At 64.6% G+C, this 54,106-nt stretch carries 58 protein-coding genes and 1 riboswitch (1 of these 59 cut by a window edge); of the genes, 27 read left to right on the top strand and 31 right to left on the bottom strand.

Features of this window, described 5'->3' with window-relative positions; all coding sequences use genetic code 11:
* The 3 genes in view from NTD82_RS00685 to NTD82_RS00675 are tightly spaced (at most 47 nt apart) and all read right to left on the bottom strand, a layout consistent with a single transcriptional unit that may run on beyond the window.
* Positions 1-1,051 carry the 5' portion of an ABC transporter permease gene (locus tag NTD82_RS00685; RefSeq protein WP_262127423.1) on the bottom strand. It extends 215 nt beyond the left edge of the window, so 1,051 of the gene's 1,266 nt are visible here — the first part of the coding sequence; the start codon lies at positions 1,049-1,051; its stop codon lies beyond the left edge, outside the window.
* Complete coding sequence (locus NTD82_RS00680; RefSeq protein ID WP_262127422.1) at positions 1,051-1,770, bottom strand: ABC transporter ATP-binding protein; 720 nt, start codon at positions 1,768-1,770, stop codon at positions 1,051-1,053. The genes NTD82_RS00685 and NTD82_RS00680 overlap by 1 nt, the downstream gene beginning before the upstream one ends.
* A 47-nt stretch (positions 1,771-1,817) precedes the next feature.
* Complete coding sequence (locus NTD82_RS00675; protein WP_262127421.1) at positions 1,818-2,390, bottom strand: DUF2796 domain-containing protein; 573 nt, start codon at positions 2,388-2,390, stop codon at positions 1,818-1,820.
* Between the two features lie 130 nt (positions 2,391-2,520).
* Here NTD82_RS00675 and NTD82_RS00670 point away from each other — a divergent pair, with 130 nt between their 5' ends.
* Positions 2,521-2,865 (top strand): hypothetical protein, encoded by a 345-nt coding sequence (locus NTD82_RS00670; protein ID WP_262127420.1) that lies wholly within the window; start codon positions 2,521-2,523, stop codon positions 2,863-2,865.
* A 51-nt stretch (positions 2,866-2,916) separates the two neighbouring features.
* On the opposite strand, the gene trxA is transcribed toward NTD82_RS00670, so the two are convergent.
* Genes trxA through NTD82_RS00655 form a run of 3 tightly spaced genes read right to left on the bottom strand, consistent with a single transcriptional unit; the run spans position 2,917 to position 4,932 of the window.
* Positions 2,917-3,789 carry a thioredoxin gene (gene trxA / locus NTD82_RS00665; protein ID WP_262127419.1) on the bottom strand — a complete coding sequence of 291 codons (873 nt, stop codon included), beginning with the start codon at positions 3,787-3,789 and terminating at the stop codon, positions 2,917-2,919.
* 42 nt (positions 3,790-3,831) lie between these two features.
* Positions 3,832-4,482: a class I SAM-dependent methyltransferase gene (locus NTD82_RS00660; RefSeq protein ID WP_262127418.1), complete on the bottom strand. Its 651-nt coding sequence runs from the start codon at positions 4,480-4,482 to the stop codon at positions 3,832-3,834.
* Entirely contained in the window at positions 4,483-4,932 is a 450-nt protein-coding gene (locus NTD82_RS00655) for a YbaY family lipoprotein (RefSeq protein WP_262127417.1), read from the bottom strand.
* A 109-nt stretch (positions 4,933-5,041) separates the two neighbouring features.
* Here NTD82_RS00655 and nrdR point away from each other — a divergent pair, with 109 nt between their 5' ends.
* The 12 genes from nrdR (at position 5,042) to NTD82_RS00595 (ending at position 13,744) form a co-directional block, all read left to right on the top strand.
* The gene (gene nrdR / locus NTD82_RS00650; protein WP_110969093.1) at positions 5,042-5,506 is read left to right on the top strand and encodes a transcriptional regulator NrdR; all 465 of its coding nucleotides are present in this window, start codon (positions 5,042-5,044) and stop codon (positions 5,504-5,506) included.
* Positions 5,507-5,508: 2 nt separating this feature from the next.
* Positions 5,509-6,639 (top strand): bifunctional diaminohydroxyphosphoribosylaminopyrimidine deaminase/5-amino-6-(5-phosphoribosylamino)uracil reductase RibD, encoded by a 1,131-nt coding sequence (ribD, locus tag NTD82_RS00645; RefSeq protein ID WP_262127415.1) that lies wholly within the window; start codon positions 5,509-5,511, stop codon positions 6,637-6,639.
* Positions 6,640-6,685: 46 nt separating this feature from the next.
* Entirely contained in the window at positions 6,686-7,351 is a 666-nt protein-coding gene (locus NTD82_RS00640) for a riboflavin synthase (RefSeq protein ID WP_095159374.1), read from the top strand.
* A 17-nt stretch (positions 7,352-7,368) separates the two neighbouring features.
* Positions 7,369-8,460, top strand: a complete 1,092-nt coding sequence (ribBA, locus tag NTD82_RS00635; protein ID WP_095159373.1) for a bifunctional 3,4-dihydroxy-2-butanone-4-phosphate synthase/GTP cyclohydrolase II — start codon at positions 7,369-7,371, stop codon at positions 8,458-8,460.
* Positions 8,461-8,550: 90 nt separating this feature from the next.
* Positions 8,551-9,027 (top strand): 6,7-dimethyl-8-ribityllumazine synthase, encoded by a 477-nt coding sequence (ribE, locus tag NTD82_RS00630; RefSeq protein ID WP_095159372.1) that lies wholly within the window; start codon positions 8,551-8,553, stop codon positions 9,025-9,027.
* Complete coding sequence (nusB, locus tag NTD82_RS00625) at positions 9,024-9,524, top strand: transcription antitermination factor NusB (protein WP_095159371.1); 501 nt, start codon at positions 9,024-9,026, stop codon at positions 9,522-9,524. The genes ribE and nusB overlap by 4 nt, the downstream gene beginning before the upstream one ends.
* 18 nt (positions 9,525-9,542) lie before the next feature.
* Complete coding sequence (gene thiL, locus NTD82_RS00620; protein WP_262127413.1) at positions 9,543-10,508, top strand: thiamine-phosphate kinase; 966 nt, start codon at positions 9,543-9,545, stop codon at positions 10,506-10,508.
* Complete coding sequence (locus NTD82_RS00615) at positions 10,505-11,008, top strand: phosphatidylglycerophosphatase A (protein WP_262127412.1); 504 nt, start codon at positions 10,505-10,507, stop codon at positions 11,006-11,008. The genes thiL and NTD82_RS00615 overlap by 4 nt, the downstream gene beginning before the upstream one ends.
* 12 nt (positions 11,009-11,020) lie before the next feature.
* Positions 11,021-11,767, top strand: coding sequence for a substrate-binding periplasmic protein (locus NTD82_RS00610; RefSeq protein ID WP_095159368.1), 747 nt, complete (start codon positions 11,021-11,023; stop codon positions 11,765-11,767).
* Between the two features lie 137 nt (positions 11,768-11,904).
* Entirely contained in the window at positions 11,905-12,522 is a 618-nt protein-coding gene (gene ribA / locus NTD82_RS00605) for a GTP cyclohydrolase II (protein WP_175653510.1), read from the top strand.
* Positions 12,519-12,938 carry an MFS transporter gene (locus NTD82_RS00600; protein ID WP_175653511.1) on the top strand — a complete coding sequence of 140 codons (420 nt, stop codon included), beginning with the start codon at positions 12,519-12,521 and terminating at the stop codon, positions 12,936-12,938. The genes ribA and NTD82_RS00600 overlap by 4 nt, the downstream gene beginning before the upstream one ends.
* On the top strand, positions 12,938-13,744 hold the full coding sequence (locus NTD82_RS00595; RefSeq protein WP_262127411.1) for a cobalamin-binding protein: 807 nt from the start codon (positions 12,938-12,940) through the stop codon (positions 13,742-13,744). The genes NTD82_RS00600 and NTD82_RS00595 overlap by 1 nt, the downstream gene beginning before the upstream one ends.
* On the opposite strand, the gene NTD82_RS00590 is transcribed toward NTD82_RS00595, so the two are convergent.
* The 4 genes from NTD82_RS00590 to NTD82_RS00575 form a co-directional block, all read right to left on the bottom strand.
* Complete coding sequence (locus tag NTD82_RS00590) at positions 13,722-15,596, bottom strand: TonB-dependent receptor domain-containing protein (RefSeq protein ID WP_262127410.1); 1,875 nt, start codon at positions 15,594-15,596, stop codon at positions 13,722-13,724. The two genes, NTD82_RS00595 and NTD82_RS00590, sit on opposite strands and share 23 nt — an antisense overlap.
* 104 nt (positions 15,597-15,700) lie before the next feature.
* Positions 15,701-17,596, bottom strand: coding sequence for a 1-deoxy-D-xylulose-5-phosphate synthase (gene dxs / locus NTD82_RS00585; RefSeq protein ID WP_262127409.1), 1,896 nt, complete (start codon positions 17,594-17,596; stop codon positions 15,701-15,703).
* Positions 17,597-17,687: 91 nt separating this feature from the next.
* A complete protein-coding gene (gene ispA / locus NTD82_RS00580; protein ID WP_095159362.1) occupies positions 17,688-18,575 on the bottom strand; it encodes a (2E,6E)-farnesyl diphosphate synthase in 888 nt (295 codons plus the stop codon).
* Positions 18,572-18,814 (bottom strand): exodeoxyribonuclease VII small subunit, encoded by a 243-nt coding sequence (locus NTD82_RS00575; protein ID WP_095159361.1) that lies wholly within the window; start codon positions 18,812-18,814, stop codon positions 18,572-18,574. Before NTD82_RS00575 ends, ispA begins: the two co-directional genes overlap by 4 nt.
* A gap of 208 nt (positions 18,815-19,022) precedes the next feature.
* Between NTD82_RS00575 and NTD82_RS00570 the strand changes: the two genes are divergently transcribed.
* Genes NTD82_RS00570 through NTD82_RS00560 form a run of 3 tightly spaced genes read left to right on the top strand, consistent with a single transcriptional unit; the run spans position 19,023 to position 22,774 of the window.
* Positions 19,023-20,426, top strand: coding sequence for an MBOAT family O-acyltransferase (locus NTD82_RS00570; RefSeq protein ID WP_262127408.1), 1,404 nt, complete (start codon positions 19,023-19,025; stop codon positions 20,424-20,426).
* Positions 20,413-21,588: a DUF459 domain-containing protein gene (locus tag NTD82_RS00565; protein WP_262127407.1), complete on the top strand. Its 1,176-nt coding sequence runs from the start codon at positions 20,413-20,415 to the stop codon at positions 21,586-21,588. Before NTD82_RS00570 ends, NTD82_RS00565 begins: the two co-directional genes overlap by 14 nt.
* 1 nt (position 21,589) lies before the next feature.
* Positions 21,590-22,774: an SGNH/GDSL hydrolase family protein gene (locus NTD82_RS00560; protein ID WP_262127406.1), complete on the top strand. Its 1,185-nt coding sequence runs from the start codon at positions 21,590-21,592 to the stop codon at positions 22,772-22,774.
* Positions 22,775-23,008: 234 nt separating this feature from the next.
* Here NTD82_RS00560 and NTD82_RS00555 read toward each other — a convergent pair whose 3' ends face one another.
* Genes NTD82_RS00555 through NTD82_RS00530 form a run of 6 tightly spaced genes read right to left on the bottom strand, consistent with a single transcriptional unit; the run spans position 23,009 to position 29,236 of the window.
* Entirely contained in the window at positions 23,009-24,550 is a 1,542-nt protein-coding gene (locus tag NTD82_RS00555) for an ABC transporter substrate-binding protein (RefSeq protein ID WP_095159357.1), read from the bottom strand.
* Positions 24,551-24,583: 33 nt separating this feature from the next.
* Positions 24,584-25,558, bottom strand: coding sequence for an ABC transporter ATP-binding protein (locus tag NTD82_RS00550; RefSeq protein WP_262127404.1), 975 nt, complete (start codon positions 25,556-25,558; stop codon positions 24,584-24,586).
* Positions 25,555-26,541 (bottom strand): ABC transporter ATP-binding protein, encoded by a 987-nt coding sequence (locus NTD82_RS00545; RefSeq protein WP_262127403.1) that lies wholly within the window; start codon positions 26,539-26,541, stop codon positions 25,555-25,557. The genes NTD82_RS00550 and NTD82_RS00545 overlap by 4 nt, the downstream gene beginning before the upstream one ends.
* Positions 26,538-27,398: an ABC transporter permease gene (locus tag NTD82_RS00540; RefSeq protein WP_095159354.1), complete on the bottom strand. Its 861-nt coding sequence runs from the start codon at positions 27,396-27,398 to the stop codon at positions 26,538-26,540. The genes NTD82_RS00545 and NTD82_RS00540 overlap by 4 nt, the downstream gene beginning before the upstream one ends.
* Entirely contained in the window at positions 27,395-28,342 is a 948-nt protein-coding gene (locus NTD82_RS00535; RefSeq protein WP_262127401.1) for an ABC transporter permease, read from the bottom strand. Before NTD82_RS00535 ends, NTD82_RS00540 begins: the two co-directional genes overlap by 4 nt.
* 3 nt (positions 28,343-28,345) lie before the next feature.
* On the bottom strand, positions 28,346-29,236 hold the full coding sequence (locus tag NTD82_RS00530) for a proline iminopeptidase-family hydrolase (protein ID WP_262127400.1): 891 nt from the start codon (positions 29,234-29,236) through the stop codon (positions 28,346-28,348).
* Between the two features lie 177 nt (positions 29,237-29,413).
* On the opposite strand from NTD82_RS00530, the gene NTD82_RS00525 reads away from it, so the two are divergent.
* The 3 genes from NTD82_RS00525 (at position 29,414) to mntP (ending at position 32,025) form a co-directional block, all read left to right on the top strand.
* Positions 29,414-30,172, top strand: coding sequence for a LuxR family transcriptional regulator (locus NTD82_RS00525; RefSeq protein ID WP_262127399.1), 759 nt, complete (start codon positions 29,414-29,416; stop codon positions 30,170-30,172).
* A 98-nt stretch (positions 30,173-30,270) separates the two neighbouring features.
* On the top strand, positions 30,271-31,170 hold the full coding sequence (locus NTD82_RS00520; RefSeq protein ID WP_095159350.1) for a proline iminopeptidase-family hydrolase: 900 nt from the start codon (positions 30,271-30,273) through the stop codon (positions 31,168-31,170).
* A 115-nt stretch (positions 31,171-31,285) separates the two neighbouring features.
* A riboswitch (yybP-ykoY riboswitch) is annotated at positions 31,286-31,454 on the top strand.
* 4 nt (positions 31,455-31,458) lie between these two features.
* A complete protein-coding gene (mntP, locus tag NTD82_RS00515) occupies positions 31,459-32,025 on the top strand; it encodes a manganese efflux pump MntP (RefSeq protein ID WP_262127398.1) in 567 nt (188 codons plus the stop codon).
* 21 nt (positions 32,026-32,046) lie between these two features.
* Here mntP and NTD82_RS00510 read toward each other — a convergent pair whose 3' ends face one another.
* A complete protein-coding gene (locus NTD82_RS00510; RefSeq protein WP_262127397.1) occupies positions 32,047-32,724 on the bottom strand; it encodes a TetR family transcriptional regulator C-terminal domain-containing protein in 678 nt (225 codons plus the stop codon).
* 178 nt (positions 32,725-32,902) lie between these two features.
* On the opposite strand from NTD82_RS00510, the gene NTD82_RS00505 reads away from it, so the two are divergent.
* Entirely contained in the window at positions 32,903-33,178 is a 276-nt protein-coding gene (locus NTD82_RS00505) for a hypothetical protein (protein WP_262127396.1), read from the top strand.
* Between the two features lie 218 nt (positions 33,179-33,396).
* Here NTD82_RS00505 and NTD82_RS00500 read toward each other — a convergent pair whose 3' ends face one another.
* The 9 genes from NTD82_RS00500 to NTD82_RS00460 all read right to left on the bottom strand — a co-directional run bounded on the left by NTD82_RS00500 (position 33,397) and on the right by NTD82_RS00460 (position 42,575).
* Positions 33,397-34,107 carry a helix-turn-helix transcriptional regulator gene (locus NTD82_RS00500; RefSeq protein ID WP_095159348.1) on the bottom strand — a complete coding sequence of 237 codons (711 nt, stop codon included), beginning with the start codon at positions 34,105-34,107 and terminating at the stop codon, positions 33,397-33,399.
* A gap of 194 nt (positions 34,108-34,301) precedes the next feature.
* On the bottom strand, positions 34,302-34,829 hold the full coding sequence (gene ppa / locus NTD82_RS00495) for an inorganic diphosphatase (protein WP_095159347.1): 528 nt from the start codon (positions 34,827-34,829) through the stop codon (positions 34,302-34,304).
* Between the two features lie 91 nt (positions 34,830-34,920).
* Positions 34,921-35,736: a zinc-dependent peptidase gene (locus NTD82_RS00490; RefSeq protein ID WP_262127395.1), complete on the bottom strand. Its 816-nt coding sequence runs from the start codon at positions 35,734-35,736 to the stop codon at positions 34,921-34,923.
* A gap of 9 nt (positions 35,737-35,745) precedes the next feature.
* The gene (locus NTD82_RS00485) at positions 35,746-36,396 is read right to left on the bottom strand and encodes a DedA family protein (RefSeq protein ID WP_095159345.1); all 651 of its coding nucleotides are present in this window, start codon (positions 36,394-36,396) and stop codon (positions 35,746-35,748) included.
* A 207-nt stretch (positions 36,397-36,603) separates the two neighbouring features.
* A complete protein-coding gene (locus NTD82_RS00480) occupies positions 36,604-37,056 on the bottom strand; it encodes a GNAT family N-acetyltransferase (RefSeq protein WP_095159344.1) in 453 nt (150 codons plus the stop codon).
* A gap of 109 nt (positions 37,057-37,165) precedes the next feature.
* Positions 37,166-37,984: an ethanolamine ammonia-lyase subunit EutC gene (gene eutC, locus NTD82_RS00475; RefSeq protein ID WP_262127394.1), complete on the bottom strand. Its 819-nt coding sequence runs from the start codon at positions 37,982-37,984 to the stop codon at positions 37,166-37,168.
* Between the two features lie 12 nt (positions 37,985-37,996).
* A complete protein-coding gene (locus tag NTD82_RS00470) occupies positions 37,997-39,391 on the bottom strand; it encodes an ethanolamine ammonia-lyase subunit EutB (protein ID WP_262127393.1) in 1,395 nt (464 codons plus the stop codon).
* Positions 39,392-39,440: 49 nt separating this feature from the next.
* Positions 39,441-40,889 (bottom strand): ethanolamine permease, encoded by a 1,449-nt coding sequence (gene eat / locus NTD82_RS00465; protein WP_262127392.1) that lies wholly within the window; start codon positions 40,887-40,889, stop codon positions 39,441-39,443.
* A gap of 165 nt (positions 40,890-41,054) precedes the next feature.
* Positions 41,055-42,575, bottom strand: coding sequence for an aldehyde dehydrogenase family protein (locus NTD82_RS00460; RefSeq protein ID WP_095159340.1), 1,521 nt, complete (start codon positions 42,573-42,575; stop codon positions 41,055-41,057).
* Between the two features lie 266 nt (positions 42,576-42,841).
* Here NTD82_RS00460 and NTD82_RS00455 point away from each other — a divergent pair, with 266 nt between their 5' ends.
* From NTD82_RS00455 to NTD82_RS00440, 4 genes are all read left to right on the top strand, one after another.
* Complete coding sequence (locus NTD82_RS00455) at positions 42,842-44,764, top strand: sigma-54-dependent Fis family transcriptional regulator (protein WP_262127391.1); 1,923 nt, start codon at positions 42,842-42,844, stop codon at positions 44,762-44,764.
* Positions 44,765-44,830: 66 nt separating this feature from the next.
* Positions 44,831-46,180, top strand: a complete 1,350-nt coding sequence (mpl, locus tag NTD82_RS00450; protein WP_262127390.1) for a UDP-N-acetylmuramate:L-alanyl-gamma-D-glutamyl-meso-diaminopimelate ligase — start codon at positions 44,831-44,833, stop codon at positions 46,178-46,180.
* Positions 46,177-46,806, top strand: coding sequence for a flavin prenyltransferase UbiX (gene ubiX / locus NTD82_RS00445; protein ID WP_095159337.1), 630 nt, complete (start codon positions 46,177-46,179; stop codon positions 46,804-46,806). The genes mpl and ubiX overlap by 4 nt, the downstream gene beginning before the upstream one ends.
* 23 nt (positions 46,807-46,829) lie before the next feature.
* A complete protein-coding gene (locus tag NTD82_RS00440) occupies positions 46,830-47,090 on the top strand; it encodes a YceK/YidQ family lipoprotein (protein ID WP_095159396.1) in 261 nt (86 codons plus the stop codon).
* Positions 47,091-47,221: 131 nt separating this feature from the next.
* On the opposite strand, the gene NTD82_RS00435 is transcribed toward NTD82_RS00440, so the two are convergent.
* From NTD82_RS00435 to NTD82_RS00425, 3 genes are all read right to left on the bottom strand, one after another.
* Entirely contained in the window at positions 47,222-47,863 is a 642-nt protein-coding gene (locus NTD82_RS00435; protein WP_262127389.1) for an oxidoreductase, read from the bottom strand.
* 26 nt (positions 47,864-47,889) lie between these two features.
* The gene (locus NTD82_RS00430; protein WP_262127388.1) at positions 47,890-49,611 is read right to left on the bottom strand and encodes a C13 family peptidase; all 1,722 of its coding nucleotides are present in this window, start codon (positions 49,609-49,611) and stop codon (positions 47,890-47,892) included.
* A gap of 87 nt (positions 49,612-49,698) precedes the next feature.
* Complete coding sequence (locus tag NTD82_RS00425) at positions 49,699-50,154, bottom strand: MaoC family dehydratase (RefSeq protein WP_262127386.1); 456 nt, start codon at positions 50,152-50,154, stop codon at positions 49,699-49,701.
* Between the two features lie 170 nt (positions 50,155-50,324).
* Between NTD82_RS00425 and NTD82_RS00420 the strand changes: the two genes are divergently transcribed.
* The 3 genes from NTD82_RS00420 to NTD82_RS00410 are packed head-to-tail and all read left to right on the top strand — an operon-like array spanning position 50,325 to position 52,000.
* On the top strand, positions 50,325-50,687 hold the full coding sequence (locus NTD82_RS00420) for a CidA/LrgA family protein (RefSeq protein WP_095159333.1): 363 nt from the start codon (positions 50,325-50,327) through the stop codon (positions 50,685-50,687).
* A complete protein-coding gene (locus NTD82_RS00415) occupies positions 50,684-51,400 on the top strand; it encodes an LrgB family protein (protein ID WP_095159332.1) in 717 nt (238 codons plus the stop codon). The genes NTD82_RS00420 and NTD82_RS00415 overlap by 4 nt, the downstream gene beginning before the upstream one ends.
* Positions 51,401-51,409: 9 nt before the next feature.
* Positions 51,410-52,000: an LON peptidase substrate-binding domain-containing protein gene (locus NTD82_RS00410; protein ID WP_095159331.1), complete on the top strand. Its 591-nt coding sequence runs from the start codon at positions 51,410-51,412 to the stop codon at positions 51,998-52,000.
* A gap of 3 nt (positions 52,001-52,003) precedes the next feature.
* Here the strand turns inward: NTD82_RS00410 and NTD82_RS00405 are convergent, their stop codons facing one another.
* Together NTD82_RS00405 and NTD82_RS00400 are read right to left on the bottom strand one after the other, a co-directional pair.
* Positions 52,004-53,320 (bottom strand): bifunctional DedA family/phosphatase PAP2 family protein, encoded by a 1,317-nt coding sequence (locus NTD82_RS00405; RefSeq protein ID WP_262127385.1) that lies wholly within the window; start codon positions 53,318-53,320, stop codon positions 52,004-52,006.
* A 4-nt stretch (positions 53,321-53,324) separates the two neighbouring features.
* Positions 53,325-54,017, bottom strand: a complete 693-nt coding sequence (locus NTD82_RS00400; protein ID WP_095159329.1) for a DNA-3-methyladenine glycosylase — start codon at positions 54,015-54,017, stop codon at positions 53,325-53,327.
* Positions 54,018-54,106: the final 89 nt, after the last annotated feature.

Raw genomic sequence — 54,106 nt, 5'->3', positions numbered from 1 at the left:
TCCCGGCCAACGCCAGGGCGAAGGCTTCGAGCACCAGCAGGCCGCCGATATGCCAGGGGCGGGCGCCCACCGAGCGCAGGATCGCCATTTCCCGACGGCGTTCGTTGAGGCTGGTGAGGATGGCGGTGAGCATGCCGATCAGCCCGGTCAGCACGACGAACAGCGAGACCACGAACAACGCCTGTTCCGCTGTCCCCATCAGGCTCCACAACTCTTGCAAGGCCACGCCGGGAAGAATCGCCTGCAGTGGTTCGTTGCGGAATTCGTTGATTTCCCGTTGCAGCGAGAAGGTCGCGACCTTGCTGTTCAGACCGAGCATGAAGGCGGTGATCGCCGTGGGCGTCAGGTCCATGTTGCGCGCCTGCTCGGCGCTGACCCGCCCGGCACCGCGGGCCGGCACGCCGTTGTGCCAGTCGATGTGAATGGCTTCCATGCCGCCGAGGCTGATGTGCAGCGTGCGGTCCACCGGGGTGCCGGTGCGTTGCAGGACGCCGACCACGGTGAACGGCTTGTCGTCATGCTTGACCAGACTGATGGCGGCGACGCCGTGGGCCAGCACCAGCTTGTCGCCGAGCGTGTAGTGCAGGGCTTCGGCTACTTCGGCGCCGAGCACCACCTCGAACGGGTCGCTGGCAAAGGCGCGGCCTTGAGCCAGTTGCAGGTTCTGTTTGCGGCCGTACTGGTAATGCGCGAAGTAGGCGTCGGTGGTGCCCATCACCCGGTAGCCGCGGTGCGAGTCGCCGAGGGAAATCGGGATCGCCCACTTCACCCGACGATCGTTGGCGTAGTGCTCGAAGCTGTCCCAGCGGATGTTGTTGGTGGCGTTGCCGATGCGAAACACCGAATACAGCAGCAGGTTCACCGAACCGGAGCGGGCGCCGACGATCAGGTCGGTGCCGCTGATGGTGCTGGCAAAGCTGGCGCGGGCCTCGGTGCGAACGCGTTCGACGGCCAGCAGCAAGCACACCGACAAGGCGATGGCGAAGGCGGTGAGAAACGCGGTGAAACGGCGGTTGGCCAGGCTGGCCAGGGCAAGACGAAGCAGGTACATCAGGCCTCCGTATCGCTGGCAGGCTGCGCCGCGCGGTTGAGTTCGGCGAGGGATAGCTGGCGGTCGAACAGCGGTGCCAGGCTCTGGTCGTGGCTGACGAACAACAGGCTGGAACCGGCGTCGCGACATTCGGCGAAGAGCAGGCGGATAAAGGCTTCGCGGGTGTCGGCGTCGAGTGCCGAGGTCGGTTCGTCGGCGATCACCAGTTCCGGCTGGCCGATCAGCGCGCGGGCTGCGGCCACGCGTTGCTGCTGGCCGATCGACAGGCTGTCGGCGCGGCGGGCAAGCAGCGCCGGGTCTTTCAGGCCCAGGTGCGCGAGCAGTTCGGCGGCGGCGTCTGCGATGCTGCCGAAGCGCTGCGTGGCGCGCTCGGCGCGGGCCTTGGAGAAGCGGCAGGGCAGTTCGACGTTCTCGCGCACCGAGAGAAACGGCAGCAGGTTGAACTGCTGGAAGATGTAGCCGGTGTGGTCGACGCGGAAACGGTCGCGGGCGCTCTGGCTCAGTTCACTCAGGTCCTGGCCGAGCAGGCGGATGCTGCCGCGCTCGGCCTTCTGCACGCCGCCGAGCAGACCCAGCAGGGTGGTCTTGCCACTGCCGCTGGGGCCTTTGAGAAACAGCGATTCGCCGGCTTCGAGGCGCAGCGCCGGGATGTCCAGCAGGGGCGGGTGTCCCGGCCAGGCGAAGCCCAGGTCGGTCAGTTCAATCAGTGCCTGGCTCATAAATAGACGCCCGGGTTGCCCCGGGCGCTTCACTGGCAAAAGGTGACTTAGAAGTTGATCGTGGCATTGCCGGGCGTGACTTCCACCCCTTGCTGGCCATTCGGTCCGATCAGTTGTAGCTGGATTTTCTGGGTGGCGGGGAAGGTCTTGAACAGCGGGGCCAGGTCGAGCGCCTTGAGCTTCTCGGGGTTGGCGCATTCCAGGCGGTAGTGCGCGTGGATGTCGCTGTGGCCGTGCTCATCGCCGTCACCATCGTCATCCTTGGCCGGCTTGTCGCCGAACAGCGGGCTTTGCAGTTCTTCGTCGCTTTCCTTGCAGTTGCCGGCGGCGGTCAGGCCGAACAGCTTCAAGGGTTGTTCAAGCTGCGCACGCACCGCGGCGACCTTGGCCTTGTCGGCGTCGCTGGCGGCGGCGTGCTCGAAGCCCACCAGGTTCATCGCCGGGCTTTCCAGTTCCAGCTCCAGAGTGTTGCCGTCGAGTACCGCGTTGAGGTGGGCGACGCCATGTTCGTGGGCGCCGAGGCTGCCGTGAGCGTGGTCATGCTCGTGATCGTGGTCGTCGTGGGCCATCACGGCCAGGGGCAGCAGGGCGAAAGGCAAGGCAAGCAACAGGCGACGCATGGCGGGACTCCGGAGCGGGCTTGGAAAAGTTTTGAAATGTTATAACAAGTTCGGCGCGGCTTGCTAGGGTCCTTGGCGATCCTTCATGAGCGTGGGAGCATGGCGACCTTGACGTGTGGAGGATGGAAACGTGCGAATTCGCGGACACATCGGCGAATGGCCGGTGGATTTGACCCTCGAACTGGACCCCACCGAGTGGGCCATGCTGGCTGGGCGAGCGGTGGAGCCGGCCGAGGTGCCGGTGAATGCTGCCGCGCCGGTGGCGCAGCCGAGGGGCGACGATGTGCAGTGGCTGGCGGCGAAGGCGTTGTTACGCAAGGCGGGTTCGCTGGACGGGCCGGCATTGCTGGAACAACTGGAGGGGCTGTCCGGCAGTACCGGAGCGGGCAAGCGGCTGCTGGTGCGGTTGCGCCATAGCAGCGAGGTGAAGGTGGAAAGCGGTGCGGATGCGCCGGTGTATCACTGGGTGGGGTGATTGAATCTTAGGGCCTCATCGCCGAACCGCAGCGATGAGACCCCGCCTGACTCAATACAGAGCAGCAAACAGCTTGCGACGGTAAACGCCCACCAGCGGATGGTCATTGCCCAGCAGGTCGAACACTTGCAGCAAGGTCTTGTGCGCCACGCCGTTGTCATAGCCGCGGTTACGCTTGAACAGCTTCAGCAACCCTTCCAGCGCGGCTTCGTACTGCTGGCGCGACAACTGCTGGATGGTCAGTTGATACGCCGCTTCATCGTCTTCGGCGTTCTGCGCCAGACGGGTTTTCAGGTCTGCCACTTCCGGCAGGCTCTGTGCTTGGCGCAGGAACGTCAGTTGCGCCTTGGCACCGGCCAGCGCGGCCTTGTGCTCATCGCTCTTGACCGCGTCCAGCACGGTTTGCGCTTCACCCAGCTCACCGCGCTCGGCCAGGCAGCGGCCATAGAGAATCAGCGCGCCGGCGTTGCTGTTGTCTTCACTCAGCAGTGTTTTGAGGGTGGCTTCAGCCTCGCTGTAGCGACCGTCGGCGAACAGCGCCTGGGCCATTTCCAGTGGATCGGCGGCGGCCGGTGGCGGCATTTGCACATGGGGTTCGAGCAGGGCGCGGATGGCCGATTCCGGCTGGGCGCCGGCGAAGCCGTCCACCGGCTGGCCGTCCTTGAACAGCACCACGGTGGGCAGGCTGCGGATGCCGAAGCGGGCGACGATGTCCTGCTCCACATCGCAGTTGACCTTGGCCAGCAGCAGTTCGCCCTGGTACTCCTCGGTGATCTTCGCCAGCACCGGCATCATCGCCTTGCACGGCGCGCACCAGTCGGCCCAGAAATCCACCAGCACCGGCTTGTGGTGCGAGTTGGCGATCACCACCTGATCGAAGTTGGCGACGGTGGTATCGAATATGTACGGGTTGTCCTGACTCATCTCGACTCTCGCGAACGCATGAATGGCGCCAACTATACGGACTCAGCGGCTGGCGTGGTACAGGCTGACCTGGCGAAACTCATGGGGCTCGGCCAGGTCCGGCAGGGTCAGCGCGTGCAGCGTGTCCAGTTGCCGGTACAGCGGATGACGAAAGTCGCGCACCCGTGAGTCCGCCACCAGCGCCTGGCGACCACGGCTGAGGAACTGGTCGAGCAGCGGCAGGTTGGCGCGGTCGTAAAGCACGTCGGCAACCAGGATCAGGTCGAAGCGGTCGTCCTCGGCGAAAAAGTCGCTGGAGTAATTCAGTTCCACGCCGTTGAGTGCCGCGTTGGCCTGGCTGGCGTGCAGCGCCAGCGGATCGAAGTCGCAGGCCACCACTTCCAGTGCACCGGCCTTCTTCGCGGCGATCCCGGCGATGCCGGAGCCGGCGCCGAAATCCAGCACCCGCTTGCCCTCGACCCACTCCGGGCGCTCGGCCAGGTAGCGGGCCATGGCCAGGCCGCTGGCCCAGCAGAAACTCCAGTAGGGCGGCTCTTCGAGGATGCGCCGGGTTTCATCGGGACTGAAGGCGCGGTCCATGTTGTCGGCGTCGATCAACCACAGTTTCAGAGGGCAATCGGGCAGGTCGCTGGCGACAAGACGGGCGTCACCGAGCAATTCACTCAATGCACTCTGCAGGTGAACAGGCGCCATTTACGGCGCCTTTTCCAGTTGCAGCGGGCCGAAGACCTGGGTTTCGGCGCGGGTCACCGACAGCGGTTTGAGGTGCAGGATCAGTTGCCCGGACTGGCTGGCGCGGGCGCGCAGTTCCACACGGGCCCCGCTGGGGAACACTTCGGGATTGAAGCGCAACTGAAATGGCAGGGCCTGGCCGGTGCCGTCCAGGGTGTCGCTGGCCAGCAGGCGCTGCGGGCGGCCGCGTTCGTCGATCACCAACAAGGCGACTTCAACTTCGGCGCCGCGGGGAATGTTACTGAAGCTGCCGGTCAGTTCACGCTGGTAGGCAGGCAGCGGCGTTGGCACATGAACGTGTTTTGCCACCGGATTGGCCGGTGGCTGCGGTGGCACGGGTTTGGGGGCTTCGCTGCTGCAGGCGGCCAGCAGGGTCGCGAAGCCGAGCACGGCGAGCGCTCGAAACGGCATGGTGTTTTTCCTTCGGGGGCGTATTTCCTCACTGGATGGTAACCCCTTTGGCTTGTCTTGCCAGTCGGATGCGCTACCATGGCCCTCCCTTTTTTTGTTGCCTGCCACCATGCACTGTCCCTTCTGCGGTGCCAACGACACCAAAGTCATCGACTCGCGACTGGTCGCCGAGGGCGAGCAAGTGCGCCGCCGCCGCGAATGCGTGGCCTGCGGCGAGCGATTCACCACCTTCGAAACCGCCGAACTGGTCCTGCCTCGCCTGATCAAGCAGGACGGCAGCCGTCAGCCCTTCGACGAAGAAAAACTCCGCGCCGGCATGCAGCGCGCGCTGGAAAAGCGCCCGGTCAGCGTCGAGCGCCTGGAAGCCGCGCTGGCCCACATCAAGCACAAGCTGCGCGCCAAGGGCGAGCGTGAGGTCAAGTCGCTGGTGGTCGGTGAACTGGTGATGACCGAGCTGCAAAAGCTCGACGAAGTCGCCTACATCCGTTTCGCCTCCGTGTACCGGCGCTTCCAGGACCTCAACGAATTCCGCGAAGAAATCGACCGCCTGGCCCGCGAGCCGTCCAAAGAGTGAACATGTCCACAGAACGCGCCGTGCTCGACGCTCATTACATGGCCCGCGCCCTTGAGCTGGCGCGCAAGGGCCTGTACTCGACGCACCCGAATCCGCGGGTCGGCTGTGTCATCGTCCGCGACGGCGAGGTGGTCGGCGAAGGCTGGCACGTGCGCGCCGGCGAACCACACGCTGAAGTCCACGCCTTGCGCCAGGCCGGCGAACTGGCTCGCGGCGCCTGCGCCTACGTCACCCTGGAACCTTGCAGCCACCATGGCCGCACGCCACCCTGCGCCGAAGCGCTGGTGAAGGCTGGCGTGGCACGGGTCGTCGCGGCGATGCAGGACCCTAACCCGCAAGTCGCCGGCAACGGTCTCAAGCGCCTCGCCGACGCCGGCATCGAAGTCGCCAGCGGCGTGCTCGAAGCCGAAGCGCGGGCGCTGAACCCCGGATTTCTCAAGCGCATGGAACACGGCCTGCCGTATGTGCGGGTGAAACTGGCGATGAGCCTGGACGGGCGCACTGCCATGGCCAGCGGCGAAAGCCAGTGGATCACCGGCCCGGCGGCGCGTTCGGCGGTGCAGCGCCTGCGCGCCCGCTCCAGCGTGGTACTGAGCAGCGCCAGCAGCGTGCTGGCCGACAACGCGCGAATGACCGTGCGTGGCGCGGAACTGGGTCTGGACGCCGACACCGCCGCCCTTGCACTGAGCCGTCCGCCGCTGCGCGTATTGATCGACGGCCGCCTGCGCCTGCCGCTGGATGCCCCGTTCTATCAAGCCGGTCCGGCGCTGGTGGTCACCGCCGCCGAGGACGACCCGCGCTACGCCGCCAACGGCCAGGAGTTGCTGCGTGTACCCGGCGCCGACGGCCAGGTCGATCTGCGCCAGTTGCTGGTTGAGCTGGCCCGGCGTGGCGTCAACGAAGTCCTGGTGGAGGCCGGCCCTGGCCTCGCCGGTGCCTTCGCCCAGCTCGGCCTGGTGGACGAATACCAACTGTTCATCGCCGGCAAGTTTCTTGGCTCCAGTGCCCGGCCGCTGCTCGACTGGCCGCTGGCGCGGATGAGCGAAGCCCCGGCACTGAAAATCACTGACATGCGCGCGGTAGGCGATGACTGGCGAGTCACTGCCATCCCTGTGCCCGCCCCAGGCGTATAATTCGCGGCTTGCGCCCCCGGCGTGGCCTGTTCTCGAGGAGGACTCAATGTTTACCGGCATCATCGAATCCATCGGCAGCATCCGTTCCATCACCCCCAAGGGCGGCGACGTGCGGGTCTATGTCGAAACCGGCAAGCTCGATCTGAGCGACGTGAAGCTGGGCGACAGCATCGCGGTCAACGGCGTCTGCCTGACCGCGGTCGAGCTGCCGGGCGACGGTTTCTGGGCTGACGTCAGCCGCGAGACCCTCGACTGCACCGCCTTCGACGACCTCAAGAGCGGCAGCCGGGTCAACCTGGAAAAGGCCCTGACGCCGACCACCCGCCTGGGTGGCCATCTGGTCAGCGGCCACGTCGACGGCGTCGGCGAAGTCATCTCGCGCGCCGATAACGCCCGCGCCATCCAGTTCCGCCTGCGCGCGCCGAAGGAACTGGCCAAGTACATCGCCCACAAGGGCTCGATCACCGTCGACGGCACCAGCCTGACGGTCAACCAGGTCGATGGCGCCGAGTTCGAGCTGACCATCGTCCCGCATACCCTGGCCGAGACCATCATGGCCGACTACCGCCCCGGGCGCCGGATCAACCTCGAAGTCGATCTGCTGGCCCGTTACCTGGAGCGCCTGCTCCTGGGCGACAAAGCCGCCGAGCCGAGCAACGGCAGCGGTATTACCGAAAGCTTCCTGGCCGCCAACGGCTACCTGAAATCCTGATTAGAAGGGGGTGCCGCGTGGCGCTCAACACCATCGAAGAACTGGTTGAAGACATCCGCCAGGGCAAAATGGTCATCCTCATGGATGACGAAGATCGCGAAAACGAAGGCGACATCATCATGGCGGCCGAGTGCTGCCTGCCTGAGCACATCAACTTCATGGCCAAGCACGCTCGCGGCCTGATCTGCATGCCGATGACCCGCGAGCGCTGTGAAACCCTGAAGCTGCCGCTGATGGCGCCGCGCAACGGTTCCGGCTTCGGCACCAAGTTCACCGTGTCCATCGAAGCCGCCGAAGGCGTGACCACCGGCATCTCCGCCGCCGACCGCGCCCGCACCGTGCAGGCGGCTGCCGCCAAGGACGCCAAGGCTGAAGATATCGTCAGCCCCGGCCACATCTTTCCGCTGATGGCCCAGCCAGGTGGCACCCTGGCCCGCGCCGGCCACACCGAAGCCGCCTGCGACCTGGCGCGCATGGCCGGTTTCGAGCCGAGCGGGGTGATCTGCGAAGTGATGAACGACGACGGCACCATGTCCCGTCGTCCGGAGCTGGAAGTGTTCGCCGCCGAGCACGGCATCAAGATCGGCACCATCGCCGACCTGATCCACTACCGCATGATCCACGAGCGCACCATCCAGCGCATCGCCGAGCAGCCGCTGGACAGCGAGCTGGGTCACTTCAACCTGGTCACCTACCGCGATTCCGTGGAAGGCGACGTGCACATGGCCCTGACCCTCGGCAAGATCTGCGCCGAAGAGCCGACCCTGGTCCGCGTGCACAACATGGACCCACTGCGCGACCTGCTGCTGGTCAAGCAGCCGGGCCGCTGGAGCCTGCGCGCCGCGATGAGCGCCGTGGCCGACGCCGGTAGCGGCGTGGTGCTGCTGCTGGGTCATCCGCTGGACGGCGACGTGCTGCTGGCGCACATCCGCGAAAGCGCGGGCGATGCCCAGACCAAGACGCCGACCACCTACAGCACCGTCGGTGCCGGTTCGCAGATCCTCCGCGACCTCGGTGTGCGCAAGATGCGCCTGATGAGTTCGCCGATGAAGTTCAACGCGATATCCGGATTCGATCTGGAAGTTGTAGAATACGTGCCCTCCGAATGAGCCGGCGGTGTCTGACCGCTCGCTTTTCGTGACCAAAACTCCCACAGGCCGCGTTTTTGCGGCCTGGCTCTTTAAGATGAGAATCCCGCAATGTCCCTGAAGACCATCGAAGGTACCTTCATTGCCCCCAAAGGTCGCTATGCTTTGGTGGTTGGCCGCTTCAACAGCTTCGTCGTCGAAAGCCTGGTGAGCGGTGCCGTTGACGCCCTGGTTCGTCATGGCGTGAGCGAAAGCGACATCGTTGTCATCCGTGCTCCTGGCGCGTTCGAAATCCCGCTGGTCGCACAGAAAGTCGCCCAACAGGGTGAATACTCGGCAATCATCGCCCTGGGTGCGGTGATCCGTGGCGGTACCCCACACTTCGAATACGTTGCGGGCGAATGCACCAAGGGCCTGGCCCAGGTGTCCATGGAGTTCGGCGTACCGGTTGCTTTCGGTGTCCTGACCGTCGACTCGATCGAACAGGCCATCGAGCGTTCCGGCACCAAGGCCGGCAACAAGGGCGCTGAAGCTGCCCTGTCCGCTCTGGAAATGGTCAGTCTGCTGGCGCAGTTGGAGGCCAAGTGATTAGCGACGAAAGCGATCGTTTCAACCCGCGCGACCCGCAGCCCGCTGATGCAGGCAAGCCGTCGAAAAGCGCCAAGCGTCGTGAAGCCCGCAAGCTCGCGACCCAGGCCCTGTATCAGTGGCACATTGCAAAGCATTCGCTGAACGAGGTCGAAGCGCAGTTCCGGGTCGATAACGATTTCAGCGATGTCGATGGCGCTTACTTCCGGGAGATCCTGCACGGGGTTCCGGCAAGCAAGACCGAAATCGACACCGCGCTCACCCCTTGCCTGGACATGGCCCTGGAAGAGCTCGACCCGGTCGAACTCGCGGTCCTGCGTCTGTCCACCTGGGAACTGCTCAAGCGCGTTGACGTGCCATACCGCGTTGTCATCAACGAAGGTATCGAACTGGCCAAGGTCTTCGGTTCCACTGATGGCCACAAGTTCGTCAACGGCGTGCTCGACAAGCTCGCGCCACGGCTTCGCGAAGCCGAAGTGAAGGCGTTCAAGCGCTGATTCCGGCGCTGCCTGACCATGGGTGAGTTCGAGCTGATCCGCCAGTACTTCGCCGCCGCGCCTTGTGCGCAGGGCGGCGAAGGCATCGCCCTTGGCATCGGTGACGATTGCGCGCTGCTGGCGCCGGCTCCCGGCGAACAGTTGGCAATCTCCACCGATACGCTGGTGGCCGGGGTGCACTTCCCCGCCGTCAGCGACCCTTTCCTGCTCGGCCAGCGCTCGCTGGCGGTAGCGGCCAGCGACCTGGCCGCGATGGGCGCCACCCCGCTTGCCTTTACCCTTGCCTTGACCGTGCCGGACGTCAGTTCCGACTGGTTGCTCGCGTATGCCCAGGGTTTGAACCGGATGGCGACCCAATGCGGGCTGACCCTGATCGGTGGCGACACCACGCGCGGCCCGCTGAGCCTGACCATGACCGTGTTCGGTCGTGTGCCCGTCGGGCAGGCGCTGACCCGTGGCGGCGCGCGGGCGGGCGATCTGGTCTGCGTCGGTGGCGAGCTGGGCAATGCTGCGGGCGCGCTGCCGCTGGTGCTGGGCGAGCGTCAGGCCGATGCAACCCTGGCCGAGCCGCTGTTGTCCCACTATTGGTCGCCTTCGCCGCAATTGGCGCTGGGTCAGGCACTGCGGAACAAGGCCACGGCGGCGCTGGATATTTCCGACGGACTGCTGGCTGACTGCGGGCATATCGCCACGGCCTCGAACGTGGCACTGCGCCTGGAACTGGAGCGGCTGCCGCTGAGTCCGGCGCTGCTTGGCTTCCTCGGTCTGGATCAGGCCCGTCAGGCGGCGCTGACCGGCGGCGATGACTACGTGATCGCCTTCACCCTGCCGCCCGCCGAACTGTCCGGGCTGCGGGACGCCGGCTGGCCGGTGCACGTGGTCGGCCGGGTCGAGGCGGGCAGCGGCGTCAGCCTGCACGACGCCGCTGGCAATGACATCACCCCGGCTGTGCGCGGGTATCAACATTTCAGGGAGACACCGTGACCGACCACCCCAATCAGGTGCCAGCGGAAAACGTTCCGCCATCGGTCTGGCGCAACCCCTGGCATTTCCTCGCGTTCGGCTTCGGCTCCGGCACGCTGCCCAAGGCCCCGGGCACCTGGGGTTCGCTGGTGGCGCTGCCGTTCGTGCCGTTGTGGCAGATGCTGCCGGACTGGGGCTACTGGCTGATGCTCGGGCTGACCATGCTGTTCGGCTTCTGGCTGTGCGGCAAGGTCGCCGATGACCTGGGCGTGCACGATCATGAAGGCATCGTCTGGGACGAGATGGTCGGCATGTGGATCACCCTTTGGCTGGTGCCCGAGGGTTGGCTATGGTTGTTGGCAGGTTTTCTGATGTTCCGCTTTTTCGACATCCTCAAGCCCTGGCCCATCCGCTGGATCGACCGGCATGTGCACGGCGGTGTCGGGATCATGCTCGATGATGTGCTGGCCGGGGTGTTCGCCTGGCTGGCGATGCAAGTGTTGGTATGGAGTCTGATTTAAAGGGAGTCGGCAATGCGTGTATGGCGACAATGGCTGCTGATGCTGGTCATGGCGGCAGGAATGCAGGGAATCGCTGCTGCCGAGGGGCTGCCGCCGCAGGTTCGCCTGGCCAGTGAGAGCTGGCTGGATTACACCAATGCCGATGGCACCGGCCTGGCCTGGGACCTGCTGCGCAAGATCTTCGAGCCTGCCGGGGTCAAGGTGACGGTGCTCAGCGCGCCGTACACCCGCGCCGTCGGCCTGGTCAAACGGGGAGAGGCGGACGCCTGGGTGGGCTCCTACGCCGCCGAAAACGACGACAACCTCTACCCGCGCTGGAATTTCGATTCCGACCATATCTATGCCCTGGGCCTGGCCACTCATCCGCGGCCGACCCTGGAAACCCTCGGCCAGTTTCGCCTGTCCTGGGTCCGCGGCTACGACTATCAGAACTACCTGCCCAATATCACCGGCAACTACCGCGAAGTGCAGCGCCGCGACGGCATCCTGCCGATGCTGGAACGCGAGCGGGTGGATTTCTATATCGATGCGCAGACCGAAGTGGAATACGTGCGCAGCCATGCCGAGCACCCGGATCAATTCCGCAGCACCCATGTGGCAGAACTGCCGTTGTACCTGGCATTTGGCAACACGCCCGAGGGCAAGGCGCTGCGCGAGCTGTTCGACAAGCGCATGGACGTGCTGGTGCCAAGCGGCGAACTGAAGCCGATTTTCCAGCGCTGGAAGCAGCCATACCCGTTCGATCAGTCGGGCAAGTAGGGGCTTTGGGGCAATGGTTCGACGGCTTGGTATCGAACTTTTCGATCTGTTGGCCCAGTAATTCAGCATAAGCAGGTGCGGCAAGCTGCTGTTACAATCGGCCCACGTCAATTTTCATGCATATTCAGGAGCACAAGGTGCCCGTCGTTTTTGTTGCTGCTTCCAAGCTGCCTACTCCTTTCGCGACTTTCACCATGCACGGCTTTCTCGACGAAGCCACTGGCCGCGAGCACGTCGTGCTCAGCCTCGGCGATATCGCCGACGGCCAGCCGGTGCTGGGTCGCCTGCATTCCGAATGCCTGACCGGTGATGCTCTGTTCAGCCAGCGGTGCGATTGTGGTTCCCAGCTCGAAGCGGCCCTGCAGGCCATCGCCCGGGAAGGGCGTGGCGCGCTGCTTTATCTTCGCCAGGAAGGCCGTGGCATTGGTCTGCTGAACAAGATTCGCGCGTATGAGCTGCAGGACGGCGGCGCCGACACCGTCGAGGCCAACGAGCGTCTGGGCTTTGCCGCTGACCTGCGTGACTACGCCATGTGCCGGCCAATGCTGGAGCACCTGGGCATCACCTCGCTGCGCTTGATGACCAACAACCCGCGCAAGGTCAAGGCACTGACCGACATGGGTATCGTGGTCGCCGAGCGTGTGCCGCTGCACACCGGTCACAATCCGCACAACAAACACTACCTGGCCACCAAGGCCGGCAAGCTCGGCCACATGATGGGCAACGAGCACCAGGGTGAGGCCGGCCGGGCGTGACCCGCGGCCAGGTTCGTCGTCGCCTGACCATCGCCTGGTTGCAGTACCTGGCGGTGGCGCTGGCGCCGCTGCTGGTGTTTTCCTGGGCGTTCGGTGGCAGTGAGCCGGTCATTCCGGTCCTGGCCATGCCGATGTTCATTGCCGGCGTGGCATCGATGTTCCTGACCCTGCCGCGTTTCACCGTCTACAAGCACGCGCTGATCGCCACCGGCAAAGCCCTCAATACCGAAGAAGAACCCGCCGCCTGGATCGAACTGGCGCGCGTGCGCCGCCTGGGCATGCTGTTCGCTTGCCTGCCGGCGTGGATCGCCGCGCTGTCGGTGCTGGTCGGTCTGGAAACGGTGCCGCAGATCCTGCTGGCAATCTCCAGCGTGGTCATCCTCTACCTCTACCGCATTCCCCGCCAACTCGCCTGATGCGCGCGCTTTTGTTGCTGGTGGCGCTGGCGTTTGCCTGGCCACTGGCAGCCGCGCCACGGGTGGTCAGCCTGGCGCCTTCGCTGACGGAAATCGTCGTTGAACTGCAGGCCGCCGATCTGCTGGTGGGCGTGCTCGATGCCGGCGAACGTCCGGCGGCCCTGGCGCAGGTTCCTTCGGTGGGACGTTACGGGCAACTCGACCTGGAACGCCTGCTCAGCCTCAAACCCGACCTCGTTCTGCTCTGGCCCGCCAGCGTGCCGTCGGCCCAGCGCGCCCAGCTCGAACGCCTCGGCATCCCGCTGTACACCGCCGAGCCCCATGACCTCGACAGCCTGATCGCGCAGATCGAAGCCATCGGCGAGCGACTGGGCCGGGCCGAATCCGCCCGGCAATACGCCAGCGCACTGCGCGACCGCTTGCAGGCGCTGCGCGCGCAGTACCGTCGCGAACAGCCGGTGCGGGTGTTCTATCAGGTCTGGGACAAGCCGCTGTACACCGTGGGCGCCGGGCAAATCATCAGCGATGCATTGAAGGTCTGTGGCGCACGCAACGTGTTCGACGACCTGCAACTGCCGGCCCCGCAGGTCAGTATCGAAAGCGTGTTGCTGCGCGATCCGCAGGTGATTCTCGCCAGCGACGCGGCGCAATTGGCCGCCTGGAAAAGCTGGACGCAGCTCTCGGCGGTTCGCGCCGGACAGTTGCTGCGTGTGCCGGACAAGGGCCTGGAGCGCCCCAGCGGTCAGATGATCGAGGCCACGGCGAAGTTGTGCCGAACGCTGGCTACAACGCCGGCGTCCAGTTGATCGCCAGCAGCCAGGTGCGACCTTCCTCGCGGTAGCCGTAGTCCGTGCCGAAGTGGTTGTACTGGGCTCGGGCGTAGTCCTTGTCCAGCAGGTTGTCGGCCTTCAGTTCCAGGCGAATCTCCGGCGTCAGCCGCCAACTGGCCCGCGCACCCAACAGACCGTAGCCGCCGAGCTGGCGCTGGTTCTTGTCGTCGGCGTAGCTGCTGCTCACCGCCTGCCAGGACGCGCCGAGGCCAAGGCGGTCGAACTGCCGGTCCAGATCCAGGCTCAGGGTGCGCCGCGCACGGCGTTCCGGGGTGTGGCCGCTGTCGCGGTCGCGCGGGTCCATCAGCGCCACGGCCAACTGGCTCTGCCAGCCGTACCAATCCTGCTTCAGCGCGGCTTCGAAACCGATGATCCGCGCCTGGCTGACGTTGTAGGGAATGTCGCGGAAGATGATCGCGTCGCGCAGGTCGGTGCGGTACAGCGAGGTTTCCAGGCGGCTGTCCTCGCTCAACTGACTGCGCCATTGCAGCTCATAGCTTTTCGAGCGTTCCGGCTTGAGGTTCGGGTTGCCGAAGCCTGGGTAATACAGGTCATTGAAGGTCGGTGCGCGGAAGCCCTCGCTGTAGGACAGCAGCACATCGTTATCGACATTGACCGGCAGCGTCAGGCTGGCGCTCCAGATGTTCTGCCCGCCGAACTGCTGGTTGCGGTCGCGGCGAAGGCCCAGCTCGGTGGAAAAGTGTTCGCCCTGGTAGCGGTGCTGGACGAAGACCGCGCGGTTCCAGCGGCTGTCTTCGGCGAAGTCCACGTTGGCGTGCAGGCGGTCGACATAGGCGTCGCCGCCGAGCATCAGGCTGTGCCGGTCGTTGAGGTTCAGGTCGTTCTGCCAGGTGATGGCGTCGCGGTAGGTGTTGAGCACGTCGGACTGGCTGCTGAGCTTGTCGCGGCTGCGGTCGCGGTTTTCGCTGTGGGCCAGGTCCACGCGGCTGTGCCATTGCTCGGTGATCTGGGCGGCGAGCCAGGTGTCGACGCTGCTGACGGTGAAATCGCTGTACGGGGCCTGCGGGACGACGGCGCCGGTTTCCTCGATGTAGCGTCCGAAGGGATTGTCGAATTCCCGTCGGCCACGGCTGTCCAGCAGGTTGGCGCCGACTTCGAGGTTCTCGCCGAGCTGGTGCGACAGGCTCAGGCTGACGGAGCGGTTGCGGTAGGCGTCGTGGTCGCTGTCGCTCGCGTAGGACTGCCGGGTGTCGTCGATGCCGGCGCTTTCATCCAGGCTGGCGCCGAGGCTGAAGCGGGTGCGCTCGTCGCCGCCGGACAGGCCGAGGCTGCGCTGGACGGTCTGCTGGCTGCCCACGGCCAGACGCAGGTTGGCGTGCAGGTTCTGCTCGCTGCCGCGACGGGTGAAAATCTGGATCACCCCGCCCATGGCATCGCTGCCGTAGATCGCCGAACGCGACCCGCGCAGCACTTCCACCCGTTCGATCTGGCCGATATCGAGGTATTGCAGGCCGCTGTCGCCGGACGAGGTATTGGCGATGCGCTGGCCGTCCACCAACACCAGGCTCTGCGCCGCCTTGGTGCCGCGGATGAAGATCCCCGGCAGGCTGCCGCGACCGCCGGTGCGGGCGACTTGTACGCCGGGGACGCGGGTCAGCAGGTCGGTGACGTTGCTGGGCTGCAGGCGCTCGATGTCGTCGCGGGTGAAGACCGTACTGGCGCTGGCGGACTGGTTGCGGTCCTCGACCTGGCGGTTGGCGCTGATGACCACGTCAGGGAGTTGCAGGGCGGCGTCGCGGTCCAGCGGCTCGGCGAGGAGCGGGGTGGGGAGGCAGAGCAGGAGTGGGGCAAGGCGGGGGATTTTCATTTGGCCGTTCTATCGCTATCGCTGCGGTTTGGCGCCCCGACAAGCGCCCACAGGTATCGTGCGCAGTTCACAACCCTGTGGGAGCTGGCTTGCCAGCGATGAGGTTACAGGCCGAGCCGCTGTAGGCGCTGGCGCACCGCATCTTCGATTCCGGCCTCATCCAGCCCGCATTCAGCGAGCATCTGCGCCGGCTTGGCGTGCTCGACATAAATGTCCGGCAGGCCCAGATGCAGCACCGGCTTGAGCACGGCTTCGCGGGCGAGGAATTCGCTGACCGCGGCACCGGCGCCACCCATGATGGCGTTCTCTTCGATGGTCACCAGCAGGTCGTGAACGGCGGCCAGTTCCAGCACCAGCGCTTCATCCAGCGGTTTGACGAAGCGCATGTCGACCACCGTGGCATCGAGGGTTTCACCGACCTTCAGGGCTTCGGCCAACTGCACGCCGAACACCAGCAGGGCGACCTTGCTGCCCTGGCGGCGGATCACACCCTTGCCGATTTCCAGCGGTTCCAGGCTGTTCTCGATGGTGGCGTTGGGGCCGTTGCCGCGTGGGTAGCGCACCGCCGCCGGACCGTTGTAGAGGTGGCCGGTGTTGAGCATGCGGCGCAGCTCGTTTTCGTCGCTCGGGGTCATCACCAGCATGCCGGGGATGCAGCGCAGGAAGGACAGGTCGAAGCTGCCGGCGTGGGTCGGGCCGTCTTCGCCCACCAGACCGGCGCGGTCGATGGCGAACAGCACGTCGAGGTTCTGCACCGCGACGTCGTGGATCAACTGGTCGTAGGCGCGCTGCAGGAACGTCGAGTAGATCGCCACCACCGGCTTGGAGCCTTCGCAGGCCATGCCCGCGGCCAGGGTCACGGCGTGCTGCTCGGCGATCGCGACGTCGAAGTAGCGCTGTGGATAACGTTCGCTGAAGGCCACCAGGTCGGAGCCTTCCTTCATCGCCGGGGTAATGCCCACCAGACGATCGTCGGCGGCGGCCATGTCGCACAGCCACTGGCCGAACACGGCCGAGTACTTCGGTCCGCCGGCCTTTTTCGGCGCGGCCGGCTTGTCGGCAGGTTCCAGTTTGGTGATGGCGTGGTAGCCGATCGGATCGACCTCGGCCGGGGCGAAGCCCTTGCCCTTCTTGGTCACCACGTGCAGGAACTGCGGACCCTTGAGGTCGCGCATGTTGCGCAGGGTGGCGATCAGGGTCGGCAGGTCGTGGCCGTCGATCGGGCCGATGTAGTTCCAGCCCAGCTCTTCGAACAGCGTGCCGGGGACCAGCATGCCCTTGGCGTATTCTTCGGTGCGGCGGGCGATTTCCCAGGCGCCGGGCAGGCGCGACAGCACTTTCTTGCTGCCTTCGCGCATGCTCGCGTAAGTGCGGCTGGAGAGGATCTTGGCCAGGTAGTTGGACAGCCCGCCGACGTTGCGCGAGATCGACATGTCGTTGTCGTTGAGGATCACCAGCATGTCGGCGTTGACTTCCTGGGCGTGGTTCAACGCCTCGAAGGCCATGCCGGCGGTCAGGGCGCCGTCGCCGATCACCGCGATGGACTTGCGCGACTCGTTGCGCAGGCGGGCGGCGATGGCCATGCCCAGCGCGGCGCTGATCGAGGTGCTGGAGTGACCGACGCCGAAGGTGTCGTACTCGCTTTCACTGCGGCGCGGGAAGGCGGCGATGCCGTCTTTCTGGCGCAGGGTGTTCATGCGCTGGCGGCGGCCGGTGAGGATCTTGTGCGGGTAGGCCTGGTGCCCGACGTCCCACACCAGACGGTCGTCCGGCGTGTCGAAGACGTAATGCAGGGCAACCGTCAGCTCGATGACGCCCAGGCCGGCACCGAAGTGCCCGCCGGTCTGACCAACGGTATAGAGCAACTCCTGACGCAGTTCGTCAGCCAGGTTCTCCAGGTCGGCTTCGGCCAGACGACGCAGGCCGGCTGGCGTATCGGCACGGTCAAGCAGCGGCGTGACCGGGCGTTCGCGGGGGATCTCTTGAAACGTCGTGGGCATCAGGCGAGTCGTTATAGGTTTGAAGACGCGGAAGTTTACCCCATTGGGGAGTGACTGCCCATTTTGGGGTGACTGCGATAAGGCCTGTAAATCAGTTACGTCGTTCGACGATATACCGCGCCAGCGCCCGCAGCGGCTCGGCGGCTGCGTCAAACGGCCGCAAGGCGTCGAGGGCCTGGTCGCGGAGTTCCAGGGCGTAGGCCTTGGCCGCGTCGAGGCCGAGCAGGGCCGGGTAGGTCGGTTTGTCACGGGCGATATCGGCGCCCTGGCGCTTGCCGAGGGTCTCGGTGTCGCTTTCGACGTCGAGGATATCGTCCTGCACCTGGAAGGCCAGGCCGATGGCCTGGGCGTACTGTTGCAGGGCCTGCAGTTCAGCGTCGCCAGCCCGGTTGCTGGCCAGTGCACCGATGCGCACGCTGGCTTCTATCAGCGCGCCGGTCTTGTGCCGGTGCATGAATTCGAGCGCGGTCTGGTCAAGTTTCAAACCCACCGAGCCGAGGTCGATGGCCTGGCCGCCGACCATGCCGGCAGGACCTGCGGCGCTGGCCAGGGTCTGCACCATGGCGATGCGGATGGCGTCGCTCTGCGGGCTCAGGCGCGGGTCGAGCAGGGCGCTGAAGGCCAGGCTCTGCAGGCCGTCGCCGGCGAGGATCGCGCAGGCTTCGTCGAAGGCCTTGTGGGTGGTCGGCTGGCCACGGCGCAGGTCGTCGTCGTCCATGGCCGGCAGGTCGTCGTGCACCAGCGAGTAGGCGTGGATCAGTTCAACCGCGCAGGCCGCGCCGTTGGCCTGTTCGGCCGCGCCGCCCAGCGCTTCGCAGGCCGCATAGGCGAGCAGCGGGCGGACCCGCTTGCCGCCGTTCATCACGCTGTAGCGCATGGCTTCGTAGAGGCGGGTCAGTTCGACCGAAGGTGGTTGGAACAGATGCTCCAATGCGCCATCGACACGGGCCTGGCAACTGTCCTGGTACGCCTTGATCATTGTTCTTGTTCCGCGTCGAAGGGCTCCGCGGCGAGTTCGCCGTCGCGCTCCAGCAGGATCTGCACTTTCTGCTCGGCCTGGGTCAGGGCGCCCTGGCAGTCACGGGTCAGGCGGATGCCTTGTTCGAAGGCGGTCAACGAGTCTTCCAGCGACAGTTCGCCGTTCTCCAGACGCTCGACCAGGGCTTGCAGGTCAGCGAGGGATTGCTCGAAATCGATGGCGGCTTTTTTTCGGGCCATGGCGGCTATCTCGGTGGCTGTCGGAACGGCGCGACACTAGCAGAGCAGGGCAGTGGGGGCAAATCAGGGGCCGCTTCTTTTGTCGTATTCGAACACTGTCCGGCGCGTTGTGGGGGCTTATGGCTCTCTGCCATAATCGCCGCCGCTCTGCGCCCAGACGTTCCTGTCGTGTCCGCGCCCCTCCCGTCGTTGCGTAATGGACTACGTTGTGAGCTTTCTTTCGATCGAGTTCGGTCTCGCCTTCATTCTGTTCTTCGCCCTGTACTGGAGCCTGTGCTGGAATCTCCGGTTGCAGAACGCCGTGTTGCTGGCGGCCAGTTATGGCCTAGTCTTCAGTTTCAGCCCGTGGGCCCTTTATGTGCTGCTGGGGTATACCGCGGCGGTGTGGTTGCTCGGGCGTCTGGCGGGGCGTTATCCGGGGCGCAGCCTCAATACGCTGTTGCTCCTGGTGCTGGTGCTTGGCGGCTTCTATTGGTTCAAGTACCAGGAGTTCTTCGTCGGTGGCGTGCAGGCCGCGCTGACGGGGCTTGGCCTGAGCGTCTCGCTGCCGTTGTTGCAGTTGCTGGTGCCGATCGGCTTTTCCTTCTATGCCTTCCATTCGGTCAGTTACCTGGTGTCGATCAACCGCCGCGAGCTGGCGCCGGCTCCGCTGCTGGACCTTGCGCTGTACCTGGCGTTCTTCCCCAGCCTGGTGGCCGGGCCGGTCAATCGCGCCACGCACCTGCTGCCGCAGATTCGTCCGCCACAGATGCGTCAGTTGCTGGAACCGCAGCGCGCCCTCGGGCTGATCGCTCTGGCGGTGGTCAAGGTGTTCCTGCTCAGCGGCTGGCTGGCCAGCGAGTGGGTGGACCCGGTGTTCGAGACGCCCGGTAATTTCTCCGCCGAGCGCATCCTGCTGGCGGTGTATGGCTACAGCGTGCAGATCTATCTGAACTTCAGCGGTTATACCCATCTGGTCACCGGCATCGCCCTGCTGCTGGGCTTTCGTCTGCCGGTCAACTTCGATGCGCCGTACGCTGCGCGCAATCTGCGGGAGTTCTGGAGCCGCTGGCATATCAGCCTGTCCACCTTCATCCGCGACTACATCTATATCCCGCTGGGCGGCAACCGCCACGGCGCCTGGTTCGCCACGCTGTACATGTTCCTGGCCATGCTGATCTCCGGGCTCTGGCATGGCGCGAGCGTGAATTTCCTGGTGTGGGGCGCGCTGCACGGTTTCGGGCTGGCGCTGTACAAGCTTTCAAATCACTGGCTGCCGCAGCCGCCGCGCTGGCCGGGCGCGGATTTGCTGGCGCGGCTGCTGACGTTTCACTACGTGGCGTTCGCCTGGATCTTCTTCCGCAGCACCAGCCTGGATGGCGCGCTGGATATGCTCGCCGGGCTTGGCGGCCTGTCCGTTGCCGGTTTGTCCGGCGCTACCGGGGCGCTGCTACTGGCCTGCATTGCCGCGCTGGCGATTTATCCACAGGCACTGCTGCTGATGCGCCGGGGCTTCGCCGCCAGCAGCCGCTTGCCGTGGCAGTTCTATCCGCTACCGCTGGCGCTGTTCCTCGCGCTGGTCATCTTCGCCGCGCCGTCGGGTGTGCCGGGGTTCATCTATGCCGGCTTCTGATATCCGTCACCTGTTCAACACGCAACTGGGCGCGGCGCGGGTGCTGTATGCGCTGCTGTTGACCAGCGTGCTGCTGGTCTGGCTGAACCAGCAGTCCATCGCCCTGTATTGCCAGCAGAAATACCATCAGAGCTGTGAACTGCCCGGTGTTGGGCAAAGCACGTTGTGGCGCCTGGGCGGCAACCTGAACCAAGCATTCGCCGACGCCCGCGAGCGCTTTGTCGACAGCCTCCGCGAGCAACTGGCCGAGGCGCCGCCAGCACCGCCAGCACCCGTGGTGGAAGCGCCGGTGATGGTCGAACTGCCGCCGAACATGCCGGTGGTGACCGTGGACATCGCCGCGCCAGCCCCGAAGCCCGCGCCTGCGCCGCCGCCCGTACCGCCACCGGCAAAAGCCAGGCCGGTGGTCGCCGCCGCAGTTGCGCCGCCAGCCGCGAAGGCGCAGCCCATAGCGCCGGCGCCCGCGATGCCCGTGCCGATGCCCGTGCCGATGGGGTCGCCGGTCGTCACCCTGAGCAGCGGTGATGAAGTGTTTCTGGTCGGTGACTCGATGATGCAGGGCGTGGCGCCGCACCTGTCCAACACCCTGCTCAAGCGTTACGGCATTCGCAGCGTCAACCTCAGCCGGCAGAGCACCGGGCTTGCTTACCCGGGCTTCTTCAACTGGCCGCAGACGGTGAGCCGGACCTTGAATGAGCGCCCGAAGATCCGTCTGATGGTGGTGTTCCTTGGTCCCAACGATCCGTGGGACATGCCGCAAGGCAAGGGCAAGCCGTTCTTGCGTTTCAGGACGGCGCCCTGGGAGCAGGCCTACCGCCAGCGCATCGACACGATGTTCGAACAGGCGCAGGCCCATGGCGTGCAAGTGATCTGGGTCGGCCCGCCGAACATGCAGCAGGCGCGGCTGTCCACGGCGATGAACTATCTCAGCGGCCTGTACCGGCAGCAGGCGCTGCAGCACCGCCAGCACTATGTGTCGGCCAACGCCGTGCTGGGTTACAGGGCTGACGAATTTTCCTATACCGTGCAGAACAGCCAAGGCGGCCAGCTCCGCACTCGCGCTGACGACGGGATTCACTTCACCATTCCCGGGCAAAAGCTGATCGCCAACCAGGTGTTGTCGCTGATCGCGTTTCCCGGCCCCACCGTGACGGGACATTGAGATGCGCCGAGCCCCCTGTTTTTTCGCCCTGCTCGTGCTCAGTTGCCTGTTGCCGGGTTGCAGCCCGAACGCGGCGATGGAGGTACCGCGCGCCGCGCCGGTCAGCCGCGATGGCAACCTCGGCGTGCTGGCCGGCAAGCTGCGTTCCGCGGCGCGGGCGCCGGTGAACATCGTCCAGTTCGGCGACTCGCACACGGCCGCCGATATCTTCAGTGGCGAACTGCGCCGCTTGTTCCAGGCCGAGTACGGCGATGGCGGGATTGGCCTGGTGGCGGCGACGCCGGTGCCCGGCACCCGTTACGAGCAGGTGGTGCTCAAGGCCGCGGAGTCGCAGTGGCAACTGGTGTCGGCGCGCAACCAGCACAGTGAGCAGTTCCCGCTGGGCGGTTACTTGTCACTGCCGCAGGCATCGAAGGCCACGGTGCGCATCGACGCGCGCCAGCCGGACGACAAGCGTTACCGGGTCTCGGCGCTGTACCAGGCGCAACAACATGCCAGCCTCAACGCCCGCGACGGCACCAACCCCGACCGCCGTCTGATGCTCGCCGCCACCGGCGGGCAATGGCGCTTCAGTCCGGTGCTGAACAACGCACGGCTGCCGCTGGAACTGTCCGTCGAGGCGCCAGCGGGCGAGGCGCTGGGCGGCTGGTATATCCAGGGCCAGAAGAATGCCGGGGTGACCCTGTCCGCGCTGGGCATCAATGGCGCGCAACTGGAAGTGATGAGCAAGTGGCAGGCTGGCTGGCAGGAGAGCCTCAAGGCGCTGCGGCCGGATCTGGTGATTCTGGCCTACGGCACCAATGAAGCCTTCGACCCTCGGCTGGACCTGGACCAGTACCGACAGCAACTGACCCACACCCTCGCCGAACTGCGCCGGCAGATGCCGCGGGCGGTGTTGCTGCTGGTCGGCCCGCCGGACTCCATCAAACAGCGCAATGCCCAAGGCTGCGCGGCGCGCATGCCGGGGCCGCTGCCGGCGATCATCGACATTCAGCGGGACGTGGCGAAGGCGTCTGGGGCGTTGTTCTGGGATTGGCAGGCGTTCATGGGCGGCGAGTGCTCGATCCTGCAGTGGCAGGCAAGCGGCTTGGCGCGGGGCGATCTGATTCATCTGAGCGCCGAAGGGTATCGGCGCAGTGCGGGTGGGTTGTATGGGTTCTTGCGGGGGCAGTTGGGGGTGAAGTGAAGCATCGCTGGCTCGCATCTTTCAATCATGTGGTGATTGGAAGGCGCTTGTCATAAAGCCGGGCAATGGCTACCAAGTGCATGTCGTAAGTTTTCCAGCGCTCTTGAGATCGAGCGCCGCCCGCGCGGCGCTCGGTCTCAAGAACTCTGAAAAACTGTCGGCTAGAACCTGGTAGCCGCTACCCGATCTCCGGACTGGCGCCTCATGGCCGTCATGCAGCCATGAGGTTCTGCCTCAGTTCTTCGCCGTTTTAACCCCAGGCTCCAGCTTCACCGTTTCTTCCAGGGTGAACCGCCCCAACGGGTTCTGCAGGAAGTTCTGGATATTGCTGCGTGAGATGTTGATGTACGGGCTGTAGTACAGGTCGATCCAGTGCACGTCCTGTTTCGCCAGTTTCTGCAGTTCCTGATACATCTGCCCGCGCTTGACCGGGTCGGTTTCGATCCGCGCCGCGGCGACCAGATCCTTGACCGTGTCGTTCTTGTAGCGGGTCATGTAGTTCTGGTTGGTGTCATCGCCCAGCACGAAGGTGCTCTTCTGGTCCGGGTCGGGCACGTCGTTGGTCCAGTACATCACCGACAGGTCGTAGTCGCCGTCCACCAGCATCTGCCAGCTCGCGGTCGGGTCAACCTTCTGCAGGGTGGCGGTGATGCCGACGTCGGCCAGTTGCTTCTGCACCAGCACGGCAATCTGCTCGTCGGCCTCGTTGCCGGCGTTGACCACGTAGTTGACCTTGAGGCCTTCGGCGCCGGCCTTTTTCAGCAACTCGCGGGCCTTGGCCGGGTCGTACGGGCGTTGCAGGTTGTCGGCGTTGTGGTACAGCGAGCCTTTGGGAATGTACGAGTACGCCACTTCGCCATGGCCGAAGGTCACGGTGTTGACCAGGGCTTTCTTGTCGATCGCCAGATCGATCGCCTCGCGCACTTCCGCTTTGCCCAGCAGGCCTTTGGAGTGGTTGATCAGCAGGTGATCTTCCCGGGTCGACGGGTCGATATGGATGTTCAGGTTCTTGTCTTTCTGCAGCGCGTCGACGCGGGAGAACGGCACGAAGATCGCCGTGTCCAGTTCGCCGGCCTGCACCTTGAGCATGCGGGTGTTGTCATCGGGGATGGAGATCCACTCCACGCCATCCAGGCTGACCTTGTCGGCCTCCCAGAAGTTAGGGTTCTTCTCCAGGATTACCCGGTCGCCACGCAGCCATTCCTTGACCTTGAACGCACCGGAGGTCACCGGGTCCTGGGCGTAGGCGTCCTCGCCGATCTTGTCCATGGCCTTCTTCGACAGGATCGAGACGTTGGCGGTGCCCAGTTGCGCGAGGAACGGCACCGACTTGTTCTTCAGGGTCACCACCAGGGTGCGGTCATCCGGCGTTTCGGCCTTGTCGATGATCTTGTAGGAGTCGGCCCACAGCGAGGCGGGGTTGTCGCGGATGCGCAGCAGCGAGAAGGCGGCGTCGCTGGCGGTGAGGGGCGAGCCGTCGGAGAACTTGGCATCGCGGATCTTGAAGGTGTAGGTCAGGCCGTCATCGGAAACCTTCCAGCTTTCCGCCAGCCCCGGGATCAGTTTGGTGCCGCTGTTGTCCACGCGGATCAGCACGTCGTAGACGTTGGCGAAGACCCAACTGTCGCGGTTCTGCGCGCTCTTGATCGGGTCGAAGGTGGTGCTTTCCTCACGGCAGCCGATGGTCAATACCCCCGCCGCGTGGGCCAGGCCACTGGTCAGGGCGCTGGCGGCCAGCAATGCTGCGGTGAGTAACTTCAATGCTCCGGGTTTCATGCTCAAGCTCCTTTTGATGGTGTGGTTATTTCTTCAGTACAACGGCTCCGGGTGGACGCAGGTGTAGCGCCGTGCGCCCAGCGAATGGGTGGGTGGAGAGGTTTCGCGGCACACCGGCAGGGCGTGCCGGCACCGCGGATGGAACGCACAGCCCGACGGTAGGTGCAGCGGGCTCGGCGGTTCGCCCGGCAGCGGTTGTTCGGGCAGGCGGCGCGCCGGGTCGATATCGGCGATCGACTGGATCAGCGCGGCGGTATACGGATGGCGCGGCGCGTCGAAGACGTCGCGGACCGGACCTTCCTCGACGATGCGCCCGAGGTACATCACCGCCACCCGGTCGCACAGCCGGCGTACCACGGTCAGGTCGTGGGTGATGAACAGCAGCGCGAGGTCCATGCGTTCGCGCAGTTCCAGCAGCAGGTTGATGATCTGGCCCTGGATCGACACGTCCAGCGCGGCGACGCATTCGTCGGCGACGATCAGCCGCGGCTCGATGGCCAGCGCCCGGGCGATGCCGACCCGCTGGCACTGGCCGCCACTGAGCGAGCGCGGTTTGCGATCGGCCAGTTCAGGGCGCAGGCCGACCAGATTGAGCAGTTCGGCGACCCGCGCCTCGACCTGCTGCGCTGGCACTTTGCGCTGCACCCGCAGCACTTCGGCGAGAATCTGGCCAATGCTCTGGCGCGGGTTAAGGGCGGTGTACGGGTCCTGGAAAATCATCGCGGTTTCATGGCGCAGGCGGGCGATATCGGCCTTGCTGCCGTGGGCCATGTCGATGCCGTCGAAGAGGATCTGCCCGCCGGCCGTCTCGTTCAGGTGCAGGATGGCGCGGGCCAGGGTGCTCTTGCCGCAGCCGGACTCGCCGACCAGGCCGAGGGTCTCGCCGGCCTTCAGTTCCAGCGAGGCGCCGTTGACCGCGCTGACCTTGCGCTGGCGCAAGCCGAACAGGCCGCTGCCCGCGGCGGGAAACTGCACGTGCAGGTCCTTGACCTGCAACAGCGTGGTCATGACAGACCTCCGGCAAACAGCGGCGTGTGGCAGGCGAGGCGGTGGCCGGGCGCGGTTTCCCGCAGCTCCGGCAACTGCTCGCGGCAGGTAGGCGCGGCGTGCGCGCAACGCGGGCCGAAGCGACAGCCTTGGGGCATGGCGTCGAGTAAGGGCGGTTGCCCGGGAATGGTGTTCATCAGCCGCTGAGTGCTCTCGGCCGCCGGGTGACAGGCGAGCAGGCCGGCGCTGTACGGATGCTGTGGGTTTGCCAGGAGGTCCTGCTTGCTGCCGTGTTCGCAGAGGCGGCCGGCGTACATCACGGCGATGCTGTCGCAGGTCTGCGCCACCACGCCGAGGTCGTGGCTGATGAGGATGATCGACAAGCCGCGGCGGTCGCGCAGCTCCAGCAGCAGGCGGAGGATCTGCGCCTGCACGGTGACGTCCAGCGCAGTGGTCGGCTCGTCGGCGATCAGCACGTTCGGGTTGCAGCCCAGGGCCACGGCGATCATCGCCCGCTGGCGCATGCCACCGGAAAATTCATGCGGGTAGTTGTCGACCCGCGACTGCGGGTCGGGAATGCCGACCTGGCGCAACACGTCGATGGCCTGCGCCCGCGCTTCGCGGCGCGAGGCGCCCTGGTGCAGGCGGATGCCTTCGGCGATCTGTTCGCCGATGCGCATCAGCGGATCGAGGTGGCTGCTGGGGTTCTGGAAAATCATCCCCAGCTCGCGCCCGCGCATGCGGCGCATGCCGGTCTCGTCCAGGTGCAGCAGGTTCTTCCCGGCCAGGTGCACAGCCTTGCCTTCGACCCGCAGCTTCGGCGACGGCAGCAGGCGCATCAGGCCGCGGCAGGCCATGGTCTTGCCCGAGCCGCTTTCGCCCACCAGACCAAGAATCTCGCCTTCGCCGAGGCTGAACGACAGCCGATCGACCACCGCGACATCACGCCCCTCAAGGCGGGCGATCACGCTGAGGTCTTCGACCTGAAGCAGCGGTGCGCTCATGAACGGTCTCCCAGGCGTTCGGCGACGCCGTCGGCCAACAGGCTGAAGCCCATGGCCAGGGTCACCACGGCCAGGCCCGGGAAGGTGCAGATCCACCAGGCGCTGGTAATGAAGCTCTGTCCTTCTGCAACCATCGTGCCCCACTCGGCGGTGGGCGGTTGCACGCCGAGGCCGAGGTAGCTGACCGCCGCGCCATTGAGCAGCACCAGCACGGCGTCGGACATGCAGAACACCACCGAGCTGAACAGGGCGTTGGGCATCAGGTGGCCGAACAGGATGCGCCGGTGGCTGAAGCCCAGGCTCTTGGCCGCCAGAGCGAAGTCGCTTTCCTTGAGCACGAGGATCTGCGAGCGGATCAACCGTGCGTAGGACACCCAGCCGACCAGCGCCATGGCGATATAGAAGCTGCTCAATCCCGGGCCGAGAATGGCCATGATCGCCAGCATCAGCACCAGAAAAGGGAAGGCCAGGACGATATCGATCAGGCGCATGCACAGCGCGTCCAGGCGCCCGCCGACATAACCGGAGATGGCGCCGATGCAAGTGCCGAGCAGGAACGGGAAGATCACCCCGATCAACGCCATCTGCAGGTCGATGCGCGCGCCCCAGATCACCCGGGAAAGGATGTCGCGGCCAAAATTGTCGGTGCCGAAGGGGTACGCCAGGCTTGGCGCGGCAAGGCGCATGTCGCCGTTCTGCAGCAGTGGATCGTAGGGCGCGACCCAAGGCGCGAACAGCGCGAGGAGGATCCAGCCGAGCACGATGGCGAGGCCGAAATACAAGGTCAGGCGGCCATTGCCGAGCTGCCAGCGCAGGCGCCAGCGAACGGGGGCGGCGACGCTCGGGCTGCCGCTCATTGGATCGTCACCCGCGGGTCGATGGCGGTGGTCACCACGTCGGCGATGAAGTTGACCGCTACCGTGGCGCAGGCCAGCACCATCGCCACGCCCTGGACCACCATGTAGTCGCGGGTGAAGATTCCGCGGACCAGCAACTGGCCGATGCCGGGCAGGGAAAACAGGCTTTCGATCACCACCGTGCCGCTGATCAGCCAGCCGATGTTGACCGCCAGCAGGTTGACCGTGGGCACCATGGAATTGGGCAGGACGTGGCGACGAAACACCGCGTTTTCCGAGAGGCCACGGGCGCGGGCGGCGGTGACGTGGTCAGCCTGCATTTCCAGCAGCATGCTGGCGCGCAGGTTGCGCACCAGCACCGCCGACAGCGCCAGGGCGATGGTCAGGCAGGGCAGCACCAGGTGGTGCAGTTTGTCATCCCAGGTGCGGCCATAGCCGGACACCGGAAACAGCCCCCAGTGCACGCTGAACAGCAGGATCAGCATCAGCCCCAGCCAGAACGCCGGCAGGCCGAGGCCGGCAGTGGTGAACAGGCGGATCAGGTTGTCGGCCCAGCCGCCCTTGTTGCGTGCGGCGATGGTGGCCAGCGGCACGGCGATGATCAGCGCCAGCAGCACGCTGCCGAGCACCAGCATCAGGGTCGGCTCGATGCGCGTGGCGATCAGCTTCAGCGCGTCGATCTTGTACAGCAGGGACTGGCCGAGGTCGCCGTTGAGCAGGTTTTTCAGGAAGTACAGGTATTGGGTCCAGATCGGCTCGTCCAGCGCGTACTGGGCGCGGATCTTCTGGATCGCGTCCGGCGTGCTGCGGGCGCCGAGCAGCGCCCGCGCCGGGTCGCCGGGAATCGAGCGGACCAGCACGAAGGTGATGAGGCTTATGCCGAGCAGCACGGGCAGCAGTTGCAACGGACGGGTCAGGACAAACCGGTAGCGCGCCAGATTCATCGATCAGCCCCGGTGACGTTGCAGGAAATCCAGCAACACCGGGAAATAGGCCTGGGGTTCTTCGTAGAACGGCATGTGGCTGCTGTTGGGGAACACATGCAGCTCGGCCGCGTTGTCGAGCGCGAGCTTCATGCGCAGGGCGCAGGCGGGGGTGAGTTCGTCGTGCTGGCCGGTGGTGATCAGCACCGGCATGCGGAAGTCGGCCATTTCCTTCAGGCGATTCCAGTCCTTGAGGTTGCCGGTATAGAGGAACTCGTTGGGCCCCTGCATGGCGACGTACGGTCCCATGTTCCAGTCGCCCAGCGAACGCTGGACCGGCGCCGGCCATTCTTCCAGGCGGCAGACATGGCGGTAGTTGAGCAGGGTGATGGCAGCCTGGTACTGGGGATGATCGAGGTTACCGATGGCTTCGTAGCGCTGCATCATCGCCACGGTTTCGCTGCCGAGGGCGTTGCGCAGGCGATCCAGCTCGCTGGACAGGTGCGGGATGTCGCCGACGGTGTTTTCCAGGATCAGGGATTTCAGTGCCTGCGGGTGATGAATGGCGTATTCGATCGCCAGCCAGCCGCCCCAGGAGTGGCCGAGCATGTGCACGCGGCCCAGGCCGAGGCTTTCGCGCACTGTTTCGACTTCAGCGACGTAGCGGGTGATGTCCCACAGGGAAGGATCGTCGGGCCGGTCGGAGGCGCCGGTGCCCAGTTGGTCGAACGCCACGACCCGCAGGCCTTTGTCCTTGAGCCAGGAATGGGCATCACGAAGGTAGTCGCAGGGCAGGCCGGGCCCGCCGTTGAGGCACAGCAGCACCTCGTCGCCCTCGCCATAGCTGTACACCACGAGATTGTGGCCATCGACCGAAAGGTTGAACTGCTGGTCCGGTTGCATCTCACGCCACATCGCTACTCTCCTGTTGGCAATGGCTTACCGCTATACCCTGCGCAGGAGAATGCGCCACCTACAAGCTAGTATTTCTTATAGGTTTCATCTGGCAGTCCCGCGCCGAGCCGTGGCATTCTACTTGCCGGACTTCAAGATGGAAATCCAACAGGGGTATACACACAGGGAGTGCAAGGAATGCAGGCCAAGCTGGCTGACCTCAATACCCGTCTGTTGTCTGGCAGGAGCCTGGACGAACAGATAGACAGCGTTGCCGACATGGCGACGCAACTCGGTTTCGATACGCTGGTGTATGACTACAGCGCGGTTCCGCTGGATCACGTCGGCGAATTGATCACCCCCGCCGTCGTGCGCGTGCGTCATACACCGAAAGACTGGGAAGACCTCTGGGTTTCAGGCTTCTACCAGATCGATCCGGTCCAGCACCTCGCCCTTTCCGCCATCGCGCCGTTCGTCTGGTCTTATGAGGCGAAGCGAAAGACGGTCCTGCAGCAGCACATCGACCGTCGCCACGCCCCGGTGGCCAGTTACCTCAGAGATGCCCAACTCACCTGCGGCGTTACCGTGCCCATCCACATGCCGCGTGGCGGGTTGGCGACAATGACAGCGCTGCGCTCGGAGGTCCGCGACAGCGACCTGGAGGAGGCGCGCCACAGCCTTGCCGATTTTGGCCTGATCGCCCATGCCTTTCAGGAGGCGGCGTATCCCTTGCTTGGCAAGGAAGCGGTCGTGCAGACCGTTCGCCTGACCCGGCGTGAGCGTGAATGCCTGCGTTGGGCCGCCGACGGCTTGACCGCCGCGCAGATCGCCGAGCAATTGAACCGCTCACTGGCCACGATTTCCCTTCATTTGACCTCGGCGATGCACAAGCTGGGTGCAAAAAACCGTGTGCAGGCGGTGGCTCGTGCCGTGCATTACCGGCTTTTAGAGGGTTAGCTGCCGGAAAAATCCCGAAAACCTAGAGAATTCTCTAGTTATGCGCCGACGGGGCAGCAGTTATGGTGAGTGCCACAATTCGCACGGAGCCGGATGAAATGGAACTCATCAAATCGCGTGAAGGTTTTGCCCCGTTTGGCAGCCACCAGACTTGGTACCGCATTACCGGTGACCTCGAAAGCGGTCGCACTCCCTTGGTCATCCTCCACGGCGGGCCAGGCTGCACCTATGACTACGTCGACGCTTACAAGGATGTCGCTGCCGGCGGGTATCCGGTCATCCACTATGACCAACTGGGCAACGGCCATTCGACGCACCTGCCCGATATGCCGCCGTCGTTCTGGACGGTGAGCCTGTTTCTCGAAGAACTCGACAACCTGCTGGAGCACCTCGGCATCAGCGAGCGCTATGCGCTGCTCGGCCAATCCTGGGGCGGCATGCTCGGCAGTGTTCATGCCGCGAGAAGGCCGGCCGGCCTGCGCTGCCTGATCATCGCCAACTCGCCGGTCGACATGGGCACCTGGATGGAAGAAGCCAATCGCCTGCGCGGAGAATTGCCCGAAGACATTCAGGCCACCCTGCTCAAGCACGAAGCCACCGGTGATTACCTCGCCGCTGATTACCTGGCGGCGACCCGGTTCTTCTACAACAAGCACGTGTGCCGTCTCAGCCCGTGGCCGGAAGAGGTGGAACGCACCTTTGCCCAGGTTGACGCTGACCCGACCGTGTACCACGCGATGACCGGTCCGAATGAGTTCACCATCACCGGCAGCACCAAGGACTGGACCATCGCCAACTACCTGCCTGAGATCAACGCACCTTGCCTGCTGATTTCCGGTCGCTATGACGAAGCCACGCCACGGGTGATCCAGCCATTCCTGGACCTGATCCCGGGTATCCAGAGTGCGATCTTCGAGAACTCCAGCCACATGCCGCATGTGGAAGAGCGGGTCGCGTGCATGGGCACCGTGGTGAACTTCCTCGACGAGAACCTGTGATTTCGCGTTGACTTGGGGCCGCGGTGCGGCCCTTTACGGAGCTTCGCCTGCCGATGTGCGGGTGGCAGTGCGGCGGTTGATGTTTTTTTTACGTTCTAGCCGCTATAGTGGCCACCCTTGTTGGGGAGTAGCCTGCTCCTGACCCCGGTCAGTGAGCGTTCACGTCAACATTCTCGGCAGCAGCCGTGGCGTGAACACCTTTCTGGTTGGCGAGACCAACGATGCATCCATGCCTAAAGTCGGGCGTGTGGTTGCGTCGTTGACTCATAGCCCGACTGGACTGTAACCGTGAATCCCTTTTCCCTCCTCTTCCTCGCGCTCGCCATGTCGACCGATGCCTTTGCAGCAGCGATAGGCAAAGGCTCCAGCCTGCATAAACCGCGTTTCACCGAGGCCCTGCGCACCGGCCTGATCTTCGGCGTGATCGAAGCCATCACGCCGATCATCGGCTGGGGCATCGGCCAGGTCGCCGTCCAGTTCGTCGAAAACTGGGACCACTGGATCGCCTTCGGCCTGCTGCTGGTACTGGGTCTGCACATGATCTGGAACGGCCTCAAGGACGAAGACGAAGCCGAAGAAAAAACCAGCCAGCATTCCTTCTTGATTCTCGCGGTGACCGCATTTGCCACCAGCATCGACGCGATGGCGGTCGGTGTGGGCCTGGCGTTCGTCAACGTCAACATCCTGGTTGCCGCCGCATGCATCGGCCTGGCCACCTGCGTTATGGTCACCCTCGGTGTGATGCTCGGCCGTGTGCTCGGTTCGGTGGTGGGCAAACGTGCGGAGATTGTTGGCGGTGTCGTATTGATGCTGGTGGGCGCGACGATTCTCTATGAGCACCTGAGCGCCGTCTGATTGAGGTCTCTGGAGCCCGTCTCAGCGGGCTGCCCGGCCTCCCGGTGCCAGACCGCTGAGCAGCAGGCGCGCGGCGTTGCTGACCGCGATGTCGTAGTCCATTGCTTCGCTGCGCAGGCCGGGAAGCTGCCAGCCACGGCTGACGCAGGATTGCGCGATGGCCCAGATGGTCAGCAGCGCGTGTTCCGGGTCGATGGGCGCCAGCAGGCCGCGATCGACCCACTGGCGAATGCCGGCGAGACTTTGCTGGGTCTGCGTCGTCCAGCGGGCAAAAAACTCCCGAGGCAGGCGCCGCGCACCTTCACGCAGTTCAGCCATGAACACTTTCGAGGCGCAGGGCTGGCGCTCGAACAGACGGATCATGCGGATCAGCGTCTGGGTCAGCGCCTCGATCGGCGTCTCATCGTCGTCCAGCGACGGCATGCAGGCGCTCAGGTACGAGGGCGCGATGTCCTCCAGCACCTTGGCGTAGATGTTTTCCTTGGACTTGAAGTAGTAGTGCACGTTGGATTTGGGCAACCCGGCCCGTTGCGCGATGGTCGCAACGGTGGTGGCGGCGTAGCCCTTCTCGGCGAAGGCTTCGCTCGCCGCGTCGAGAATGGTCCGGCACACCGAGTCTGGCGCGTCGTCGGTGCGGGGCCGGGGTTTTCTGGCGCCCCGCGGCGTATCGAGGCGGGGATCGAACGGCATGATGTACATCGCGAATTCCTTGTTGTGCCCAAGCCCGGCGAGAGGTCCGCGTTGGAGTCGGGATTCGGAATATACAAAAATATACAGCGCTGGCGCGAGTCCGCTGTATTGAATTCTATATAACGAAGCGCGTAGCCTTCTGCCGGCGGTGACCACCGCAGTCTGATCGAGCAGCAGGATTTCCCCGATGCAGCAACGCACATACCCCTACGTCGCCTGGCGACTGACCCGCACATTCCAGGTCGTGAAGGTCGAACTGGTGGCTGGCGGCATCTACGGTAGCGCCTACGACCGAACGGAAACCGGACATAACTACCCGATCAGCGAGCTCTATCCGTCAAAGGACGAAGCCATTGCCGAGGGTGAGCGGCGACTGGAGATTCTGGCGGCGGATATCGCCAAGCGGCAGGTGAACTGGGAGCGGCGGCGGCGGGAGTTGTTGGGGCAGGGCGGGGGGCATTAAAAAGCCGGCTTGTGGCCGGCTTCTCGGGGACAGTCTTGGCTGACTTTTGGTAAGCCGCAACCGCCTTCAAATCGTTGGTCGACACGAGGTGTCGATAGGCGAGGGCTGTGTGAGGCCTCGCCCGCCCATGGCATGCAAGCGGCAGCCAGGGTGGAGGTGGGCCGTAGCATACTGGGAATGGCTCGCAATGCCCAGCGGAAAATGCACGCTTATGCGCTTCAGTCCGGCCTTTCGCTGCGGTATTGGGCCCACCAGAACACCCAGCCGAGGATCTCCAGTTGTTGGCTGCGAGCCTGGCTGACGCTGTAGCTTTCGCAGGGAAACCCTTCGCTGTCATGGCTGTGCAGGCGCAAGACGCCGTTGGTGCGTTTGCTCAGGCTGTGGATGCGCAAGCGTCCGTTGTGCAGGACCGCGTACAGCTCGCCCTCGACTACCCGCGTCAGGCCGCGGTCGATGGCCAGTGGGGCGCCGAACGGGATCAGTGGCATCATGTTGTAGTCCGGCATGCTCAGGCACAGCGCCTGGGTCGGGTCGACGCCGAGGCGGTCGAGGGCCTGGCGCGGCAGGCGCAGGTAGCGGTTGTCGATAGGTTCAAGCTGGCGGTTGCGCAGGCTGTGAAATGGCAGCTGCGCATCGCCTTCGCCATAGGTGGTGAGGGCGCTGTGGTCCGGCACCTCGCTTCTTGGCTGTGTGCGGGGGCGGTGTATTCGCGGTAATGGGTTGATGTGCTTGGGACCTTCGCCCGTGCGCAGCCATTTGCTGCGTACGCACAGCAATTCGGCGATTTCATCGAGCCGGGCCTGGGGCACTCCGCGATGGAACCAGTTGTTCACATGTTGAGGCGTCACCTTGCGCTGGGCTGCGAAGTCCGAAGCGCTCAGGTTGCACTCGTTCAGCAGTGCCTTCAGTCGATCACCGGATGTATTCATGGGGACTGATTCTAGAGGGCAGGAACACGGCTTCCTATAAACATTGGGTTGAGATATTTCGGAATGTTGATGGGTCGGAATTACAGTAATTGCCTATGGCGGCGTAGGAATTGTCGCTAACTCTCCACGCCTCACTTTCCACACACCCATGAAAAAGCCCCGCAAGTGCGGGGCTTTTTCGTCAAGCGAGGAGCTTAGCCTTTGTAGGCGGCAACGGCTTTGGTGATCTCGGCGCGGGCTGCATCAGCGTTGCCCCAACCATCGATCTTGACCCACTTGCCTTTCTCCAGATCTTTGTAGTTCTCGAAGAAGTGCTTGATCTGCTCCAGCAGCAGGGCTGGCAGGTCGGTGTATTCCTTGATGTCGACGTACAGCTGCGACAGTTTGTCGTGCGGTACGGCGATGACCTTGGCGTCGCCGCCGCCGTCGTCGGTCATGTTCAGGATGCCGACCGGACGGGCGCGGATTACCGAACCTGGAGCAACCGGGTAAGGGGTCACGACCAGCACGTCCAGGGGATCACCGTCGTCGGCCAGGGTGTTCGGGATGAAACCGTAGTTGGCCGGGTAGAACATCGGGGTGGCCATGAAACGGTCGACGAACAGGCAGTCGCTGTCCTTGTCGATCTCGTATTTGATCGGCGCGTGGTTGGCCGGGATCTCGATGGCGACGTAGATGTCGTTCGGCAGGTCTTTGCCAGCTGGAATCTTGCTGTAGCTCATTGGGCGTTGCCCCCGTGTTTGACCAAAAATTGGCCGCGATTATAGGCACATTCGGAAACGCTTGCCATGCCCGCCCCGATGCTTGACCGATTCACTCCAGCGCATCTTTGTACTGCGGGTGGCTGAGCTGGAGTTGTTGCAGGCGGGCCAGGGGATCCTGGCGATAAAACCCGCGAAGCTGGGCATAAACCGCGGGGTATGCCTGCATCAGCAGATCGGGAGCGCTGAAGAAGTATTCGCTGGTCACGGCGAAGAATTCGGCGGGGTTTTCCGCCGCGTAGGGGTCGATGGCGGTCTCGGCATCGGGGTTGCGGTCGAGCTGGCGGTTGAGGTCGTCGTAGGCGTGCTGCATGGCCTTGGCCCAGTCGCTGACACGCATGTCGCCGTGCAGTGGCGGCAGGCCATTGGCGTCGCCATTGAGCATGTCCAGCTTGTGCGACAGCTCATGGATGACCAGGTTGTAGCCTTCCCACACGCCGCTGGCCTGCACGCCGGGCCAGGCCATGATCACCGGCCCTTGCTGCCAGGCCTCGCCGCTGTGTTCGGCGTCCCATTCATGCTCGATGCCGCTGCTGTCGCGGTGGCGCTGGGGGCTGAGGAAGTCATCCGGGTAAAGGATGATTTCGTGAAAGCCCTGATACCAGTTGAGCGGTCCCAGGTGCAGCAGCGGCAACTGCGCCTGGGCGGCCAGGAACAGCCGCTCGCCATCGTTCAGCTCGACGCCGGGCAGGGTGGTGAGGTGTTTGTCCCGCAGAAACAGGATGCAGGCCTCGCGCAGCCACTGGTCTTCCTCGTCGTTCAGGCCGTCGAGGATCGGCAGGCGCTCGCGCACCTGCTGCCACAGTTGTGGATCGATCGGGTGCCGGGCCAGGGTCCGGCGGCGACGCCAGTCGCTCAGGCTCCACATGTCGGCGGATCAGTGCGCCTTGGCCGGGCCACGGTTCATGCGGCCGCGGACTACACCGATGATCACCGGCACCAGCGACAGCAGAATAATGGCGACGATCATCAGCGACAGGTTCTGCTTGATGAAGGGCACGTTGCCGAAGAAGTAACCCAGGGTCACCAGGCCGCCCACCCAGAGGATGGTGCCGGCGACGCTGAAGCCGAAGAAGCGTGGGTAGGGCATTTTCGCCAGGCCCGCGACGAACGGTGCGAAAGTCCGCAGGATCGGCAGGAAGCGCGCCAGGGTCACGGTCTTGCCGCCGTGGCGCTCATAGAAATCGTGGGTCTGCTGCAGGTAGTCGCGGCGGAAGATTTTCGAGTTCGGGTTGCTGAACAGGCGTTCCCCGGCTGTTCGCCCGATCACGTAGTTGGTGCTGTCGCCGAGGATGGCCGCGATCATCAGCAGGCCGCCAAGCAGTACCGGGTCCATGCCGCCGCCCGCGGCCACGGCGCCGGCGATGAACAGCAGGGAGTCGCCCGGCAGGAACGGCATCACCACCAGGCCGGTTTCGCAGAAGATCACCAGGAAGAGGATGGCGTAGATCCATGGACCATAGTTGTTGACCAGCAAATCGAGGTAAGCGTCGAGATGCAGAATGAGGTCCAGCGGGTTGAAGTCCATGTACGACACCTGTGTTCAATACGTTGGCTGGCAGTGCGAGGAGCGCAAAGTTACCCCACAAGGAAGGGTAAGAATTCACACAATACGAAGGGCGCCATTATACGGCGACGAGAGATTTCTGCTTACGCAGTTTGTAGCTGAATGTGCTGAGCGGCAAACCACTGTGGGAGCTGACCGGGCGGCGCTCCCACAGTGATCGTGTTGTCGTCAGTTGAGCGGCAGAACGTAGTTCTTGAACTCGGTGTCCTCGCGAAAACCGATGGACTCGTAGGTCTGCATCGCCACTTTGTTGTCGCTGCTGGTGGATACCCGCATGCGCACCGCGTTGGTTTCCTTGGCCATGCGTTTGGCTTCGCGCATGAGGTGGTCGGCCACCAGCATGCGCCGGGAGTCTTCGGCGACGTAGATGTCGTTGAGGATCCACACGCGTTTGAGCGACAGCGAGGAAAAACTCGGGTAGAGCTGGCAGAAGCCCATCAGCTTGCTGTCGTCATCATCCGGCAGCGCCAGGTAAATGATCGATTCGCCGCGTTCCAGGCGTTTTTCCAGGAAAGCGCGGGACGAGTCCGGGTAGGGCAGTTGCCCGTAGAACTCGCGGTACTTCACGAATAGCGGTGCAAGCAGGTCCAGGTGCTCAAGGGTGGCTTGGATGATTCGCATAAGCAGGCCTCGTGTTTCGAAGGGAATGGCGGCGAATCTCGGGCAGCCGTCGCCCCAGATGCTGCCTAAAGCGGAAAAAAATCGCAATCGTCGAAAAAGCGGCCGTCATTCAGGGTTTTCCAAGCAAGAAGTTTCCGTTTTGTTGCACGTCCGTTTCCGAATCAAGGGTCTGGACCTGCGCTTCGTCCTTGAGGTTCACCCCGGAAAGCTGTCTGCGACAGGCTTCGCGCATCAGGTAGACCAGGCGGTGCGCGGCCATGCCGTAACTCAGGCCTTCCAGGCGAACGTTGGAGATGCAATTGCGGTAGGCATCGGTCAGCCCGACTTTCGGGTTGTAGGTGAAATACAGCCCCAGGCTGTCCGGCGAGCTGAGGCCGGGGCGTTCGCCGATCAGGATCACGGTCATGCGCGCCCCCAGCAGCTCGCCGATTTCATCGGCCACGGCGACCCGGCCCTGTTCCACCAGCAGCACGGGCGCGGTGGACCAGTCATCGGCGGCGGTCTGTTCTTCAAGGCGATTGAGAAACGGCAGGGTGTGGCGGTGCACGGCCAGTGCGGACAGGCCATCGGCGACGATGATGGCCAGGTCGATCCCGCCGGGATTGCCCAGGGCGTGCTCGCGAAGCACCTGCGCGGAGTCTTCATGCAGGCGCCGCCCCAGGTCCGGGCGCTGCAGGTAGTGATGGCGGTCATTGGCGGCGCTGCGCAGCAGCAGGCTGTCGCGGCCGCGGGCCTGCAGTTGCTCGCGCAGGCCGGCATGGTCGAAGGGCAGGTGCACGGCGTCGCGGGCCTGGGCGTGGGCGAACTGGAAGTCCAGTTGCGCCTGGGTCGGCAGGCTGGTGCCGGATCGGCCGAGGGCGATGCGGGCCGGTGTCAGGCGGCGCAGTTCCAGCCAGGGGTTGTCGGTGGGCGTCGGTTGCTTGTCCATGAGGTCGCTCGCTTATCCCAGTTGCGCCAGGGCCTGGCGGAAGGCCGGTGGCAGGTTGTCGCCGAAGCGCACGCGGCCGTCGGCCTGGGTGAAGATGCCCATGCGCGCCAGCCAGCCCTCGAACTCCGGCGCCGGCTTCAGGCCCAGGGTCTGGCGGGCGTAGAGGGCGTCGTGGAAGGAGGTGGTCTGGTAGTTGAGCATGATGTCGTCGGAGCCGGGGATGCCCATGATGAAGTTGATCCCGGCGACGCCGAGCAGGGTCAGGAGCATGTCCATGTCGTCCTGGTCGGCTTCGGCGTGGTTGGTGTAGCAGATGTCGCAGCCCATGGGCACGCCCAGCAACTTGCCGCAGAAGTGGTCTTCGAGGCCGGCGCGGATGATCTGCTTGCCGTTGTACAGGTACTCGGGGCCGATGAAACCGACCACGGTGTTGACCAGGAATGGCTTGAAGTGCCGGGCCACGGCGTAGGCGCGGGTTTCGCAGGTCTGCTGGTCGACGCTGAAGTGGGCGTTGGCCGATAGCGCGCTGCCCTGGCCGGTCTCGAAATACATCAGGTTCTGCCCGAGGGCGCCGCGGTTCAGGCTCAGGCCCGCCTCGTAGCCTTCCTTCAGCACATTGAGGTTGATACCGAAACTGGCGTTGGCCGCCTCGGTGCCGGCGATGGACTGGAACACCAGGTCCAGCGGCACGCCGCGGTTGATCGCCTCGATGGAGGTAGTGACGTGGGTCAGCACGCAGGCCTGGGTGGGGATGTCGTAGCGCTGGATGATGGCGTCGAGCATTTCCAGCAGCGCGCAGATCGAGGCGATGCTGTCGGTGGCCGGGTTGATGCCGATCATGGCGTCACCGTTGCCGTAGAGCAGGCCGTCGAGGATGCTCGCGGCAATGCCGGCCGGTTCGTCGGTGGGGTGGTTGGGCTGCAGCCGGGTCGAGAGCCGGCCGCGCAGGCCCATGGTGCCGCGAAAGCGCGTGACCACACGGATCTTCTGCGCCACCAGCACCAGGTCCTGCACCCGCATGATTTTCGACACGGCCGCCGCCATCTCTGGCGTCAGGCCCGGCGCCAAGGCGCGCAGGCTGTTTTCGTCGGCCTGATCGCCGAGCAGCCAGTCGCGCAGGCCGCCGACAGTCAGGTGGCTGACAGCCGCGAAGGCCTGTTTGTCATGGGTGTCGATGATCAGCCGGGTGACTTCGTCCTCCTCGTAAGGAATCAGCGCTTCATTGAGGAAATGACTGAGGGGAATATCGGCCAAAGCCATCTGCGCGGCGACCCGTTCGCCGTCGTTGCTGGCGGCGACCCCGGCGAGGAAATCGCCGGAACGGGCCGGGCTGGCCTTGGCCATGACCTCTTTGAGGCTGTCGAAACGGTAGGTCTGGTTGCCTGCCGTGTGTACGAAACTTGCCATTCGGAATCTCCAGAGCGCCGCCGGGCCGGCCGGCGGCGCGGTGAGGCGGTCAGTGCAAGGCTTCTTCGGCCTTCTGGATTGCGGCGAACTCTTCTTCCGGCGTACCGGCCACCAGGTGATGGCGGCTGTACAGGGCGAAGTACGCAATCAAGATGCCATAGATGATGGCGGCGCCGATCACCACCCGCGGATCCACCAGAAAACCCGCCACCACGGCCAGGCAGGCCAGTACCAGGGCCACGCCGGAGGTGAAGATGCCGCCCGGCGTGCGATACGGCCGCTCCATTTTGGGGCGACGAATGCGCAGGGTGATGTGCGCGGCCATCATCAACACATAGGACAGCGTAGCGCCGAACACCGCCACCAGGATCAGCAGGTCACCCTGGCCGGTCAGCGACAAGGCGAAGCCGATGATGCCCGGGATAATCAGCGCCAGCACCGGAGCTTTGCTCTTGTTGGTCTGCGACAGCACGCGCGGCAGGTAGCCGGCGCGGGAAAGCGCGAAGATCTGCCGGGAATAGGCGTAGATGATCGAGAAGAAGCTGGCGATCAGGCCAGCCAGGCCCACCAGGTTGACGAAGCTGCCCATCCAGGTCGAGCCGCCGTAGGCCTTGGCCAGGGCTTCGACCAGCGGGTTGCCGGAGCTTTTCAGCGCTTCGGCACCGGCGGCGCCCGGGCCGATGACCAGGATCAGCAGGGCGAAACCAAGCAGCACCAGCATCGCGCCGATCAAGCCGCGCGGCAGGTCGCGCTTGGGATTCTTGGTTTCCTCGGCCGCCAGTGGCACGCCTTCGACAGCAAGGAAGAACCAGATCGCGTAGGGAATCGCCGCCCACACCCCTACGTAGCCGAAGGGCAGGAACTCGCTGGCGCCGACGGCCTGGGTTGGAAGGATGTCGAACAGGTTCTTCGTCTCGAAGTGCGGCACCATCGCAATCAGGAACACCGCCAGGGCAATGGCCGCTACCGCAGTGATGACGAACATCAGCTTCAGCGCTTCACCGACCCCGAAAATGTGGATGCCGATAAAGATGATGTAGAACACCAGGTAGATGATCCAGCCGCCGATGCCGAACAACGACTGGCAGTAGGCGCCGATGAACACCGCGATCGCCGCCGGGGCGATCGCGTATTCGATGAGGATCGCGGTGCCGGTGAGAAACCCGCCCCAGGGGCCGAAGGCGCTGCGGGCGAAGCCGTAACCACCGCCGGCGGTGGGGATCATCGAGGACAGCTCGGCCAGCGAGAAGCACATGCACAGGTACATCGTGGCCATCAGCAGCGTGGCGAGGAACATCCCGCCCCAGCCGCCTTGGGCCAGGCCGAAGTTCCAGCCGGCATAGTCGCCGGAAATCACGTAGGCCACACCGAGGCCGACCAGCAGGACCCAGCCGGCGGCGCCTTTTTTCAGTTCACGTTGTTGGAAGTAGTCGGAGCCGACCTTTTCGAAGTCGACGGAAGAACCTGCCGGTGTCCCGGCGGAGTGATCGCTTGGCATGAAGTCACCTGTTGTTGTTTTTGAGTGGTGAATGCGGTGCATGAAGCGGGCCAGAGGGGTTGCTCTGGTTTTTGGGGCTGCTTTGCAGCCCATCGCGAGCAAGCTCGCTCCTACGGGGACGGCGCGTTTTTTTCTGTAGGAGCGAGCTTGCTCGCGATGGCAGGTTTAGAAGAAGCCCAATGGGTTGATGTCGTAGCTCACCAGCAGGTTTTTGGTCTGCTGATAGTGATCGAGCATCATCTTGTGGGTTTCACGGCCAACGCCGGACTTCTTGTAGCCGCCGAACGCGGCATGCGCCGGGTACAGGTGGTAGCAGTTGGTCCACACGCGGCCGGCCTTGATGCCGCGGCCCATGCGATAGGCGCGGTTGATGTCGCGGGTCCAGACGCCGGCACCCAGGCCGAACTCGGTGTCGTTGGCGATCGCCAGGGCTTCGGCTTCGTCCTTGAAGGTGGTGACGCTGACCACCGGGCCGAAGATTTCTTCCTGGAACACGCGCATGCGGTTGTTGCCCTTGAGCAGGGTCGGCTGGATGTAATAGCCGGTCGACAGGTCGCCTTCGAGTTTTTCCACCTTGCCGCCGGTGAGCAGTTCAGCACCTTCCTGCTCGGCGATTTCCAGGTAGGACAGGATCTTGTCGAATTGCTGCTGCGAGGCCTGGGCGCCGACCATGGTGTCGGTGTCCAGCGGGTCGCCGCGTTTGATCTTCTTCACCTTCTCCATCACCACTTCCATGAACTTCGGATAGATGGATTCCTGCACCAGTGCGCGGGACGGGCAGGTGCAGACTTCGCCCTGGTTGAAGAACGCCAGCACCAAGCCTTCGGCGGCCTTCTCGATGAAGGACGGCTCGGCCTGCATGATGTCTTCGAAGTAGATGTTCGGCGACTTGCCACCCAGCTCGACGGTGGACGGAATGATGTTCTCGGCCGCGCATTTCATGATGTGCGAGCCCACCGGCGTCGAACCGGTGAAGGCGATCTTGGCGATGCGCTTGCTGGTGGCCAGGGCCTCACCGGCTTCGCGGCCGTAGCCTTGCACCACGTTGAGCACGCCGGGCGGCAGCAGGTCGGCGATCAGTTCCACCAGCACGGTGATGCCCAGCGGCGTTTGCTCGGCCGGCTTGAGTACCACGCAGTTGCCGGCGGCCAGGGCCGGCGCGAGTTTCCAGGCGGCCATCAGGATCGGGAAGTTCCACGGGATGATCTGCCCGACCACGCCCAGCGGCTCATGGATGTGATAGGCCACGGTGCCCTCGTTGATCTCCGCGGCGCCGCCTTCCTGGGCGCGGATGCAACCGGCGAAGTAGCGGAAGTGATCGACCGCCAGCGGGATGTCGGCGTTGAGGGTTTCGCGGACGGCCTTGCCGTTGTCCCAGGTTTCGGTGATGGCCAGCACTTCGAGGTTCTGCTCGATGCGATCGGCGATTTTCAGCAGGACGTTGGAGCGGTCCTGGACCGAGGTGCGGCCCCAGGCATCGGCGGCGGCGTGGGCGGCGTCCAGGGCTTTATCGATGTCTTCGGCAGTGGAGCGGGGGAATTCGGCGATGGGCTGGCCATTCACCGGCGAGGTGTTGGTGAAGTACTCGCCTTTGACCGGAGCCACGAACTCGCCATTGATGAAGTTACCGTAGCGGCTCTTGAACGAAACCTTTGCGCCTTCGGTACCTGGATGTGCGTAACGCATGGTGTCTCTCCTGGCTTATGTGTTTTGTTGGGGAGGATTCCAAGCGTAGAGCAAAGGTCGGGCCAGTGCCCGGAGGCCACGTCGGATCAATGACTTGGCGCAGTTTTGCCGAGGGTTTCGGCGCAGGCTGCGACACCTTCGGTACAGCCTGGGTGACACTTTGTACCGCTGGTGGTACAGCCGGCGACCCGGTGGTCAAGGCGCCATTGCAAAGCGCCAGTGCGAGGAGGATGCTGGGTTTCTCTCACCCGCGGAGAACAATAAAAGTGCAGGGTAATCATCTGAGCCGGCACGCCCGGCAAGTGCTTACAGTGACCCAGGGCAAAGGCGGTTTGCAGGGGCCGGGCAGCGATCCCTCGATCGCCCGCTCCTGGCTGCGCTGTCTGGAGGACTACCACCTCGATCCGGCCCTCGCCATGGCGCCCACCGTGCTCGAACACGAGCGGGTCATGGAAAGCCGCGATCGCCTGCACCAGGTGCTGCGCATCGCCGACAGCGAGATGAACAGCCTGCACCAGCAGCTTTCCGGCGCCGGCCATGCGGTCTTGCTGACGGATGCTCGCGGGGTAATCCTCAATTGCGTGACCGCACCCACCGAGCGGCGCATTTTCGAGCGCGCCGGGCTGTGGCTGGGGGCCGACTGGAGCGAGGCCCGCGAAGGCACCAACGGCATCGGCACCTGCCTGGTGGAACGCCAGGCGCTGACCATCCATCAGGAAGAACATTTTCGCGGGCGCCACACCGGCCTGACCTGCTCGGCGAGCCCGGTCTTCGACCCGCACGGTGAGCTGCTGGCGGTGCTGGACGTGTCGTCGGCGCGGGCGGAGGTCTCGCGGCAGAGCCAGTTCCACACCATGGCCCTGGTCAACCTCTCGGCGAAGATGATCGAGAGCTGTTATTTCCTGCGCTGTTTCGAAAACCACTGGTTGCTGCGCTTTCACCTGCAGGCCGAATCCGTCGGGCTGTTCAGCGAGGGGCTGCTGGCCTTCGACGGCGAAGGGCGGATTCAGGCGGTCAACCAGAGCGGGCTGAACCTGTTGGGCAATGTCCGTGGCGGCCTGCTGGGCAAGCCGGTGGAAATGTTCTTCGACTGCCACCTCGACGAGTTGCTGGGCCGCGCTACCGCGATGGCCAGCACCAGTTGGCCGCTGCGCACCCGTGATGGCCGGTTGCTGTTCGCCAGCCTGCGCGGGCAGGCCCGGGCGCTGGTCCAGCCGATTGCGCCGGTGCGTGTGCCGGCGCCGAGCAAACCTGCGGATATCTGTCTGCTCGATCCGGCCCTGCAGAACGATTTTCGTCGGGCGCTGCGGGTGTTCGAGCGCGATGTGCCGCTGTTGCTCAACGGCGAGACCGGCTCCGGCAAGGAGGCGTTCGCCAAGGCCGTGCACCAGGCCAGCCAGCGCGCGGGCAAGGCGTTTGTCGCGCTCAACTGTGCGTCGATTCCGGAAAGCCTGATCGAAAGCGAGCTGTTCGGTTACCGCGGCGGCAGCTTCACCGGCGCGCGCAAGGAAGGCATGCGCGGCAAGCTGCAACAGGCCGATGGCGGCACCTTGCTGCTGGACGAAATCGGCGATATGCCGCTGGCCTTGCAGACCCGCCTGCTGCGGGTGCTCGAAGAGCGCCAGGTGGTGCCCATCGGTGGCGAGCCGCAGGCGGTGGACGTGCGCATCATCAGCGCCACGCACCGCGACCTGCTGAGCCGGGTCGAGGACGGCAGTTTCCGCGAAGACCTTTATTACCGCCTCAACGGTCTGGAAATCGCCCTGCCTGCGTTGCGCGAGCGCAGTGACAAGGGCCAGTTGCTCGACTTCATCCTCGCCGAGGAAGCCGGGCGGCAAGCGGTGCAACTGGAACCGGCGGCGCGCCGTTTGCTGCTGGATTTCGCCTGGCCGGGCAACGTGCGCCAGTTGCGCAATGTGCTGCGGACCTTGGTGGCGCTGTGCGAAGACGGGCATATTGGCGTGCTCGACCTGCCGCCGCTGGTGCGCAACGCCGCGCCATTGAAAGCCGTGGTCAACGCACCTGTGGATAACCCTCGGGCACCGCTGGATGACGCCGAGCGCCAGGCCTTGCTCGCGGCGCTGGAGCAGAAGCGCTGGCACATGACCCAGGTGGCGGCGCAGCTTGGGGTCAGTCGTAACACGTTGTATCGCAAACTGCGCAAACACGGTCTTTCCCGGGGCGCCTGAGCGAAACACAGGGTGAGATTTTTCCAACCCTAAGCTACCCTGCCAGCACGTTTTCCGAGGTTGACCATGCACATTCATATTCTTGGTATCTGTGGCACTTTCATGGGCTCGCTGGCGGTTCTGGCCAAGGAGCTCGGCCACCGCGTCACCGGTTCCGACGCCAACGTCTATCCGCCCATGAGTACCCAGCTCGAAGCCCAAGGCATCGAACTGACCCAGGGCTATGACGCCGCGCAACTGGATCCCGCGCCTGACCTGGTGGTGATCGGCAACGCGCTGTCGCGGGGTAACCCGGCGGTGGAATATGTGCTGAACAAGGGCCTGCCCTATGTGTCCGGCCCGCAGTGGCTGGCCGACCATGTCCTGCAGGGGCGCTGGGTCCTGGCGGTCGCCGGCACCCACGGCAAGACCACCACCAGCAGCATGCTAGCCTGGGTGCTGGAGCATGCCGGCATGAGCCCGGGCTTCCTGATCGGCGGCGTGCCGCAGAACTTCTCGGTGTCGGCACGTCTGGGCGGCACGCCGTTCTTCGTGGTCGAGGCGGATGAATACGACAGCGCCTTCTTCGACAAGCGTTCGAAATTCGTTCACTACCGTCCGCGCACCGCGATCCTCAACAACCTTGAGTTCGATCACGCGGATATCTTCCCTGATCTCGCGGCGATCGAGCGGCAGTTCCACCACCTGGTGCGCACCATTCCGAGCGAAGGCCTGATCGTCCACCCCACCACCGAACCCGCTTTGAAGCGCGTGATCGAGATGGGCTGCTGGACCCCGGTGCAGACCACCGGTGTCGGCGGTCAATGGCAGGTGCGCCTGCTCAGCGACGACGGTTCGCGCTTCGAAGTGAGCTTCGACGGTGACGTGCAAGGCGTGGTGGAGTGGGAACTGACCGGCCAGCACAACGTTGCTAACGCCCTGGCGACCCTGGCTGCGGCCCGCCACGTTGGCGTCGTCCCGGCCATGGGCATCGCTGCACTGAGCGCGTTCAAGAGCGTCAAGCGGCGGATGGAGAAGGTCGCCGAGGTCAACGGCGTCACCATCTACGACGACTTCGCCCACCACCCGACCGCCATCGCCACCACCCTCGACGGCCTGCGCAAGCGCGTTGGTGATGCACCGGTGATCGCGGTGATCGAACCGCGCTCCAACTCGATGAAGCTCGGTGCCCACCGTGATGGCCTGCCGGAAAGCGTGCGCGATGCCGACCAGGTGATCTGGTACGCACCGCCGAACCTCGGCTGGGACCTGGCGGCGACCGCCGCTCAGTGCGCGGTGCCGGCGATTGTCGCCGACAGCCTCGAAGCCATCATCGAGCGGGTCAAAGGCCAGGCCCGCGCCGGCACCCAAGTGGTGATCATGAGCAACGGCGGCTTCGGCGGCCTGCACGGCAAACTGGCCGAGGCGCTGCGGTGAACGGGCCGGAACGCATCACTCTGGCGATGACCGGCGCCTCCGGGGCGCAATATGGCCTGCGCCTGTTGGACTGCCTGGTGCGGGAGGACCGCGAGGTGCACTTCCTGATTTCCAAGGCGGCGCAATTGGTGATGTCCACCGAAACCGACGTGCTGCTGCCGCCCAAGCCCCAAGCCATGCAGGCGTTCCTGACCGAATACACCGGCGCTGCCGCCGGGCAGATTCGGGTCTATGGCAAGGAAGACTGGATGTCGCCTGTGGCTTCCGGCTCCGGCGCGCCGGCGGCGATGGTGGTGGTGCCGTGTTCCACCGGCACCCTGTCGGCCATCGCCACCGGCGCCTGCAACAACCTGATCGAGCGTGCGGCGGACGTCACCCTGAAAGAGCGCCGCCAGTTGATCCTGGTGCCGCGGGAAGCGCCGTTTTCCACCATCCATCTGGAGAACATGCTCAAGCTGTCGCAGATGGGCGCGGTGATCCTGCCGGCGGCGCCGGGGTTCTACCACCAGCCGCAGACCATCGATGACCTGGTGGACTTCGTCGTGGCACGAATTCTCAATCTGCTGAACATTCCCCAGGACATGCTGCCGCGTTGGGGCGAGCATCATTTCGGCGGGGAAGAGTGAAGCCCCTGCTGGCGGGGCTGCTGATGGCGCTGACCCTCAGTGGCTGCGCCACGGTCCGCACGCTGGATGCGGCAAAACCGGGCGCGCCGGTGGTGTATTCCGGGACGCGGCTGGACCTGTATGCGTTGCAGGGTGGTTGTTGCGCCGAGGACCGCTTTGGCGCTGAGGCGCCGAAGTACCCGGGGCTGGATCTGCCGGGAAGTATGGTGCTGGATACGCTGTTCTTGCCGCTATCTGTGTTGACTGTCCTGGGGGTTGGTTTCCAGGCCAGCGGCGGATTGTAGGCGCCAGCTTGCTCGCGAAGGGCCGCAACGTGGCCCCGGACTTATCCACTCTTTCAGCGATCCGGGGGGAGTGCTTTGCAGTCTTTCGCGAGCGAGCTCGCTCCTACAGGGAGGGGGGATGTTTCGTTGGCTTATTTCCCCAGTTTCCTCAGTTCATCGGATTCCACCACCCGAATCCCGTCCTGTTCCTCCAGCGCCAGCCGCCACAGCGCCCGCGCAAGCTGGCATGCCTCGATCCCGTGATACTTGCCCGGAATCAGCTTCGACAGCGTGCCGGCCACTTGTTCGGCCAGGCGCGGTTCGATGCGTTCGCCCAGCAGCAGCGACGGCCGGGCAATGGTCAGTTGTGGCCAGTCCTGGGCTTTCAGCGCTTCCTCCATCTCGCCTTTGACTCGGTTGTAGAACACCGAGGATTTCGTATCGGCGCCGATCGCGCTGACCACCAGCAGGTGCCGCGCGCCCATTTCCCGGGCGCGTTTGCTGAAGGCCACGACCATGTCCAGGTCGACGGCGCGGAAGGCCGTTTCCGACCCGGCCTGCTTGATGGTGGTGCCCAGGCAGCAGAACGCGATATCGACACGGCCACTCAACTGCGGGAGAAAAACCGCCGGGTCTCCGACCGGATTTTCGAGATGTGGATGCTCGGCCAATGGCCGGCGGGTAGGAGCAAGCACGCGGCTGATGGTCGGCTCGTTGAGCAGACGATCGAGCAGGTGTTCACCGGTAAGGCCGGTAGCCCCGGCAAGCAGGATGTGCTGCGGCGTCAAGTACATGATGTTTCTCCCTTGATACAGTCAGCTTAGTGGCTGGCCGTACTTTTTTCCTCGACCGCAGTGGCACTTTGCAGCGCTTTTCGCGCTTGTTGCTGACGCAATTTTTGCCAATGTGCCAGGACGCCTTTGGGCGCCCATAGCTGCGGTTCGGACGCTTCGAAGCCTTCGGCTTGTTCCCGTTGGTCCACATGGGCCCGGGCAAGTTCGAATGCTTGTTGCAGATCGTCGGTCTGGTTCAGGGCCTGGGCGAACAGCGCGTCGCCGAAGTAGGTGAAGTCCGCCTCTTCGGAACAGCCGAAGGACACCCGGTCGGCCCGCGAGGCGGTCATGATCAGGGTCCGTTCATCCTTGAGCGGTTCGATGTAGCCACCTGAATAGCAGGCGGAGATGACAATGATCTTGTCGCGTTCCTTGAGCGGCGCGAGGGCGGCGGCCAGTTCGTCGGCGGGGAGGTCAGCCAGTTGCAGCCGTGGCTGGTCGAGCACCAGTTCATGCTCGTGGCTGCCATGGGTGGTGAGGTAGACGAACACCAGGTCTTCCGGGCCGCTGCGCTCGGCCAGGCGCTTGGCGGCGCGGGTGAGGGTTTCGCGGGTGGCCATGGGCCGGTCGGCGAGGTGGTCGCGATGGTTGACCAGGCTGACCTGGCCAATGGCGCCGAAACGGGTCTTGAGCATGTCGCTGACGTAGTCGGCTTCGCGCAGGAACACGCTCTGGTTGCCGTCGCCCGCGAGGGTCAGGCTGTAAAGCTCGATATCGCCGGTGGAGGGCGGTATTTGCCCCAGGGCCTGTTCCAGCAGGCTGCCCTGGTTGAGCAAGGCTTGCTCGAGCGGGTCGGGCAGCAACCGGCCCTGTTCGTCGCGCACCCGCAGGCCGTTGATCCAGTGACCGGCTTCGACCCGGCCGCCGGGCAGGACCAGGCGACCGCTGCCCTGGTAGCTGTCGTTTTCGAAACCGCCGCTGTAGACGCTGCCATCGGCCAGTTGCAGGCGGCCCTTGCCGGAGAAGCGCCAGTCGCGGAAGCCGCCTTTGTAATGGCTGCCGTCAACGGCAAACAACTCGCCTTTGCCGGTGAGCGCGCCGTCCTTGAAGTCGCCGATCCACACGTCGCCGTCGGCATTCTCGTAGCGGCCGCGGCCTTCCAGGCGGTTGGCCTTGAACTCGCCGATGTACTGATCGCCCTCGGCGCTGTTGAAGGTGCCGGTGCCCTTGAGCAGGCCATCGACGAAGTGGCCGCTGAACTGATTGCCGCTGGCGTCGCTGCGAACGCCTTCGCCATTGGGCTTGCCCTTGGCGAACTGCCCCTGGTACTGGCTGCCGTCGGCCAGCACCAACTCGCCGGCGCCGCTGTACTGGTCGTCCTTGAACTGGCCACGGTAATGCTGACCGCCTTCGCGCAGGCTGCCTTCGCCGTCGCGCCGGCCGAGCTTGAAGCCGCCGCTGTAGCTGCTGGTCGGGGTGGTGAGCTTGCCTTGGCCGTGGAACAGTCCTTGCTGGAACTGGCCGATATAGACCTCGCCGTTGCTGCCGTGCCATTCGCCCTGGCCATGCCACTGGCCGTTGCTGAAGTGTCCGGCGTACCAACTGCCGTTGGGGTAGTCGACGCGACCTTCGCCCTGCAGCAGGCCGTCGACCACCTCGCCCCGGTAACGGCCGCCATCAGGCAGGCGGGCATCGGGCGGCGACAGCGGTTCGCCATCGCCACAGGCGGCGAGCAGCAGAATCAGGGCAAGTGGAACGAGTGGGCGCATGGCGGGGTCCGGGCGTTTGAAGCCCCGAGTATGCCGCAGAACCAGGGTTCTGGTGAAACGGCGGTCAGGCCGTTTCACCAGCGGGCGTCAGACGAACGCGAGGGAAAGGGGCTCGGCGATGTAGGCCGGTTTTTCTTCACCTTCGATTTCCAGGGTCGCGGTGGCCTTGAGCAGCCACTGGCCGGGTTTCTTCTCGGTGACCTCGGTGAGGCTTACCGCGAGGCGGACGTTCGAGTCGACCTTGACCGGCTGGATGAAGCGCACGCTGTCCAGGCCGTAGTTGACGACCATCTTCAGGCCCTCGGGCAGGACCAGGATGTCTTCCATCAGCTTGGGAATCAGCGAAAGGGTGAGGAAACCGTGGGCGATGGTGCTGCCAAATGGCGTTTTTGCCGCCTTCGCCGGGTCCACATGAATGAACTGGAAGTCGCCGGTGGCCTCGGCGAACAGGTTGATGCGCTCTTGATCGATCTTCAGCCATTCGGAACGTCCGAGTTCCTTTCCAACGTACTGCGGCAGCTCTGCAACGGGTACATAGGGCATTGCGACTCTCCTGACTGTCTTTGAATTTCTTATGACTAAGGCAGATACGAATGCTTAAGATCAGCACGCTCCATTGGCCCGGTCAAGTAGGCATGACCCGGGCGAATGTCGGGGTATAGACCGGTCGTTAGCGTGCTTATAATGGCCGCCAGGTTTGAGGGAGATAGGCAATGTTGTTGCGCGGTTTGACGTGGCTCGTGCTGTTCCAGTTGCTCGGTACAGCGATCAATCACCTGTTTGTACCCATTCTTCCGGGGCCGATCATCGGCCTGGTGTTGCTGCTGGTCTTCCTGATGGTGCGGGGCGAAGTCGGCGAGCCGCTGAGCGAGGCGGCTTCCAGCCTGCTGCGCTATCTGCCGCTGCTGCTGGTGCCGCCAGCCGTGGGGGTGATGGTCTATGCCGCTGACATCGTCGCCGACTTCTGGGCGATTGCCGGCGCGCTGGTGCTGTCGCTGATTCTGGCCATGGCCTTCTGTGGTGTGCTGATGCAGAAAATGATCGCCCGCCAGGCCCGCCGCGAGGATCGCCCATGAGTCTCGACTGGCAAGGTGCGGTGCAGGCCGTTATCCACCATCCGCTGTTCGGCATCGGCATCACCCTGGGCGCCTACCAACTGGTGATCGCCGCGTATGAAAAGACCCGCTGGCTGTTTCTCCAGCCGGTGCTGGTTTCGATGCTGGTGGTGATCGGCGTGCTGCTCAGTTGCGGCCTGACCTACGCCGAGTACCGCAAGAGCACGGAAATCATGAATATCCTGCTGGGCCCGGCCACGGTCGCCCTGGCCGTGCCGCTCTATCTGAACCTGCGGCGGATCCGCCAACTGTTCTGGCCGACCTTTACTACGCTGATAGTCGGAGGTGTGTTCGCGACCGCTATCTGCCTGCTGCTGGGCTGGTGGTTCGGTGCCGAGCACATGATCCTGATGACCCTCGCGCCGAAGTCGGTGACCTCGCCGATCGCGATGCTGGTGGCCGAGCAGATTGGTGGTGTCGCCGCGCTGGCCGCGGTGTTCGTGCTGATCACCGGCGTGATCGGGGCGATTTTCGGCCCGGCGCTGTTGTCGCTGCTGGGTGTGAACAGCCCCGAGGCCCGGGGCATGGCGCTGGGTCTGACAGCGCACGCCGTGGGCACCTCGGTGGCGCTGCAGGAAAGTGAAGAGTGCGGGGCGTTCGCGGCCCTGGCCATGAGCTTGATGGGTGTGGCTACCGCGGTGTTCCTGCCGTTGGCGGTCAGCCTGGTAGCCTGAGGACCTGTAATGACGTTGCCCTTGTTTACCCTCAACACCGTGCTGTTTCCCGGTTGCAACCTGGATTTGCAGATATTCGAGGCGCGTTACCTGGACATGATCGGCCGCTGCATGAAGCAGGGCGGCGGCTTTGGCGTGGTGTGCATCCTCGAGGGCGAGCAGGTCGGCAAGGCGCCGGAGTCTTTCGCCGGCATCGGCTGCCAGGCGCTGATCGAGGATTTCCAGCAGCAGGACAACGGCCTGCTGGGCATTCGCGTCAAGGGCGAACGGCGTTTCATGGTCGATGACTTCGAAGTGCGCAAGGACAACCTGCTGGTGGCTGACGTGCGCTGGCTGGATGAGCAGGACGATCCGCCGCTGGACGACGAGGATGACGACCTGCTGGCGCTGCTCATGGCGTTGGCCGAACACCCGATGGTTTCAGGGCTGGACATGGCCAGCCGGGTCACCGGCAAGCAGGCCCTGGCCAATCAACTGGCCTACCTGCTGCCGTTCGATGACGAGGACAAGCTCAAGCTCCTCGCCATCGACTCTCCTACTCAGCGCCTGGTGGCGATCCAGTCGCTGCTCGACCGCATCCAGGGCGAACTCTTCGCCTGACCCTCAGTACTGATAACGCAGCAGGGCGTGCGGTAGCGCGTGCAGGGCGAAGAACGCCAGCACGCCGACGCACGCCGGCAGAATCAGCCACCAGACCCGTAGCGGCATGGCCGTCAGGGGCTCGCGGTACTGGACCAGTGCCAGGCTGATGGCGCAGACGCAGCAGGCGAGCAGACCACCGGCGAGGATGTCGGTGGGCCAGTGCACGCCGAGATAAACGCGCGACACCGCGATCGATAGCGCCGGCAGGCAGCCCAGCAGAATCCAGGTCAGGCGCATCCGCGGTGGCTGGCTGCGGCCGGCCAGCACGGCGAGGGTCAGGAAGAAGGCGAACGAAGCGGAACTGTGACCGCTCGGCATGCTGTAGGTGGTCAGCGGATCGGTCAGGACTTCCGGGCGGGCGCGGGCGAAGAACCACTTGGTGGCGGAGTTGGCGAGGGCCGTGCCCAGCAGGGTGCTACAGGCGAAGACCGCCGGGCGCCATTGCCGTGCCAGCACCAGCAGCGCCACCAGCACGCCGGCGACGACGAGCTGGGTGCGGAAGTCGCCGAGGCGGGTGATCAGCACGATGCTGCCGTCCAGGACGTGGCTGCGGTGTTCCTGGATCAGGGTCATCAGGCCCTGGTCGAACTGGCTCAGGTGCGGGAAGCCGATGAACAGCGCCACCAGCATGACCAGGCTGACCGCGGCGATCAGCCGTGTCCCGCGGGGCTGCGCGCGCAGGCTGCTGTTGATGCTCACCCCGATCAATATGGCCACACCCGCAGCGACCACGCCGGCCTGCGGCCAGAAACCCTCCGGCAACGGCAGGCGCATGGCCGCGCCGGTGGCCCAGCCCGGCAGCAGATAGGCCACCGCCCAGCCGGCGCCGGCAATCAGGCTGACAGCGATGAAGCGCGGCAGCGGCATGTCGAACATGCCGGCGACCATCGGCAGCATCGGCCGCAATGGGCCAATGAAGCGGCCGACCAGAAGACTGGCGATGCCATAACGCTGAAAGTAGGTTTCGGCGCTGCCAATCCACTCCGGGTGATGGCGCAGCAGCGGCAGGCGCCGGATGTTCTGATGGAAACGTCGTCCCACGGTGTAGGAGATGGCATCACCCAGCAACCCGCCGAGAAAACCCAGCAGCAGGGTTTCGCTCAGGGATAGCGCGCCGCTGCCGGCCAGCACGGCGACCGCGAACAACAGGACAGTGCCGGGCACGATGATCCCGGCGATGGCCAGGCATTCGACGCAGGCCACCAGAAAAATCGCGACGCCCAGCCATTGCGGGTTCGCGGTCAGCCAGCCGGTCAGGCTGTCGAGCCATGGGCCCATCGTGTCAGTTTCCTTGTGTCAGTAGAGAGAAGTCGCGCCCTTCGACTTGGCCGCGGCGCAGCGGGTTCCGCGTGCAGTGACGGGCGTATTCGGCGTCGACGAAACGAAGCGGCAGATGTTCGTCGCGGCCCTTGGGAATGCCCAGCCGGCTGGCCTGGATAATGTGTTGCACGATGATTCCACAGTCTTCGACAAACAGCCGTTCCGGATCGAAGCGCTTGGCGTCCCAGGTCGGTACTTTCAGGCCCAGTGCTTTGCACAGCAGGGTCTGCCCGTTGCAGAGCCGCTCGATCGGACGGACCCCGCCGCTGGCATCCGGGTTGTTCACCTGCATTTGTGCCAGGGCGTTGCTGTCGGAGACGGCATCGACCCACGGGAAGGCGGATTTGATCAGTACTGCGTTTCCCGGCCCTTGAGCGCTGAAGTTGAGCGAATCGCCACCGCGCGCGTAGTACATGTAGATATGCCCGCCATCGAGGAACAGCGCCTTGCGTTTCTCGGTATAGCCGAGCGAGGCGTGGCTGCCTTTCTCGTCGAGGTAATAGGCCTCGGTCTCGATGATCCGCGCCGACAGCCAGTAGGGACCGTGGCGATGGCGGATCACTTTGCCCAGCAGGTCCTTGGCGAGGACCTGGGCGTCGCGGTCGAAAAAGGCGTCGGGCAAGGCACGGGGCGGGCAGGGCGCTGGTTGGGACATGGTGGTTTTGGGCAGGGGGAAGAAGTGCCGATGATAGCAACTTCTTCCTTTATCGAAGCTGAACGGAAGAGACGCTATCAGCCTGTCTG

It is taken from the genome of Pseudomonas sp. 5P_5.1_Bac1, from assembly GCF_025466015.1.
Taxonomy (GTDB): Bacteria; Pseudomonadota; Gammaproteobacteria; order Pseudomonadales; family Pseudomonadaceae; genus Aquipseudomonas.
Note: the sequence above shows the minus strand (reverse complement) of the source record. Positions and strands in the feature narration are given on the sequence as shown.

Coding starts and splice junctions, on each gene's coding strand:
- NTD82_RS00480 (WP_095159344.1), bottom strand. CDS start 37,056: ATGCGAATCATCCAAGCCACCCTTGAGCACCTGGACCTGCTTGCACCG.
- eutC (WP_262127394.1), bottom strand. CDS start 37,984: ATGGACAAGCAACCGACGCCCACCGACAACCCCTGGCTGGAACTGCGC.
- NTD82_RS00565 (WP_262127407.1), top strand. CDS start 20,413: ATGCCGGCTTCTGATATCCGTCACCTGTTCAACACGCAACTGGGCGCG.
- NTD82_RS00510 (WP_262127397.1), bottom strand. CDS start 32,724: ATGTACATCATGCCGTTCGATCCCCGCCTCGATACGCCGCGGGGCGCC.
- ribD (WP_262127415.1), top strand. CDS start 5,509: ATGTCCACAGAACGCGCCGTGCTCGACGCTCATTACATGGCCCGCGCC.
- NTD82_RS00440 (WP_095159396.1), top strand. CDS start 46,830: ATGGCGCTGACCCTCAGTGGCTGCGCCACGGTCCGCACGCTGGATGCG.
- NTD82_RS00655 (WP_262127417.1), bottom strand. CDS start 4,932: ATGCCGTTTCGAGCGCTCGCCGTGCTCGGCTTCGCGACCCTGCTGGCC.
- NTD82_RS00400 (WP_095159329.1), bottom strand. CDS start 54,017: ATGTCCCAACCAGCGCCCTGCCCGCCCCGTGCCTTGCCCGACGCCTTT.
- NTD82_RS00680 (WP_262127422.1), bottom strand. CDS start 1,770: ATGAGCCAGGCACTGATTGAACTGACCGACCTGGGCTTCGCCTGGCCG.
- NTD82_RS00550 (WP_262127404.1), bottom strand. CDS start 25,558: ATGACCACGCTGTTGCAGGTCAAGGACCTGCACGTGCAGTTTCCCGCC.
- NTD82_RS00490 (WP_262127395.1), bottom strand. CDS start 35,736: ATGTGGAGCCTGAGCGACTGGCGTCGCCGCCGGACCCTGGCCCGGCAC.
- NTD82_RS00525 (WP_262127399.1), top strand. CDS start 29,414: ATGCAGGCCAAGCTGGCTGACCTCAATACCCGTCTGTTGTCTGGCAGG.
- nrdR (WP_110969093.1), top strand. CDS start 5,042: ATGCACTGTCCCTTCTGCGGTGCCAACGACACCAAAGTCATCGACTCG.
- NTD82_RS00675 (WP_262127421.1), bottom strand. CDS start 2,390: ATGCGTCGCCTGTTGCTTGCCTTGCCTTTCGCCCTGCTGCCCCTGGCC.
- NTD82_RS00435 (WP_262127389.1), bottom strand. CDS start 47,863: ATGTACTTGACGCCGCAGCACATCCTGCTTGCCGGGGCTACCGGCCTT.
- NTD82_RS00505 (WP_262127396.1), top strand. CDS start 32,903: ATGCAGCAACGCACATACCCCTACGTCGCCTGGCGACTGACCCGCACA.
- eat (WP_262127392.1), bottom strand. CDS start 40,889: ATGCCAAGCGATCACTCCGCCGGGACACCGGCAGGTTCTTCCGTCGAC.
- trxA (WP_262127419.1), bottom strand. CDS start 3,789: ATGAGTCAGGACAACCCGTACATATTCGATACCACCGTCGCCAACTTC.
- NTD82_RS00540 (WP_095159354.1), bottom strand. CDS start 27,398: ATGAGCGGCAGCCCGAGCGTCGCCGCCCCCGTTCGCTGGCGCCTGCGC.
- NTD82_RS00420 (WP_095159333.1), top strand. CDS start 50,325: ATGTTGTTGCGCGGTTTGACGTGGCTCGTGCTGTTCCAGTTGCTCGGT.
- NTD82_RS00460 (WP_095159340.1), bottom strand. CDS start 42,575: ATGCGTTACGCACATCCAGGTACCGAAGGCGCAAAGGTTTCGTTCAAG.
- NTD82_RS00640 (WP_095159374.1), top strand. CDS start 6,686: ATGTTTACCGGCATCATCGAATCCATCGGCAGCATCCGTTCCATCACC.
- NTD82_RS00405 (WP_262127385.1), bottom strand. CDS start 53,320: ATGGGCCCATGGCTCGACAGCCTGACCGGCTGGCTGACCGCGAACCCG.
- ppa (WP_095159347.1), bottom strand. CDS start 34,829: ATGAGCTACAGCAAGATTCCAGCTGGCAAAGACCTGCCGAACGACATC.
- NTD82_RS00425 (WP_262127386.1), bottom strand. CDS start 50,154: ATGCCCTATGTACCCGTTGCAGAGCTGCCGCAGTACGTTGGAAAGGAA.
- dxs (WP_262127409.1), bottom strand. CDS start 17,596: ATGCCCACGACGTTTCAAGAGATCCCCCGCGAACGCCCGGTCACGCCG.
- NTD82_RS00430 (WP_262127388.1), bottom strand. CDS start 49,611: ATGCGCCCACTCGTTCCACTTGCCCTGATTCTGCTGCTCGCCGCCTGT.
- NTD82_RS00415 (WP_095159332.1), top strand. CDS start 50,684: ATGAGTCTCGACTGGCAAGGTGCGGTGCAGGCCGTTATCCACCATCCG.
- NTD82_RS00500 (WP_095159348.1), bottom strand. CDS start 34,107: ATGAATACATCCGGTGATCGACTGAAGGCACTGCTGAACGAGTGCAAC.
- NTD82_RS00595 (WP_262127411.1), top strand. CDS start 12,938: ATGCGCGCGCTTTTGTTGCTGGTGGCGCTGGCGTTTGCCTGGCCACTG.
- NTD82_RS00610 (WP_095159368.1), top strand. CDS start 11,021: ATGCGTGTATGGCGACAATGGCTGCTGATGCTGGTCATGGCGGCAGGA.
- NTD82_RS00590 (WP_262127410.1), bottom strand. CDS start 15,596: ATGAAAATCCCCCGCCTTGCCCCACTCCTGCTCTGCCTCCCCACCCCG.
- NTD82_RS00520 (WP_095159350.1), top strand. CDS start 30,271: ATGGAACTCATCAAATCGCGTGAAGGTTTTGCCCCGTTTGGCAGCCAC.
- NTD82_RS00470 (WP_262127393.1), bottom strand. CDS start 39,391: ATGGCAAGTTTCGTACACACGGCAGGCAACCAGACCTACCGTTTCGAC.
- NTD82_RS00485 (WP_095159345.1), bottom strand. CDS start 36,396: ATGGACTTCAACCCGCTGGACCTCATTCTGCATCTCGACGCTTACCTC.
- NTD82_RS00535 (WP_262127401.1), bottom strand. CDS start 28,342: ATGAATCTGGCGCGCTACCGGTTTGTCCTGACCCGTCCGTTGCAACTG.
- mpl (WP_262127390.1), top strand. CDS start 44,831: ATGCACATTCATATTCTTGGTATCTGTGGCACTTTCATGGGCTCGCTG.
- thiL (WP_262127413.1), top strand. CDS start 9,543: ATGGGTGAGTTCGAGCTGATCCGCCAGTACTTCGCCGCCGCGCCTTGT.
- NTD82_RS00575 (WP_095159361.1), bottom strand. CDS start 18,814: ATGGCCCGAAAAAAAGCCGCCATCGATTTCGAGCAATCCCTCGCTGAC.
- NTD82_RS00660 (WP_262127418.1), bottom strand. CDS start 4,482: ATGGCGCCTGTTCACCTGCAGAGTGCATTGAGTGAATTGCTCGGTGAC.
- NTD82_RS00530 (WP_262127400.1), bottom strand. CDS start 29,236: ATGTGGCGTGAGATGCAACCGGACCAGCAGTTCAACCTTTCGGTCGAT.
- ispA (WP_095159362.1), bottom strand. CDS start 18,575: ATGATCAAGGCGTACCAGGACAGTTGCCAGGCCCGTGTCGATGGCGCA.
- ribE (WP_095159372.1), top strand. CDS start 8,551: ATGTCCCTGAAGACCATCGAAGGTACCTTCATTGCCCCCAAAGGTCGC.
- NTD82_RS00410 (WP_095159331.1), top strand. CDS start 51,410: ATGACGTTGCCCTTGTTTACCCTCAACACCGTGCTGTTTCCCGGTTGC.
- NTD82_RS00555 (WP_095159357.1), bottom strand. CDS start 24,550: ATGAAACCCGGAGCATTGAAGTTACTCACCGCAGCATTGCTGGCCGCC.
- NTD82_RS00545 (WP_262127403.1), bottom strand. CDS start 26,541: ATGAGCGCACCGCTGCTTCAGGTCGAAGACCTCAGCGTGATCGCCCGC.
- NTD82_RS00560 (WP_262127406.1), top strand. CDS start 21,590: ATGCGCCGAGCCCCCTGTTTTTTCGCCCTGCTCGTGCTCAGTTGCCTG.